The sequence below is a fragment of the Nostoc sp. NMS8 genome (assembly GCF_017115045.1).
Taxonomy (GTDB): domain Bacteria; phylum Cyanobacteriota; class Cyanobacteriia; order Cyanobacteriales; family Nostocaceae; genus Nostoc.
Map to the genome: position 1 here is coordinate 1 of NZ_JABXKK010000092.1, position 57671 is coordinate 57671.

The window sequence follows — 57671 nt, forward strand, 5'->3', positions numbered from 1 at the left end:
TGAATATAATGAAGTGGATTTTTCATTATGGTAGACCAACGGTAGACGCTCAAATCTCCGTTCTACCATTTTTTGTCCCCAAATTTATATTTCGGACAGGTCTATTATATTGACTGCTCTCTTGAGCTTATTTCCTCCTACTTTTCGTTTGAATTCAAGCTTTTCTTAATTATCCTGCGATGCCTACGGCGGTAAACTACGTAAATAGATCATGCTGTGCCCTTACGAAAGATGTGGTTTTTAAACTTAATATATATTTGGTATTTATTGTCAATGCGTAATTTCTCATAGGTAGAGGCGTACAGTTGTACCTCCTACTTAGACAAATATAGAGACGAAATGTAACAGGAATATTGCGAGTATTGGTCGAATAATGCCAATATGAATCTGCGCGATCTTAAAGTGAAAACTTAAATTTCACCAAAACTTATTTGATTCTGTGAAAATTTTATGATTAAAGGATTGAGAGTTAGTCTGCTAGTATTAGCAGTTCTGGGAAATCTGGCATGGTCATTTAGTGCCAAGGCAAATTTCAACGGCAAACTTACTGTGGAAATAGATGGCTTGAAGAATAAAGAAGGACAAGTCTGTGCGAGTATATTTGCAAGCAGTAAAGGATTTCCTAGCGATCGCGATCGCGTTTTACAAAAGCAGTGTACCAAAATTACTGATAATCCCTTACCAATTACCTTTGACAACTTGAAAGCAGGTAATTACGCCGTTGCAGTCTTCCACGATCAAAATAATGACCGCATTCTTAATCGCAATATTTTGGGTATACCAAGTGAAGGCTTTGGATTTTCTAGCAACCCAGAAATTCGCACCAGAGCGCCCAAATTTAGTGAAGCAGCATTTTTAGTCGCAGGCCCGGATACCAATATCCAAATCCAGTTAAAATATTTTTAGGCTGACAGCAGACTTAAACTTACTCCACTGTCAATTTTAAATTTTAGGTGGCAACAAAGGTGCGTTTTCAGCATAGCTTAAATTTTCGATTGAAGAAAAAATCTAAAATCGAATCACCGAAAATGACTCATGATACAGAGCAACTAAATTTATTTATGGGGATGAATAATGCAAGAATTTTGAATTCAAAGCAAAGCGACGTGACTCTATTCTAGTGAATTGTGGTCTGAATCTTCCGGTAGACTTTGTTGTTCTGGCAAGCCACGCATTCGATTCATCTGAGTTAAAGCATATCGTGCTGTTGCTTGCACATCTGGGTCTGGGTCTTCCAGCGCATGGCGCAACATCTGAGTCATTTGACCCATCATGTCATAAACGCGTGTCAGGTCACGGATCGCATTTTGCCGCACCTGTGGACTTTCGTCTTGGATTGAAATTGCTAAAGCACGGTTCATCGGTTTGAGTGTGCGAGTACCAATTTCTGCCAAAGCTGCCAAAATTAAACTGCTTTCTTGAGAATCAGCATCAATCATCAGGTCAACTAGATGTTGAATTGCCCGCGAATCTCCCTCCTGACCCAAATCCCAAATAGCCTTGCGCCGTTTCGTGGGGTCAGAACTGCGTAAGTCTTGAATCAATTCGTCAACGATATTGAGTTTAGCAAGACGGGAAGTTTTTTCTGGTAGCAGCAATTGTGGGGGAGGTGGTGGCGTAGTTGTTTGTGAGTTAGTTATAGTCTCTGGTGAGGATGGTATCATGGGTTTTTTGTTAGCTTCAGTTAAACTTTTAGTATTAGATATTTCGGGCTTTTGAACTCTGCTTAGATTGCCATGTTTGACCTGACGAAACCATCTCAGCAGGTAAAAAAGTCCGCCTATACATCCCATAACTCCGATGGCAAATATTAACCACCAGACAAAGCCTCTCTCGATTGGCTTGGGTTTTGCAGTTGGTTTAGAAGTTGCAATAGGAGAGGCAACTATTGGAGAAGTGATAATCTGATTTTTGCTAGCCAAAGCAGCTTGCAATTTTTTACTAGTCTCCAGACCCGTAAGACCATCTACTTTTAAACCCTTTGCTTTCTGGAATTTAGTTACAGCGATTTCCGTACTGGTACTGTACTGTCCATCTACTACACCACTGTAGTATCCCAACTGCTTTAATTGGGTTTGTAGTCTCTGCACATCTGATTTTCGACTACCATATCTCAAAACAGCCGGACTAGCAGTAACTATCGAACTCGCTTGTGCAAGTTCTAAAATTTTAGGTGCTAGGTTAGGTGTCGCTATACTTGAGCGACTTGGGTAAAAACCCACACAAGAAAAACAGGTAAATATCAGAATTGAGGAACGGCATAGCCTCATATTGCAAGTTTTAGCCTAAACGTGCTTTTGAAGTCTTCGATCCCACAATACCTTCTTGATGACCAAATGTTAACTGTCATTTTTTATTGAGCATTGGGCATTGGGTGTTCTCCCTGATCTCCTTCATCTTCCTACTTGATTACGAATTACGAATTACGTTAGCGCAGCGGTAGCGACATAGGAGCGTCATTACGAATTATTTTAACGAGTTAGGGTAAAGTTTCTGGTTCAGATTCTCTGACTACTAAACTTATGGGGTTCAATTTTTTAGCAGATTTTTCTAAAGCTGGTTGCTTTATATTAGCTATTTCGCTGACGGTAATTGTGTCGTTTTGTCCTGCTAAAGCATCACGTTGGTTAATTAGATAGATGCTGATTAAAGTTAGAAATACTCCTATCCACTGTAACGGACTAAGGACTTCTGATAGAAAAAGATTGCCAAATAGTAGCGCAAAGACAGGTGTGAGGAAGGTGAGGGAACTAAGACTAGTGAGACTGCCACTAGAGGCAAAGTAGAAAAATAAACCGTAGGCGATCGCACTGCCAAATACGGTAGCATAACTCAAAGCTGCTAAATCAGATCCTCCCAGATTCTCCCACTGCTGTGATTCGACAACTGATGAAACTCCCCATAGTGGCAATCCACCCAGAATCATGTGCCATCCTGTAGCGCTTACTGGGTCAGCATATCGGCACACAAACCGAATTAAAACTGTTCCCACTGCCATTGATAGTGCTGCTAACAGCATTAACCACTCACCACTAGCAAACAAATCTTGCCAGTTGCCTATTGTAATATTTGCGCCTGAGTCGAGAAAATTTAAAATCCACTCATCAGGTAAACCAATTAAACTAATACCTGTGACTCCCAAGCCTAGCCCCAGCCATCCCCAAAAACCAATGTGTTCTTGGAATAACCACAACGACATCAACGCAACAGCTAAGGGTTGTGAATCAATCATTACAGACCCTAACCCTGCACTGGTTTTAACTAATCCCTCTGCCAAAAAGCCTTGAAATAGTGTCCCATCAACTAGGGCAAATAAGGCAATCCACAACCATGCAGCCCAACCTTTCGGCTGGGGTTTACCCATGAATGCTGCTGCAATCAAAATTAACACCCCTGCGGGTATCAAACGCACTCCCGCCATAAATAGCGGTGTGGTATGGGGTATCACTCCTTTCATGGCTACCATTGCCGTTCCCCATAGAAAAAAGGGGGCGATTAACAGTAGTGGGGCGAAGGGAAGTCGAGATGCACTGAGTTTCAGTTGCATGGGTTTGCTGATGCCTTTGTTTAACAAGCGCAAAAATTGCTTTACCCAATCTTACCGAATTATGTAGTTTTGCGTAGCTTGCCGCCGTAGGCATCGCAGGCATCTTGGAGAAAAGGAAAGAATACTCAGGTTTCGTAACGAATTCTCTGCGCTTACCTCTGCATCCCTATTTCTTTGCAGACTAAGAAAAAATTGAGGTGTAAGGGACTTCCCACAAATAAATTACCCTACAAGAAGTAGTTGAGTATTTTTTATTTGGAAGTCCTTAACCCACGGAGGTAGGTAAAGCCTTTTGTAACTGCGTCTACAAAAGGCCGTTTTAACGGTCAGTTGATACCGATAACAAATGCCGTGGCACTACCAACGTATTTCTATCATTAGTAAACTAAAACTGTATGAGCATTCTCCATTGCATAAAACCGAACAATTGAGCCTGCTTTATTGAAATTTTATATAAGGATATCTAAGTTTTCCCGGCTTAGATATCCAATAGCAACATAACCTATATAAAATAGATTGTTAACTTTATTATAATTGCTATTTTTTGTTTTTGAATGCGTCTTAAGCAAATTATAAATTCATCCTTAAGCAGGATGTCAAAATTAGATAAATATTATAATAAAAAGTCTTGTTTAAGGTGGTATTGTTTACTCACTATACCACCTTGAATTGTTCCTAGATAAATTTAATCTGATTTTTACCTCAAGCTTTTATATTCAGCCTAATTTTTCAAGCTAATGAATTATCACGAAAATAGAATACAAGTTATAGGACTCCTACAAGACTCACTACGTATCTATCCTTTTTTTCTGTTCCCTGTTCACGCAAGTAAATTCAAGAATAAAACTGGATTCCTGTATAGGTGCGTCACACTCTGTTAACGCACACTACTGGCGTGGCAAGCAAAAAAATTGTGCATTAGATTTAGGTTGGGTGGAGCAGAGCGTAACCCCACATATATCAAGATGTTGATTTTTCACGTTATGTGAAAAAGTCCACCAAAAACCTAACCCCCTTGCCGACGTGGGAAGGGGGAAAGTTCAAAGTCTCTCTCCTTTTAGGCTACGGTGTACACACATCTTTCTAGAAAACCAAAATCGTTCTAGATCCCCCTAAATCCCCCTTCTTAAGGGGGACTTTGAGAGTTTTTTGCCCCCCTAAAAAAGGGGGGTTGGGGGGATCAAAAGCCTGTAATGCAGCTCTAGAAGACTTGTGTGTACACCGTAGCCTTTTAGGAGAGAGATTTAGAGAGAGGTTTTCCAGATGACCTGAATTGTCAGATCAAGATGTTGGCTTTGGCAAAGCCTCCAATGCCACTCGCTATAACGCGCGGAAACCGCGCAACGCAGTGGCTCCCCATACAAATTTCTTGCAACAATTTAGTCTTGCCATGCCACTACTTTCTAAGACAAGTTTGCAAAGTTAGACTTTTCTAAAGTCGCTACTAATTTCACTCCAAATTCTTCCTCAAACACTCCTTTTTTATAATCTAAACTCCAGAGTTCTAAAGCACAATCATCATCAGATTTAGATGGAAAAATTAGCAAATTGACCTGCTGAAGTTGTTGATAATACTCACATTGCACTTGAGCGATCGCACCAATTTGTCGTCTATCTAACGCCACTGCCAATCTTAAAATTGCACTCAATTGACTGACCATTTGTCGCTGGTGTTTAGTCAGCAAAGTCTGGTAACTTTCATGTTTTTTCTTGGGCGGCGATTTGCGATGATAACGCGCTAAATTGGCAATGATTTCAATCTCGGTTTCTGTATAACCGAGTAATTCTCCATTGCGAATTAGATAGTAAGAGTGCTTATGGTGAGAGGAATGGCTGATATAGTGACCGCAATTGTGTAATATTGCTGCTGACCACAGCAATTGTCGCTCGTCAGATCCCCAGTGGTGTAGAGTACCTTGAGTTTGATCGAATAAACTCTCGGCAAATTTCGCCACGCGATCGCTGTATTCTAAATTGATGTGGTACTTATTAGCGAGTTTGAGAATATTTCGTTCCCGAACTGAACTTTGATAGCGCAGCTTGTCTTCAATTAAACCGTGGGTTAGCATCCAATCTACGATAACGCCCTCTCTCAGAGAACGCTCACAAACTGTTACCGATTCCGCACCCAAAAGGGTCATTGCTTCCTGTAATATGACTGCACCCGCGAGTATAACTTCAGCCCGCTTCTCTGGCATCCCAGGTATATCAGCCCTTTCAGAATTACTCAGTTTCCGCAAGCGATTTACTAACTCTTGCAAGTCTTTAAGACTAAACTGGTAGCCATTGAGAGTAGAAGGAATAACACCAGACTTTTCTCGTGCATGAATTATTGCCAGGGTTTCAATTGTGCCCGCAGTACCCACCAAACGCGGAGATTCCCCAAATTCTAGGTTTGCTAACAATTCTTCTACAGAACGTTCTAACATTCCGCGTGCATAAGCTTGGAGATACTGAAACTCGGTGTTACTGATGGGGTCAGTGGTAATTAACTCGCCAGTGAGTCGCACTGCACCAACTTTGGTACTGGTGAGAGTCCGCGGTTGTTGACTATCCCCCAAAATCAATTCTGTGGAACCACCGCCAATGTCAATAATGGTATGGGGCTGGTTGTGAAATTCCATGCCCGATAGTACGCCAAGATAGATTCGTCGCGCTTCTTCTTGACCAGATATCAAGTTAACGCTTAAACTTAACTCCGTTTCTATTTGGTGCAAAAAATCTTTCCCATTGGGGGCTTCTCGCACAGCACTAGTTGCCACCGCGATGATAGTTTCAGCGTTGATAGTTTTGGCAACTTCTTGGAAACGTCCACAAGCCGCGATCGCCTTTTTAATTATCTCCGGTTTGAGTTCCCCAGTAGTGAGATCGCGATCGCCAAGTCTGACAGTTTCTTTTTCTCTGGCAATAATGCTAAAAGCTGGTAGTGTGGGGTCAATCTTGACTACTACCATGTGTAGAGAATTCGTTCCCAAGTCAATGGCAGCAATAATCCGATGTTGGTTAGGTGGTTGAGTTGGAACACTCTCCCAACTAGCCGAAACTAAATTCAGCATCTAGTTTTCTCTCTTTATTAAGAAACGATGGCAAACGATGGTATGTCGGGGTAGCTGGCACTGATATTTATTACAACGCACTTGTTCAAGCTGATTACTGAGTAAATACAAAAAAATACTTAGTAATCGAAACTCAATTTGCTCAAGAAAAACTGAGCTAAGTATATTCACCCTACTGCTTCTAACCTAGTGACTATTTAAAGGTATTTAAAGTTGCCACTTTCGGTTATGTATTTACAAATAACAAATAACGTTATTCTATAGATGTAAAGATGTGTGAATTAAGGAATAGGGCATTGGGCATTGGGCATTGGGCATTGGACATGATGAGTAAAACTTGAAGGTTCAGCCCCAGAAGCTCAACTTCCACCTTCAGAAGCTCAACTTCCAAGTTCTAATACCAATGCCCAATGCCTAATGCCCCATGCCCAATACCCAATCTTATGTTAACGACGCCAGAACGCCCACAGTCACCAACTTGGCTTACAATTATCCGGCTTTTGCGCTGGCATAAACCAGAAGGACGGTTAATTTTAATGATTCCTGCCCTTTGGGCTGTGTTTTTGGCAGCTTCGGGGAAACCACCCTTACCTCTGGTTGGTGTAATTATATTGGGTACTTTGGCCACGAGTGCGGCCGGGTGTGTTGTCAATGATTTATGGGATCGGGATATTGATCCACAAGTGGAGAGAACACGCGATCGCCCCCTCGCTTCTCGTGCTTTATCTGTGAAAGTTGGGATTGTAGTTGCGATCGTATCGCTAGTATGTGCAGCAGTCCTGGCCTTTTATCTTAACCCCCTGAGTTTCTGGTTATGTGTGGCAGCAGTGCCTATAATTCTGCTTTATCCAGGCGCAAAGCGAGTATTTCCTGTACCACAACTGGTACTTTCCATCGCTTGGGGCTTTGGGGTATTGATTAGCTGGAGTGCAGTCACACAAACCATCTCTCAACCAACTTGGTTACTTTGGGGCGCAACTGTTCTGTGGACATTAGGATTTGATACTGTTTACGCAATGAGCGACAAGGAAGACGATCGCCGCATTGGTGTTAATTCTAGCGCCCTATTTTTTGGGAATTATGCCCCTCTCGCCATTGGAATTTTCTTTGCTGGCACAATCTTATTGTTGGCTTGGTTAGGCCTAGTTATACATCTGCACTTAGCCTTCTGGATTAGCCTTGCTGTTGCTACTATTGCTTGGATTTGGCAGTCTCTACGATTAAGACAGCAAGACTTACCTAATCCTGTTTATGGTCAAATGTTTCGGCAAAATGTGTGGATTGGTTTTATTTTACTTGCTGGGATGATTGCTGGATCTGTTTATTAACTTATCCCTCAGCTTCAACCCTACGGTTTATACACATCTTGGTAGTAAAGCCCAAACCCTGGATTTACACCCCTTAATCCCCCCTTGCCAAGCTACGGTGTATACACAAATCTTTTAACCTGCACCTTTGTTGCATCGACCTGTACCTTTATTACATCGACCTGTACCTTTGTTGTATTGACCTGTACCTTTGTTGCATTGACCTGTACCTTTGTTGCATTGACCTGCACCTTTGTTGCATTGACCTGCACCTTTGTTGCATTGACCTGCAAAAATTAATCTGCCCTATGTTAAGCAGTAACTTTAAAATATTTGTGTATACACGGCAGCCTTGGCAAGGGGGGAAATTCCTATTCTCCCCGTTGCCAAGGGGGAGTTAGAGGGGGTGAAAAGGATTTGTGTGTACACCGTAGGGCTTCAACCAGGGGGAAATCGAAGTCATTAGTTTAGCACCAATGACTAATGACTAAATCGGCGGGCGGCTATCCCGAACACTCCTCTTGTTGGCATGGGATTCCCACCGATTTTTGATCAGTTTGCTCAATTTCAGGAAAATGTCACTAAAGGAAAGTAGTTTAAATTTATTCGCTATAAAAATTCAAGTCTCATGCGTTTAAGGCAAAATATTATCGAAGTTTTTTCCACCTTTGTGATGTTTAAAGGTGATAGCTTTGACCGTTGGGTTACTGATTCTAAGCTGCGACGGAGTATGCAGAATTCTCTAGAACAGTCTTCTGGGCAAGAGTCAGAAATATTTTGGGCTATTTACTGGCATCGGATTTGGCAAGTCCAAGCAAGTCCAATTGCGGTTGCTCACATTGCAGCCTATTTGCAGGAAGTCTGCTACTGGGTTGCGAGAAAAATGAAAATGAATGTGCCAGGACAACATTCTGTAGGTGACTTTTTCCAAACAGCGATCGCTCGTGTTGATAAAGTTATAAAAGGCTTTAACCCACAATTGGGTTCAAATTTGAAAATCTATGCAGAATACACCTTTAGCAATCTGATTAAAGACTTATTACGCAAGCGTCAAGAAGTTGATATCTGCACTGACTGGGGATTGCTGCACAAACTGAGTCAAAAGCGTTTGGTAGAATCTCTCAAACAGGCAGGTTATCCATCCCAAATTATTGAACGCTATGTTTTAGCTTGGAGTTGTTTCTTGCAATTTTATGCGCCCCACGAGGCTGCAAATGCTCACAAACTTGTTAAACCGGATAATTTGACGTTACAGGCGATCGCCCAGATTTACAACACTGAACGCCTCAGTCGGCTAACTTCTCCCAGTCCAGCCTGCACTCCAGAAAATCTGGAAACTTGGTTAGTTACTTGTGCGAAAGCTGTGCGTTCTTTTCAATATCCCACCTCAGTTTCCCTAGATATCCCTGCACCTGGACAAGAAACAGGCGAATTACTTGACCGCCTGACGAACAATTTTCAAGACTCGGTGTTGAATGAAATCATTACCCAAGAAGAAGTAGAAAACATCGCCTTGCGGAGTACGGAAATCAATCAGGTTTTGAGCGATGCGCTGGCAAAATTAGATACCCAAGCCCAAGTAATTCTGCAAACATACTACAAGCAAGAATTAACCCAGCAGCAGATTGCTCAACAGCTAGGTGTCAAACAATATACAGTTTCTCGCCAACTAACTAAAATCAAAAAAACTTTACTGATGGAGTTAGCCCAGTGGAGTCAAAAAGCACTGCATATTCCCGTGAAATCTGACGTAATCGATAGTATGAGCAATTCCCTAGAAGAATGGTTGATTGCTCACTATCGCCCTCTCGTTCTGTCATCGCCAGTGGAGTCTTTAAAATGACTTTTGATGTCACCTCAATTCCCGAACAGCTAACCTTGGAAATTTCTTTATCATCGCAAACGCGAGAATTACCAGCTTTTTCCACATCAGTGGCACGCTGGCGAGGTCGTGTTAACCAAATGTGCTTAGATGCATTTTTACCCTGGTTGACAGAAGAAGAAATTCCAAATGCCATTTGGACTCAAACAGCAGCGTTACCGAGTTTTTGGGAATTTGTAAATGGAACTGCGATCGCTTCTGAAGAGATACGATTAGTATTAATTCCCACAACGGCAATTGACACAGCAGAATTGCGCGTACCTCAAGAATGGGTAGATATTCCCGATTGGGTTGCTGATTATTATATTGCAGTCCAAGTTAATCCGAATGCTGGCTGGGCAACAATTTGGGGATATACGACCCATCGTCAATTAAAAACCAAAGGGGTTTATGATGCCAGCGATCGCGCCTACTCTTTAGATGAAAATGATTTAATTAAAGATATCAATGCTTTGTGGATTAGCCGTCAACTTTGCCCAGAAGAAGTTTTACGTCACTCAATTGCACCTTTACCCACATTACCTTTAGCACAAGCTGACAACTTACTCAAACGATTGGGCAATTCTGAAATAGTCTTTCCGCGTTTAGCAATTCCCTTTGAACTTTGGGGAGCATTATTAGCACATGGCGGCTGGCGACAACGCTTGTACGAGCAACGCCAAGGGTTATCTGAACAGTGGTCAATTCAAGAATGGTTGCAAGCAGGAGTATCGAATTTAGCACAGCAGCTTGGTTGGGAAATTACCAGATTGCAATTAGCTCCTCGTGGTGTGCGAAGCCGAGAAACTAATGAATCAAGTGTTTATTTGTCTCGACAGTTGACAATTGCTAGTCAAGCTTACGAATTGCGCGTATTTCTCAGAGGTAATTTAGAAAACAATGTATGGCGAGTTGAATTACGCAATAAAAATCCAGATGCCATGATTCCAGCCGGATTTAAGCTGAGACTATTAACCGAAGATTTGCAACATTTCGTTAATAATGAGGATACGGCAACAGAAGCGATGCCTCAGCTTTATATTGATGTCGAGTTGGAACCAGGAGAGGGTTTGGTATGGGAAGTTGAACCAACACCAAATGAATACGATAGAGAAATTTTACGGTTTTAGGGACTTCCAGTTAAAAAAATATCCCATCCCTGCGGTACGCTCCGCAAACTTAGGGGTACAAGACCTTCATTGGTGTCAACTTAAGTGAAAACTAGCCTAGTACAAACTTTTAGATATTATCTCGTTCCCAGTCTCCCACTGGGAACGCCGTCCTAGAGGCTCCGCCTCCCTTGCAGCAGCATTTCTCGACTCTGGCTAAAAACGAGATTTTAAAGCAATACAGTTCAGATAAGACCAAAGCACTTGTAGAGACGGCGATTTATCGCGTCTCGAAAACCCAAAATTTTTGCAAAGTTTACGGATTTTAGCAGTATTTTATTTGCACTGATATTCAAAAATTTTCCGCAAAAGATTCTAATTGAGGATGTTATGTGGAAAAATTTTATATAATAACCAGCTAATTTTAGGTAGTTATCGCGCGGTTGGTATTTTACAATTGCTTATCAACAAACCCGTCACCACCGCTTAAACAACTTACTGGAGAAAAATACATGACCACAATCAAAGTCAAAGACGGGACAGAGATTTATTACAAGGACTGGGGCAGTGGCCAGCCCATCGTTTTTTCACACGGCTGGCCTCTATCAGCCGACGACTGGGACACCCAGATGATATTCTTCTTGAGTCACGGCTATCGTGTCATCGCTCACGATCGGCGAGGTCACGGACGCTCGAGCCAAGTCGGTGATGGACACGATATGGATCACTACGCCGATGATCTTGCCGCACTCACCGCGCATCTTAATTTAGAGAATGCCATCCATGTCGGTCACTCAACCGGCGGCGGTGAAGTCACACGTTACATAGCACGCCACGGCGAGAGTCGTGTCGCCAAGGCTGTCCTCATCAGCGCAGTGCCGCCACTGATGGTAAAGACCCCCACAAATCCCGGCGGTCTGCCCAAAGAAGTATTTGACGACTTCCAAGCGCAGGTGGCCACCAACCGAGCGCAATTTTATTGGGACGTGCCTGCTGGGCCATTTTACGGTTACAATCGTCCGGGCGCGAAGGCATCCCAAGGGGTAATTGAGAATTGGTGGCGCCAAGGTATGATGGGCGCAGCTAAGGCTCACTATGATGGCATCGTGGCTTTCTCCCAGACCGACTTCACGGAGGATCTGAAGAAAATCTCAGTGCCGACCCTGGTGATGCATGGCGATGATGACCAGATTGTACCCTATGCCAACTCCGGCCCGTTGAGCGCCAAGTTGGTCAAGGGCGCGATATTGAAAACTTACAAGGGTTTCCCGCACGGTATGCCGACGACGAACGCAGACCAGATCAATGCCGATCTCCTAGAATTCATTCAGTCGTAGACGCGAACTGTGCGTCTTGCTCAGGTAAGGCTTGCTGCTGCCACCCCAAAGTGTCGAGCGAGGGACAGGAGCAACGCGAAAAAGTGAGATACATGGTGAACAGAGCTTTTTTAGGCAGGAGAGGCAGGGGGAGCAGGGGAAGTGAAGATAAAATTTTAGTATTTTTTACGACCGTTATAGTCCTAAATACACTTATTTCTTTTTCTCCCCCTGCCTCCCCTGCTTACTTATTTATAAAACTTTACTCATATTTGTAGAAATATTTAATCCGTGCAGTTATAAAATTTAGGAATGCAAGCGGCAAAGTTCAGGTATAGTTCTCTACCGCTTGCAATATTTGCATACTCTTGAAAGCATTGCCTTACAATGCTTTCAAGTAACACTTACCGATGTTAAGCAAAGGGGGTGGTGAAGTGGTCAAAAGTCAAACTGTAGCCAGTATTGCCACTAAATTGCTGTACTTGCAAGAAGTAGTCACCAGATTGGTTAATGTTAGAAATTACATCCGACGCAGTACCACCCCTAGTAGAGCGTGCAATTTCCTCACCTGCATCAACAATGCGATTGTTGTTAAAGTCCTGAATCAGTCGGATATCAGCATCAGCTAGGAGTCTATTCAGTGTAATATTGACACCTTCAAATAATCCTAGAGAGAACTGGTAAGTATCTGTGGTGTCGAAGTCACCTACAGAACCAGAGCGAGTAACATCGGCTGACAAATTACCAAGTTCAAATTCTTTAGGTAGAAGATTGCTGAAACCAGATGTCGAATTGGGTGTAGTTGCAGATACAGCAAAATCGTAACTTACAGTGCCAGAACTACCAGGAGCAAAGCGACGAACTTGGGCAAAATAAGTCCCCGCATTTTCTCGCTCATTGATAGACTCATCTTTGTTGCTAGACCGAGTGGAAAAATTAACCAGTTGGTCGTTGGAATCAAAGATGCCGTTACCGTTATCTCGGAAAAGAAACAACTCAGCATCATCACCAGTGCTGATATCTGTTACAGCCAAATTGATGTTTTTAGTACCATCAATCCGAAACTGAAAGACATCAGTGGGATCGGATGTATTTAAAGTGAAGTTGTTTCTCACAACAGGGTTAGTGCCTACTGTACCAAGATTAAAAGTAGCCATTTTTTTTCCTTTAGTTAGAGTGTTGATAGTAATGTGGTCAAGTTAAAATCGACAGATGTAATTTTTTGTCCGGGTTCCAGCATCAAATCACCTGCAATTTAATTCCAAAATTTGAGAACGTAACAAGTAAAGTGAAGATTGTTTAGTATGAGTATTTGGGAACTCATATTATCCTCAGCAATTCCTTGCCACAATTATCCATACGTGGGATATTGAGGTCTATGCAAACTTCAACAAAAAAATTGGTGAAGTCGTCAACAAGAGGACAAGGGGCAGGGGGCAGGGGGCGGAGGGAGAACCCCATACATAAATGTAGGGGCTTGAACTAAGACGCATTATTTCTCTCTACGAGATGCAATCATGCGATCACGCTGCACGTCTCGAAATAAATATTTTTACTTTTGGGCATAAATAAATTTAGGGGCTTGAAACTCGGATTCTGGGGAAATGAGCGAATCTTTCTCTCCTGCCTCTTTGATCAACAGCAACAAAGAAAGAAAGATACTGAAGAACCATTTCTTTTAACTCTTAACTTTTTTGATACCGCATCCCTGGTAGTTGTGAAACGAAACCCATAAGTTCCAACTGTAATAAAGCACCGGAAACTGAGCCGACAGCCATACCGGTTTGTTGGACAATAAAATCAAAGGGTAAAGGATCGCTTGCGATCGCATCCATTATCGTTTGCAATTCTGGTGATAAAGTTGGCAAACTTAACTGTTGTGGTGCTATTGAAGCCTCAATTCCATCAAGTTGTGGTATTGCTCCTAGCATTGTTAACAGTTCGTCTAATTCCTTAAGAATGAAAGTTGCTCCCTGGCTCAATAACTTTAAACACCCTTGGGATGGATAATCATCCAATCTTCCAGGTAAGGCATAGACATCTCTACCAAATTCATTGGCGTAGGTAGCAGTAATTAGGGCACCAGATTTTAATGGCGCTTCCATTACCAGAATGGCGCGGCTTAAGCCTGCAATAATTCGGTTGCGACGGGGAAAGTGAGTGCGATCGGGTGGGGTTTTTGTGGGGTACTCACTTACGACTAAACCAGCCGTCAAAATTTGCTTATACAAATCCCGATTTTTATGTGGATAGATAACATCTACACCAGTTCCCAAAACTGCGATCGTCCTTCCACCTGCTTTCATGGCGGCGATGTGGCTTTCTGTGTCAATTCCCTCTGCCATCCCAGAGACAACTGTAAAACCATTTTTCGCCAAAGCTGTACTAATTTGCCGAGTCCAACGGATACCATATTCTGAGGGCTGGCGGGTTCCGACAATTCCAACCATTGGTTTTTGTCCCAGATTTTCTTGGAGTTCGACTTCACCGCGATAGTATAAAATTGGCGGCGGACTGGGAGTTTCTAGCAGTAAGCGGGGATAATCTGCATCTGCTGGTGTCCAGAAATGGGAATTTTCCTGCTGGTGCTGAATGAATAGTTGTTCTGGGTGCAAACGCGATCGCTGTTGTACTACTTTTTCTAGTGTTTGAAAACCCAAACCTTCCACTTCTCCTAACTGTGCTTTGGTAGCGTTCCAAGCGGTTGCCAGTGTACCAAAATGCTGTTGCACTCGTCGCAGTAACACCGGCCCAATCCCTGAAATTTGCGCCCAAGCTAACCAATATGCAGCTTCTTCTACCACCGTTCCATCCTCACACCTACTGGATTGAGTATTCCCAAATTGGGGTTGGCTGTTGATGGCGAAGTAGAGTTAAGGCAAGAGACGCGATGAATCACCGTCAAGACAAAGAACTTCTGTTTCTTCTTTCCCAATTCCCCTTGACTTTTGACTCTTGACTCTCGACTATTAACTATTGACTATCTATCTTCTGATCTTCTGTGATGAAATATTTTTATCGTCTTTTAATAAGCCTATCTGGGTGCTTAATATTTTTACTGGTGCATAGTGTACCTAGTTTGGCAGCCGAAAAGATTGTTATCAGGTACGGATTATTTGAGCAATCGGTTCCGGTGGCAGATATACGCAACTATGACGAGACACAAAAGGCTTCTAGCGATTTGCAATCTTTCCTAAATTACCTCAGCCCTAAGGAGAAACAGAAGTTTCAAGATGCTCTAAAAGTGAAAATGTCTCTTGATATTGCGGCTTTAGATAAGCTGATAAACACAGGAATGGGCAAGCAAATTTTATCTTTTGCTTCCCAAGCGATCGCTCGTCGCGATCAAGCGAGTATACAAGCGCTACGATCTGCCATTATTGTAGGAGCAAAATCACCAGAAGGTCTAGGAATAACTAGCTTTCTAGAAGCTTATCCCAGTAGTCAATTAGTTGTTGATGTGTCAAAAATTCAAAAGCTAGTCGGCATGGCAAATTTATCTTCTGGTTCTGCTGACGCACCGCCAAAAGACGATGTAAGTTCTTCACCTTTAGGGAAAATTGCCCTGCAATATCAAGCACTCGCTGCCCAAGATAAACAGTTCTCAGGTTGTTTATTTGGCGATTCTGTTTCGGCTGAACTTGGCAATACTCTGGGGAATGGTACTTTTAATTTTGGGTTAAATGGTTTGAGTACAATCTCATTAGTGGAACAACTGAAAAGTCTAATTCCTACCAAGGTTAAATGTGAAAAAGCGATTATTGCTATAGGTGGAAATGATGCTTGGTATGGGATTAGTGATGAGTTGTTTACCAAAAATATGCAAGAGGCGATCGCACTTATCCGCACAATGGGGACTAAAGAGATTTTTCTGATTCCAGCTTTTTATTCAACAGTTGCAGCCAGCTTAGATCCAACTGTATCAGCGCCGCTTCCGAAAGTTAAACAAATTAATGTTTTGATTAATCAAGTTGCTGAAACAGAAAAAGTGCCAGTTGCAGCAGCAGGACTAGCACCATTATATGACAATAATGTTCTTAAAGAAAATTTAACCAGTGATGGCGATCATCTAAATGCAGAAGGCCTGAAAATTTATCGGGAAGCATTATTGCAAATCCTGGGTAAGTAAGACAATTTTGGATTTTGGATTTTGGATTGAATAAAAAATCTAAAATCTAAAATCTAAAATATCATTGTTAGGTTTTCCAACTCAAAAACCGTGCATAAAGATAAGCAATACCTTCATCAAGAATTGTCCGCACACCTTCGCTAGAACGCCACCAATTTGCTGAATTGTAATCTTGCGTTTTGGCAGCGATCACACCAACTTTAATATGAGGGGTAAGTATTTTTCTAAAAAGAAACCAACTTCTACGAGCATGAACATCTAAGGAAAAAAGATTAATTGATTCTATCTGTAAATTTGAATTGGATAGCCAGCGATGAAATTCGGCAGCAGAGGCATAACTCCGATCTTTAACTACGAAAGGTGTCGGAACAGCTACGACTTTTTCTGCTTCTAAACCGAGTTTTATGAAAGTGGCGGCTGACACTTCTGCAAAGTTCTTGTATCCAATAAGATAACTACCTTTTCCTAATGTGCCTCCGGTAGTAATTATTTGCCGATAAGAACCCGTTTGAAATTCAGTCAAAGCTTTTTCTATAGCGTAATCTGGTAGCCATCCTTCAACAACTAATACTTCTGCTGATTCGATTGGGGAAGTTACGGCGAGAAATGAGTGTACATGAGTAAAAACAAAAAATATTAAATAAGCAATCAAAGCGATGGCAATTGCCCACCCCTGAGCCGTAAGTGTCCACATTTCTTGACGCTTGATTATTTTAATGTTGGGAAATTTTTGACACCGACGATTTCTTGTCTGCATTAAACCTTAGCTGAACGTTGTTCTTTTAAATAGGTAAACACAGACTTATCTCCAATATCAGCAGGAATTGCTTGCACTGTTTTTCGCAGGGCAAACACCAAAAATAACGTTGCCCAAATTCCTAATAAAACACTTTCACCCTGAGTTGGTAAAATTCCTGCTAAATGTCCTAACAACAATATCGGTACTATTGGGGTTAATACTTTGGTTTCTAGGCGATTGAAGCAAAAAGCCTCTTTAAAATAAATACCTGTCAAAGCAACGAAGATAAAACCAACTCCAAATAAGGTAATCGGTTGATTGTAAACAGTAACAGCTAAAGGTTCACTACTAGTGATGGCCAAAATCACTGATGCTATAGTACCGATCGCCCAAAAAATTTGCAACGTTCGGTGTAGTGATGCCATGTAAATATGAATGGTAAATAAACTTACACCAAGAGCGAGACTAAAACAAGCATATAGAGGTGTGAGTGCAGTTATAACAGTCTGGTTATTGTTGAGTAAAACCAAAGCGCTGCCGATAGCAAAGCTCAGTGCTGCTACCATCAACCCAGCCCGGTAGATAATTACGCCAGTGCGATCGCTTTGAGTAATTGTAAATTCCCCAAACTGGCCTTGATAAACTTCTGTTGCGGAGAGTGTTTGTGTAGTCATAGTTTGCTAATGAAGATTGTTTTGTATATGTATTAATCTTGACAATTCTCAAAAAAAGCTAAAATAGGCATCTATTATCTGGTAATGGTTAGACCAAATTTTACCTGTGATTCAAAGTAATCAGAAGCATCCAAAAATGGCAAAGAATAATCAGACTGTTCTGGCACTAACTTTACTCATCACAGCAAGTCTTATAGGTATATTTGCTGTTTTAGCCTGGATTGGATATTCGTTAACACGGTCTAAGTCTGAGAGCAAAAGTCCAGGAAACACTAATTTAGTCAACACAACTACTAATTCTAGCTCATTGAAGCAAATAGAAATTACCACAGCCCGCAATGTCGATTACAGCCAGTTGCAGAAATATTTACAAAGCAAAGATTGGCAAGGATCTGACAGAGAAACTTACCTGAGAATGCTAGATGTTGCAGGGACTAAGGCACAAGCTGAGGGTGCTATTGGGAAAGATGAAATGAATGCACTTTCGTGTGTTGATTTGAAAACCATTGACAGGCTTTGGAGTACAGCTAGTGATGGTAAGTTGGGCTTTAGCGCTCAAGAAAAAATTTTGAGGGAAGAAAAAAACGACTATCGCAAGATGTATGACGCGGTGGGATGGCAAACCTTAACAGGCGACTGGCTGATTCAGTGGAACTATAATCAGCAAACTAAAAGATACGAATATAAACCTGGTAAGGAACCAAACTTTAAAACCTTCCCCCCAGGACATCTACCAACTGTGGAAAGAGGATATAACTTTGGTGTTTCTCTGGATGGGGCACTCACAAGATGCGGTATTTAAGTCAGCACCACTTGAAGCGTTTCTTGGCAATCTAACTGCAACTGTGAGTGAGCATTACCGCTATTAATGGCAATTTCTATCCAGCCGTGACTGCCAACTAAAGCTATTATTTCTCCCAGCTTGACATCACTGTAAGTTTCACAACCTAGTATAGTCAACCCAGCTGCTTCTACATACCAAGTTCTGCCTTGTACGTAACTCCCTGGAATATTACTCACTAGGTTGCCAAAGTGGTCAATATATTGAATACAACCTACTACACCAGTTGTTGTTTGCTTGCAGTTGCCTATATCTAGTTTTACCAAACTTGCTGGATCAATTTCTTGTCCTAGCTGTTTGAAGGGGACACCACTAGCAAGATTTGCTCCCACTGGGGCAAAGATATCCCTACCGTGAAAAGTCTTGCTTGGTTGAGGAGTTCGCCAATAGTTAAGATTTGTAAGTTCAACGGCGGCGATCGCAGGACTTTGACTGAGTACCCCGCTAAATATACCATTATCTGGGCCGACCAGAAACCCTTGAGCAAATTCTACTGCGATCGCTCGTCGCTTGCTTCCCACACCCGGATCTACTACTGCCAGATGCACTGTCCCAACTGGGAAATAGGCATAAGCATTCATCAAGCTAAACCTAGCTGCGGCGATATTTTGCGGCGGAATTTGGTGGGTTAAGTCTACTATCGTCACCCTGGGGTTGATTTGGGCTATGACTCCCTTCATTATGCCTACATAAACATCGCGATCGCCGAAATCACTGAGCAAAGTTATAAGTGGTTGTTGATCTATCTGCTTCTTAAACATAATTTAAGATAAAATATCCCTAAAGTTATAAATTTCTGTAGCAACAGCTACAAAATATATGTTATGTTAAGGATGTAAGACATAAAGAAAAAAATTAAAGAGGGTAATCACTATGAGTCAAAATAGACTACAAAGTTTGAGCAAATCACGAGAAGCTCACAGAGCGAATATTCAAAGAAGTCTAGAGCATCGCTTGGAAGTAGCCAGAGCAAAAGGCGACGAACAACTGATTCGTCAACTAGAAGCTGAGATGAGGTATTCCAGCTAAATCAAGTTTTCATTGTTCATAGTTTTGTTGTGTAACCCGCTACGGCGGGTTATTTCTTTCTAGGGGGTTTCCTGGCAATTTTGCTCTGACAGCGTTTTTTAATAATTAATTGAATTACCCCACGGCATTACTTGCACCATTCCAAGAACTGTAAAGGGTTTCTGTTAATAATCTTTGTTGTTTTTCTGATGGTAGATTATCCAAGGGTTCATCATCTTCTGTCACCAGAAGACTAACATCTGGTAACAAATCTTCTGGTAATAAGTCGGCATCTGTTAAGGTGATAGACTCACTCATAAGGAATTCTGGGGGTAGCAGCTTAATTCTATTGTGGCAGCAGCAATTTCCTTCATCCTATCAATAGATTTTCTACACCTACTGTTGTCGCCGTAGTTGCTACCTGGATAATCCTACTATATTGCAATATTATTCATTATTATCTTTGCGTTCTAAATTAAAGTAATTGGTGGGCAATGCCCACCCTGCTTAGAAAAATTCTCTAGTTCACTAAGACTTTGGTTTATAAGTCGAAGCAACGTGCAATTCTTTCAACTGTTTAGCATCTACACTCGAAGGTGCATCTGTTAACAAACAACGCGCTTGTTGTGTCTTCGGGAAAGCAATGACATCTCGAATAGATTCTTCTCCAGCTAGCAACATTACCAAACGATCTAAACCGTAGGCGATGCCACCATGCGGCGGTGTACCATATTCAAATGCTTCTAAGAGAAAGCCAAATTTACTTTGTGCTTCTTCAGAAGATAATCCAATTGCTTCAAAGACTTGCTGTTGAATTTCTCGCTGATAAATCCGCAGACTTCCGCCGCCAACTTCTACGCCATTGAGTACCAAGTCGTAAGCTTGGGCGCGTGCAGTTTTTAAATCGCTCAAATCATCGGGATGTGGTGCTGTAAATGGGTGGTGTAGTGCTTCTAGACGCTTTTCGTCAGCATTCCACTCGAACATCGGGAAATCTGTAATCCAGAGTAAGTTGATTTTTTCTGGATCGATTAAGTTAAATTCTTTAGCGATCGCTTGGCGTAATCTATCTAAAGTTTTATTAACTGTAGCAGCATCACCAGCCCCAAACAACAGCAGATGTCCAGCCTTTGCACCTGTGCGGCGTAAAATTTCTTGTTTTTGTGCTTCACTGAGGTTGTCTTTAATCGCGCCAATGGTGTCAATTTCGCCATCATCCCTGACGCGGATATAAGCTAAACCTTTAGCACCGGCTTCGCTAGCTTCTTTAAATAAATCGCCACCTGGTTTAATGCGGACGTTGGAAATTACATCGTTACCGTTGGGAATGGGCAGAATTTTGACAATACCACCATTAGTAACAGTGTCCCGAAAGACTTTGAAACCTGAGTCTTTCACAATATCTGAGACATCAACTAATTCCAAACCATAGCGGGTATCTGGTTTATCACTACCGTAGCGTTCCATCCCCTCAGCGTAAGTCAGACGAGGGAAAGGGCGCTGTAACTCAATGCCTTTAACGGTTTTGAAGATATGAGAAACTAACTTCTCGTTCAGTTCGATAATTTCTTCTTGGGACATGAAACTCATTTCCATGTCCAACTGAGTGAATTCTGGTTGTCTGTCGGCGCGTAAGTCTTCATCACGAAAGCAACGGGCAATCTGATAATATCTATCTAAGCCAGATACCATCAGCAATTGTTTAAATAGCTGGGGTGATTGCGGCAAAGCATACCACTCACCAGGATTGACGCGACTGGGTAGAACATAATCCCGCGCCCCTTCTGGGGTAGAACGGGTAAGTATTGGGGTTTCGACTTCAATAAAACCTTCCAAATCTTCCAGATAACGACGCATGGCTTTGACAATTTGATGACGCAGTTGCAAATTTTGCGCCATGCGATCGCGTCGCAAATCCAAATAACGATATTTCAGCCGCAAGTCTTCTCGCACTGTCTCGGTGTCAGCTACAGAAACTTGGAAAGGTAGCTGTTTGCGGACAGCATTGAGGAGTTTAATTTTATCGGCGTAGATTTCTACCTCGCCTGTTGGGATGCGGGTATTCAACGATTCTTCGGGACGTTGCGTTACCCTACCAGTGATTTCGACAACATATTCATTTCGTAGAGCGTTCGCATGTTCATAAGAATCTGGGGTGCGTTGCGGATCGCTGACGATTTGGACGATTCCAGAGCGATCGCGTAAATCTAAAAATATCACACCACCGTGATCGCGGCGACGGTCTACCCATCCGTAAAAGGTAACTGTTTCTCCAATATGTTCTTTTCGGAGTTCGCCGCAATAATGAGTTCGCATAAGTGTTAATTATTGTTTCCTGGGCTAGATTGGGAAGAAAATGTCAAAGCCTTCCCATTATCTAGCATCAATAGTAATTGTAGTAGTTCTGGTGAAAGAAAAAATCTCATACTTAAACAGAAACCTTCTGCACACCGATAAACTCTAATGCTTCGGCGTTTTCTTGTTCAACCTCTAAACAAAGTTCAATAGCTTCTTTAATCCGCTCTATCAGTTCGTCTAGAGATTTGGCTTGGCTATGACATCCAACAAGACTAGGCACGGAGGCAACAAAATAACCTTCAGAGTCGCGTTCTATAATGACGTTAAATTCTCTGGTCATCTTGAGGTTGTTGTTTGGTGAGGTAATCTAATTTTAGAGTAGTTGAGTAGGTGCGATCGCAAAAGAAAGATTTAGAACATTAAGGTTTGACTGTTGTGATAACTGATATGGATAAGCAACAGTAAAGTGATTTGTTAGAGGGAACAGTATTTCGTTGTGTCTCCCTTACTTGCGATCGCAGGATTTTACGATCCTCCTTTTAAAATTGCCGCTCAGTCATCAATTGTAATGCTGGTAACTAACACTACAACATTTCTTCTTAATGTTGTAGTGTTAAGGAGAAACATTGTAATGTTGATGACCAACGTTGTATTTTTGATAAGCACAGTTTAATTATACTGTCGCTAACATAAATATTACTAATATCTACTTAAATATTCAAAGATAAAAGCGCATCATCACGCTTCTATATCACGTATTACATCCAAAATTTTATATCTTGCCGAAATCCGAAATATTGCAGAGTACAGTTTGCCGTTGATTTCAACTTTTCTGGGTTTAGGGTAATGCGCCTGTGATTTAAATCGCGGGATAATAGAACAAGGCGGTTAGAAACTGCGTCTACACAGCCAAAACCCACCTTTCCTGCGGAACGCCAAGGGCGAACGTGGGTTCTAATACTCAATTTTTCCTTAGTCCGCGTAGGTGGACTTTGTTTGTATAGCCGCAAATTGTATGAAACTATTGGCGAATTCATGTAAACCGCAATTTCTGGGGTGAGAAGCTACGACATCTCCAGCTTTTGAGGATAGCGATCGCTCAATTTCTGCACCATCCGATAAAGTCCTGGTGTTTCCCTTTCACTTACAAGTTGTGCTTGGTATACTGCTAAGGCAATTTTATCTGATTGATACCAATAAAACAGGTTTGTGACTGCTGCCAATCCCGATAATCAAACCACTAGAACCGCCAATTACCCAGTAACTAATTGCAATCAAAAGACCACTTAGCGCAGCTAGCATTACAGCCGTTTTCAATTGATTTGTCATATTTTTGCTATCCTACTAATGCTGTATAAATATTTGAGAAAATTTGACAAAACAGCATTACTTCAGCTACATTTTGATTTTATCTAGCTCAATTTAGATATATGGTAGAGAAAACCTATCAGATAAGTACGGTTTTCTCATTTAATTTTTAAGAATACTAATTTAGTTGTTTTTGATACGTATATATTAATGATATGATTCCCATAGTATAAATATGAAAAACACATCTATTTATAAAAATAAATTTTTGATATTGGCGGAAATTATAAGTCCAATGCCTACGCCATTAGTTGAAGATCCAGTTACTTATAGAGATTTTGAGTCTATCCCTTCTGCTTGATATACCTGTTCAGTAAATAGCTGAAAATCTAATTCGCAAGCCTTTAAAGCTTCAGTGGCTTGTGAAGATTTTGGGGCATCAAACAAATCGCGATCGCGGATTTTTGGCAACCAAGAACGCAGTTTAGTTAGTTCCGCCTCGTTCTCTTCCAGTTCTGCAAAAGTGAGGTTACTTATTTTCCGTTCCTCGCTCAATTCGCTATGGAAATCCCGACATTGCCCTAAAAACTCTTGATATTCTTGGTCTGCTTGCTGTTGAAAACGCTCTATCAACATAGTATTTTGCTTAGATTCGTCAATCAAAATAGTTAACAAATCTGCTTCACCACCACCTGCTATGATGTCTGCTTTCAATTCTTCCAAATGGCTCTGCAAGTCTTTTCGCTGTGGTAGCAAGCACACCGACTGCTGTAGATACAGCGCTTCCGCCTGTTATAAGGTACACTAGGTTAAAATATAAATACTTTTAAATGAAGTCATACTCTATCGAGCTTCGAGAAAAAATAGTTGCAGCACATCTTCAAAAAAATATCTCAATCAGGAAAGTAGCTAACATATTTTCTGTCTCAAAGAGTTTAGTGCAAAAGCTTGTAAAACAACAAAAACTTGAAGGGAATTTACAACCAAAGCCGCGAGGAAAACCACAATTTAGTCATCTGACAAATGCTGACATAGAGTTAAGAGAATTAGTTGAAGCACATCCAGATGCAACATTGATAGAGTTATGTGAATTATTTGCAGACAAGACTGGTAATTGGGTAGGTCGAAGTGCAATGTGTCGTGCCTTACAGAAATTAGGATTAAATCGTAAAAAAAAACATTGCGGAGTAGTCAAGCAGCAACAGAAAGAGTTCAAAAGCTAAGAGTAGAATATTGGGAACAGGTCAGAGATATAGATCCAGATAACTTAGTATTCCTAGATGAGACAGGGATTTTATTAGGTCTGGCAAGAACTCATGCGCGTTCGCAACAAGGAACAAGAGCTTACGACCAAAAACCATTTTACAGAGGTGCAAAAGTCACAGTAATTGGAGCAATTAGTATTAAAAAAGTAGTGGCGTTAATGACGATGAATAATTCAATGGATAGCCAAGCATTTGATGTATTTATTGAGAAGTTTTTAGCGCCTAATTTAGGGACAGGAGCAGTAGTCGTTATGGATAACTTACCTGCACATAAACTAGTATCAATTGTACCAATGATTGAAGCTGTAGGTGCGAAAGTTATTTGTTTATCCTCATATTCTCCTGATTTTAATCCAATCGAGTTATGGTGGTCACAACTCAAATCTTTTTTACGGAGTTTTGCTCCAACTACAACAGAAATGGTTGATACAGTAATCTCCGTTGCACTCGACTTAATGAATCCTCAATATTTAAAAAACTGGTTTACTAATTGTTGCTATTGTACCTCATAACACCGGGAAGTGCTGTAAAGTGCGCCCAATCCCTTAAGCTTACGCCAAACATACACCCGTTGCGTTGAAGGCTGTGCGGGTACAAGGTATTCGGGTAGCGCCCCGCGATGCCTTAGTTGCCGATTCCACTAACGCAGAGGTACGCGGTGCAGCTTATGGATTGCGTCAATCCCTCGATACTATCGGAGCATTTTTAGGGCCTTTGGCAGCATTTACCTTGATGGCTACTTCCGAAAACAACTTCCGCCTTATTTTTTGGCTAGCACTCATCCCTGGATTCTTCGCAGTGGCTTTATTAACAGTGGGAGTGCGCGAACCAACAAGTGAGACTCAAGAAAACCGAAGCAACCCTCTGCAATGGCAAACTTTACGCAGTTTAGATCAAAGATACTGGGTACTTGTAGCAGTGGCGCTGCTATTCAATTTAGGCAACTTCAGCAATGCTTTTTTATTGCTGCGAGCAGAACAAACAGGCATTTCTGCTTCACTCATACCGTTGACATTAATGGTGATGAACATTGCCTACTCATTCAGTGCCTACCCAATAGAAATACTTTCCGATCGCGTGGGCAAATTTGGGTTACTAGTAGGCGGATTTCTCCTATACGCCCTAGTGTATCTAGGCTTCGCTTTTGTGCAGACACCTTGGCAAGTGTGGGGATTGTTCGCCCTTTATGGTTTGCATTTGGGTATGAGTAAAGGATTGCTGTTGGCACTAGTGGCAAATAGCATACCTGCAAATTTGCGCGGCACTGCTTTTGGATTCTTCAACTTGGCTGTGGGATTAGCGCTTTTACCCGCTAGTTTGCTAGCTGGTGGATTGTGGCAAACATTGGGAGCAGAGGCGACATTTATAACTGGGAGCTTGTTTGCAATCGCTGCTGTCTTATTGCTGGTAATTAATAGAAAAAAATATTTACAAATATAAGTAAGACTTAAAACATCTTTCAAACTCTCGTTATTCTAATGAAATTTTAATCGTCAACAAATAATTTCAATCTGGCTGTAACTCTTAATTTACTGAGCCTTCGCACCAGTAACATAGCTTGTTGTTTATATAATGCTCTTGGTAACTGTGCAGGCAAATTATGCATCAACTCTCTAGCTGTACCAATGTTACATCCTGATATTATGCTTATTTCATTTGCACCATCAAAAATAGCATCTTGAGCTAAAACTTTCTCAACCTGTACTTGCCAATTTCGAGGAAACATTTCACCCCGCTCAATTCGCTGGAGGCTATTGCTATTTGCCAGAACAATCAGGCGATCGCCAATAGAAAGTTGTGTATGATCGGCAGGCATTAACCTAACAGGCGATCGCTTGAGACTTTGGTATAAAATTGGTACCACTCCATAACCATAAGCAATCTCAGCCAATAGTAATCCATTCAATGTATCTCCAGCCTCAATCATGTACTCTACTACCAAAATAGTTTGAGTATCGAAGTGGAACAAGCTGAGAATATTTTCTCCAAAAGCCGCAGCAGCAAATACTTCTGCTGAAATCGCAGAGGTGCAAATGACTTGAGCATAAGGAAATAACCGTGCGACGTTATCACGAAAATATTGGTCGTAAGTCCGAATAATCACACGAGTGTTAGGACTCTTAGCGTATGCCATCAAAGCTATTTCTAGATTCTCCATGTCATCGTCTGTAACGACAACAACACTTTTACTATTAGCAAGATTCACCTTGCCTAGAGCATCAGCAATATTATCAATAATCAGTGGTATTTTGTTGACAAAATCGGCGTTGAGTGATGTGATACTAATACCTACTAAAGGTTGTTTGAATTCTTGTAATAAAGCCGCGACTCGCTGGCCAACTCGATTTAAGCCAATCAGAACAACATGGTCTTTTTGAGGAATTGATGGCTGGTAAGTATTGAAAAAGTGAAATCTTGAACTTAACAGAGAATCAGTTAGCAACGCATATAAAACCCCAACAAAACCTACACCCATTAAAGTTAGTGCGAGGCTAAACAATCGCAACCACCCAGGCATATTTTCCGCTGGTTCTGGTGGTGTTTTAAAATTTACACCGCCAAAAACATCTCCATATCCTCCTAAAAGTAAGATAGCAATAGCATAAAATGCTTCTATTATGTTACTTCCAGGATAATTTAATATATAGATAATTGTTCCAAAACACCAAAGAAAAAGTAATGTAATTCCACAGATAATTGCCACTCGCAAACTCTGATAACGAGAGAATGTTCGCGCTAAATATACCATTTTCTGTTTGAAATTATTCCAAGCTCTGCCTAATACAATTTCTTGCCATAACTGCTGCCAGTTGTATTTATCCACAGTAGCAAGTTGCTTAAAACTTTTAACTTGCTCTGTAACTTCGATATAAATAATCGTATCACCTGGGTGTAATATCGCTTCTGGTTCCCAGTGATGAAATTCTTTAGGCAAGAGAGATAAATCATTAGTGTGATTCAATACCCGACGATATAAGGTATTTAGTTCATGTATATGCCATTTATTACTCCAGTTATCACTCATTTTAATCTGACGCTTTACAACCCGAAATTGGCGTTCCTCCAGTTGGAAATATCCGAGATTATCATCTCCAAGGGCTGCAACAGCAAAGCCAGAAGCAGAAATTTGATTCGGCTCAAAGGCAATAAAATTACCAAGAGTTTGACTTAAAAGTTCATTGAGATTTTGTTTGTCAGAACGTACAACCAGGCGAATTTGAGGATTTAAAAGTCTTGCTGCAAAAGCAGCTTCTATATTTACCCGTTCATTACCAGTAACTAAAAGTACAGTTCGGCACTGAGAAATATTTGCCTGCTCTAAAACACTGGATTGACGGCAATCTCCGATTAATAACTGTTCTAATAAATTTGATAAGTTTGATACCTGCAAATTTTTGGGTTGTTCTTGATCGATAGCATTGACAATAGCACCATACTCTTTCAGTACTGCAACACAATGCTGACCCAAACTTCCTAGCCCACAAACTAAAAACCGATCTAGTTTTGTTTGAGAATCTTTAACAGGCTGATAATTACTTTCTGATGATGGCAATAATACCGCCAATGATACACGTCATTTATATCGTAGAATATCAAAGGTATTGACCGACAGCAAAAATGGTATTATTAAGTTAATTAAATTATTAACGGCGATGGAGCTCGCCAAAACCGCCTTTCCAGGGACATAAACTCTTATCTAGAAGGCTGATGGCTCCTACTTTCCTTGCTTACTGCGGGAGAGTAGGGCTTGGCTAAATGCATCACCTGACTCCCCTGTAGAAAGTATTTGTCTACAAACCGCACTTCAGGGAGTCATGGTATGAAACATTTTCGTCAATTTGAACCGTTTATTGCCTTACCCCACTTAATCAAGTGGTTGCCTATTTCCTTTGTGGTTGGTATTTTTGCTGGAACTGCTTCGGCGGCTCTTTTAGCATCATTAGAATGGGCAACTGATTGGCGGGAATCGCATCAGTGGATTATCGCCTTGCTTCCCCTTGGCGGCTTCTTGAGTGGTTGGATTTATCATCAATTTGGTCGGACTGTAGAAGCTGGAAATAACCTTTTACTCGAAGAAATTCATAACCCCAAAAAGGTTATTCCCTTTCGTATGGCTCCTCTTATTTTACTAGGAACAGACCTCACCCATTTTTTTGGAGGTTCAGCCGGTCGTGAAGGTACAGCATTACAAATGGGTGCTTCTTTGGCAGACCAGTTAACTAAAATCTTGCATTTTCAAGGGGCTAATCGGCAAATTTTGTTAACAGCAGGTATCAGTGGAGGATTCGCTTCTGTTTTTGGTACTCCGTTAGCTGGAACCGTATTTGGTCTAGAGGTTTTAGCCATTGGTAAAATTCATTACGATGCTCTTTTTCCTTCTTTGATTGCTGCGATCGTAGGGAATCAAGTAACCTTACTATTAGGTTTACATCATACCGCATACCGACACGCTCCGTTAATACCGACGCTTACAATTTGGGGACTGATTTCTGCCATTATTGCAGGTGCAATTTTTGGAATAGTTGCAAGATTTTTTGCGAAAGTAACTCACCAAATCAGTCACTTGTTTAAAGCAAAGATATCTTATCCTCCAATGCGTCCTTTAATAGGCGGTGCGATTATCGCAATAATTGTTGGATTGAGTGGAACAACCAAGTATATTGGGCTTGGTATTCCAACTATCGTTGATTCCTTCTACAATCAGCTACCTCCTTGGGATTTTGCAGCAAAATTGGGTTTGACTGCTTTAACTCTAGGAGCAGGTTTTAAGGGTGGAGAAGTGACACCTTTGTTTTTTATTGGTGCAACTTTAGGTAATGCTTTATCGCTGCTTTTAGCATTACCTGCACCGCTGTTAGCAGGAATGGGATTTGTGGGTGTATTTGCGGGTGCAGCAAATACACCTTTGGCATCTACTTTAATGGGAATTGAACTATTTGGTCTGGAATCGGGAATATTTATTGCTATTGGCTGTGTAGTCAGCTATTTATTTTCAGGACATTCTGGAATTTACTCGGCACAGCGTATTGGGTTGAGTAAATACTCTGCTGTATATTTAGAAGAAGGGATAACTTTGGCAAATTACGGACGAAAAAAAGTTGAGCCAAAAATTGATTTACCTGATGATGGCGAAGAACTATGAGTCCTAATAATGATTATGGGTTTATGTCTCCTGGTTTATAGAATGACCCTTCTCGTGTTGAACGAGTTGAAAGACTCACTAGTTCGCATAGAAGCGTGTTGGTTGGTGAGGAAAGAGTCGATGCTTGACTGCTCAATTGCGTAGACACGAAGTGGCTTGTCGTTAGACATAGCTAGGTATCGAACCAGAAGCCTAGATTTTTGGATGAAGTGGCCCCACATTTGCAATTTCATAGCCAGTGGGATAGCTGGGGATAGGAGAGTCAATATAAAAATTAGGGTGATTCCGAGGTGGGAATAACCGGATTAATTTAGCTCGGATTCTTAGTAGACTCACCATAGCCGATCGCAACAATGGCGAGGGATAGGGAAAACCAAAGGCATCAAGCATTGTCTCATCCAGTAAAGCGTAGATACCTGGTTTAATGGAAGAACGCATCCACGAAGGAAACCAACTCAAAAATAAATCGCGTGTAGCTTCCCCAACTCGACAATTTGTATCTGAATAGCGAAATTTTTGGCGTTCGTAGTCAAGGTTATAGCGCTCGAATTCTTCGTAGGTTTCAGGGATATTCTGAATTTGCATTTGCTTACCTACTTCTCGCCAGAAGTAAAAAGACGCTAATTTTTCTTGTTTGCACATTAGCCGCCAACCAAACCGCGCATTCCAACGGATAGGCTCGAAAATGAAGGTTGAAAGTACATACAGGAAATCACCGTTGTCAATCTTGAAGCGTCCGTGGAGTGCATTCATGCGTTGCAGGGCTTGTTTGCCGCGATCGCTATCATAACCCCACTTAATCATCTCTCCAACAATTATTGACGTATCATCGTAGCGTTTTTGCGGACAATGGGTAAATTCTCCTGTATGATTCAGCAATTTAGAAATACTAGGAACGCAATAAGTTCTCATCAAAGCAACTTCGAGCGATCGCGTCATATCCCAAGAAAACTCATAGCCATTCATCAAGTTATAAATCTGGCAATGAGCTTGTACTGGGTCAAGTTGCTGAATTACATGAAGGTTTTTATAGCGATTGAAAAGCATATAAATTATCTTGGTATTCAATTCATTTATTCACATCCAGCAACCGTGAAGTTTGTAACCGACTCATCCACTTATCTAAATAAACTCGATTAACTTTTTGCTCATTTGGATCTTTAGTATCCAAAGGATGAGGCATCAGTCCCAAAATGGTTGCTGTCGTCACGCAAAACATCGATTTTTGGAAACTTATGCAAATTTGGACTCGCAAATCATCTTCACCCCGGAGACTACGACGATAAATTTCGTGCAGATACTCTGGAAGATAATGACGCATATCCTGCATCAATAAGGTGGGAGGAATACCCGCGCCACCAATGGGTAAAGGATCTGCATACAATGCGCCATATTGAAATAGAGTTTGATCTGGGGGAATTTGATATCCTTGGGCGTTGTATGAAACTGTCCCGTGGAAAGGAGTTCCTCGGAAGAATACTGCTTCTACATAAGGGATGGCTGTATCTGCTAAGAAAGTTAAACCAACGCTTTTGGGAATGATTTCATAGGCTTCATTCCGAATTTTGACTGTGTAGGTAATTGGGTTTGATGCATTTGCCACTAACCCAGCTTTAATGTGTTCTACAACTTGGGGAATCGATTTGATTTTGCCTCGATCGTAGAGGTCTGATAAGCTGAGGAAGATATCAGCCATGACTCGCCAGAATTGACCTAAACCTGTGTAGTAAGCAGAGACGCGCAAGTGTTCCGTTAAGAAATCTGGAAACAGTTGGTTTATACTCGGAATGAAGGGATTATTTTTAAATTTTGCGGCAATAACGGCTTGCGCTCTTTCTTGAAATTCTGGTGTATCTAAATACGTATCTAGTCCGCCGCCACCGTGCCACATCATGGCTTTCATGCAATACTCAGCATATTCAAAATTAATTCGGTTATGCCACCAGTGACGGAGTAATTTCTGCAAAGAAATCTTTCCATTAAAGTATTTAAAAAATGGGAAAAATACTAAAAACTGATACTCGGCAATGTAATTAAGATTTTTTGAGTAGGCATCTAAAACTACGCCATAGCTTTTAAGAATACCAACAACTTCCAGTACATTTTCTGGACTATCGGGGAGTAATGCATCTCCTTTTTGCAGACGTTCAATATACTCAGCTAAGGGATTGTGAGTTGCTTTTTTTTTAATAGTTACCATTGCCATCTCTCCGAAAAGTTTAGGGATTGGGGATTGGGTACTGGGGATTGGGTACTGGGGATTGGGTACTGGGGATTGGATATTATGTATTAAAAAAATCTTCCATAGTCCCTAGTCTTCAGTCCCCAGTCCCTAATCCCTACTTCCCATTGCCTTATCCAAGGACACTGCTACTACTACGTTTTGACTATTCACCATTGCTGTAATTGTTGGTTCAGTCCAGCGCACCAACCAAGCAGGTTGAATGCCAAAAATCACAATCAGCACAGCTAAAATTACCGCTGGGATGCGATCGCTCCAATACACTCGTGGTAAGTTGGTAACTTGTGCAGACAAGCGACCAAAAAAGGCGCGGTTGACAAGAATTAAGAAGTAAACTGCTGTTAAACCAGTACCAAGCATACATAACAGGGTTTGTACCGGAAAAACTGGAAAACTTCCCCGATAAACTACAAATTCGGAAATAAACCCTATCATTCCCGGTATACCAGCGCTGGCCATAACTCCGACAATCATCAAGCTACCGATTACTGGCATACCCCGTTCTGGGTTCAGCAATCCTTGAATAATTTCTAAATCGCGGCTTCCGGCTTTTTTATACACAACCCCTACTAGCAAAAACAGCATTGCTGAAATCAAGCCGTGGCTAATCATTTGCATTACAGCACCCAACACACTTAAAGGTGTGGCTGCTGCTGCTGCTAACAGCACGTAACCCATGTGTCCAATGGAGCTGTATGCTACCATTTTTTTCATATCGGTTTGAGCGATCGCGCAGGATGAACCATACAGCACACTTATCACCGCCCAAGTCGCTAACCAAGGAGCCACATAAGCCCAAGCTTCTGGTAACAGGTTCATGCCAAACCGCAGTAAGCCGTAAGTTCCCAACTTCAACAGCACCCCAGCCAACAGTACGGAAATCGGTGTGGAAGCTTCAACGTGAGCATCTGGCAACCAAGTATGAAAGGGAACCAAGGGAATTTTAATCCCAAAACCGATCAAAATTCCCGCTAGCAATAAAAGTTGTGTTGCTAGAGGTAAAGTTGTCGCGTTCAAGGTTGCTAGTGCAAAGTTAGAGGAACCACTCAGCCAAACCATGCCGAGGAAACTTGCTAAAATCAGGATTCCCGAAACGGCTGTATAAATCAGAAATTTAGTTGCAGCATAACCCCGTTTCGCGCCACCCCAAATAGCTATCAACAAGTACAGCGGAATTAGTTCCAATTCGTAAAACAGGAAAAATAGCAGTAAATCGTGTGCCAGAAAGGCTCCTGTCACCCCAGCGCTTAATAATAGGATCAAAGAGTAATAAAATTTCGGACGCTGTAGGGATTCATCGCTGCTGTAGATGGCAATGGCAGTTAACAATCCATTCAAAACCAACAATGGCAAAGATAAACCATCTATCCCAAGGTTATAATTCAACCCTAAAGCATCTATCCAAGGGAGAGACTCAGCAAACTGTTGAGTGATTTCTCCTGGATGAAACTGGATTGCTAGTACGATTGTCCACAAGAAAGCGATAATCGCAAAGACCAAAGCGACCCCACGGGCGAATTTCCCACTGACGCCAGAGGGCGAGAAACCAATTAAACCTGCACCGATTAACGGCACTAGAATTAAAACACTAAGCATAAGTAGGTATGGAATGGGGACTGGGGAACTCGGGGCCCCCTCTGGGGATTAGGGGCAATGCGGACTGGGAAAAAACTCTTACCCAATCACAAATGACAAATGACCAATGACAATATCTTCAAAAAGGTAATTTATCTAGTAAACCCAACGACCAGCTGATGAAAAAACCCAGGACGCTGACGACTGCTAGGATGGTCAACATATAGCCCTGAGATTGTCCAGAAATACTGTACTTTAAAGTTTGTCCGCCGAAAATTGTTGCAAACCCAACCAAGTTTACAAAACCATCAACCAAGTAGCGATCGCTCCAAGCAGAAATTTTAGATAGCAGTGCGACTGCGCTTACCACCGTTACAAAATAAACTCGGTCAATATAAAAATCATAACCTAACAAGTCTTGCACAAATCTCCACGCCAAGATTCTGGATCGTGACCAAGCTTTGTGCAGATGAACTGTACACCCTACACCTACTCCCACCACGGTAGAACTAAATAACGCTAACGCCACATACCAATTAATACTTTCCCAATCGGGTAGCAAGTACCATTGCTGTAACATCAGAGGTAGAAGCAGAGTCAGCACTGTCAGAATTACCATTGGTAGCGCCATTTGCCAACCCACTTCTGGGGTGCGACGGGTTTTTTGTTGCGGTTTACCCCAAAATACTAATCTAAATACTCTGGTCAAGTTTAATGCTGTTAAACCATTAACTAATATTAAAACCCCAATTACCCAAGGGCTAATACTTACGAAACCGTCAGCCCATGCTAACATTGCCCAGAAGCTTCCTAGTGGTAGTAGTGTTACCATCCCAGCTGAACCGACTACAAAGGCAGTAGTGGTGGCTGGCATCCGTGACCACAAACCGCCCATTTCTGTTAAATCTTGGCTTTGGGTAGTCAAGATGACTGAACCAGAACTCATAAATAATAATGCTTTGGCGATCGCATGAGTTAACAGCAACATCAAGGCTACACCCCCTTGCTGCAACCCTACCGCCAAAAATGCTAACCCCATGTATGCACTGGTGGAATGAGATAGCGATCGCTTAATGTCAATTTGAGCTATAGATACTAATGTGGCTCCAATCGCCGTTACCGTCCCCATGACTACCAAGGCATTTAAGGCAACTGGCGACAGGGCTAACAATGGTTGAAATTTATACAGTAAATAAGCACCACCAGCTACTACCAGCGAGTTCCGCATTACCGAAGCGGGATTTGGCCCTTCCATTGCCTCATCTAACCACAGGTGCAGGGGAAATTGGGCACATTTACCAGCAGGCCCAGCAATTAACGCCAACCCTAGTAATGTCGATGTAATTGGGCTTAAATTAGCTGTTTGCGCCCATTCATATAAATTTGAAAAGTTCAAACTCCCGGCTAAGGTAGAAAGTGTTACTACAGCCATCAGTAGCAACAAGTCTCCCACCCGTTTAGTCCAAAACGCATCCCGCGCCGCCGTCACTACTAACGGTTGAGCATACCAGAACCCCACCAGCAAGTAAGTTGAAAGGGTCAACACTTCCAAAAGGGCATAGCTGAGAAACAAAGAATCACTGATTGCTAAGCTAGTCAACGCTGCTTCAAAAAATCCCAGCAGCGCAAAAAAACGCGCCAACGACCAGTCTTTTTCCATATAACCCAGAGCGTAAACTTGTGCCAGTAAGCTTAACCCTGTAATTAAAACTGTTGCCCCAATACTAACTGGTGACAGTTCCAAGGCAAAAGATAAATCTAAATCCGCAACTTTGAACCAATTCACCAGTAAAGTTTCTGGTTCTCTATACCAGATACTTTTAAATACAAACAGGCTATGGATAAAAGCTAAAACGGTCGTCAACAAATTGATATATGCCGCAGGTCTTGGCCCTGTTCGCCTAATTATTCCTATTCCCCACGGCAAGGTCAAAATTGCGCCCAATAAGCTATAAAAAGGCACAAACCAACTTGTTGAAAATAGAAATTGTTCCATTTAAATTTTCCTTGACGACTTAGCCTTGATTTTAAAAAAGCTCTAAAACAATTATTTATTTAATAAAATTAATTTACCAAAATATCGATGTTTTTTTAATATTGCTTCAGCTACATTCTAGCGAGTACTTTTACCTAGCTTTACCCTATTTAACATAAGTAAAATATAACTTCACATAAGCAAAAGCATTTACTTGCCTTAACATCACCGACCTTTTTACATTTGTATTTCTATTTTAACCAAAGTACTTTATACAATATATTTGAAAAAGTTATATATTTTTTACCTAGTCATTCTAGATGTAGCAATCTTTAACAAAAGATAGATGCAGCAAAAGTTACAGCCGATGTTTCTCCCTCAACAGATCGGATTAGCCTTGGTTATGAATGTCGTTTTGTCAATGTAATAAAGAAATTATAAAGCATAAGTGGCCTCTCTAGGAATTAGTGAACTTTAATCGCCTAGAAGGACAGATAACTTTTTGTTAAGTTTTTTAAAACTTTCTTATCATAAACTATTATAGTAATTTATATTGCCAGGGACGCCAAGTTTTCCTATGCTTAATTTGGAAGTGTTTTCTTAGCTGTAAGATAAACCTCTCCCCGTCAAAAATTTCAAACAACAGTACCGATCTGATTCATTTTGTAGGAGTTCTGCGATGCCAATTGCAGTTGGGATGATTGAAACGAAAGGCTTTCCAGCAGTTGTAGAAGCTGCTGATGCGATGGTGAAAGCCGCCCGTGTAACTTTAGTGGGCTATGAAAAAATTGGTAGCGCTCGTGTCACCGTCATAGTTAGGGGAGATGTATCGGAAGTTCAAGCTTCTGTAGCAGCTGGGGTTGAAGCGGCGAAAAGAGTCTTCGGTGGTGAAGTGTTATCCACTCACATCATTGCTCGTCCTCACGAAAACCTGGAATACGTATTGCCGATACGTTACACAGAGGCGGTAGAACAATTCCGTACTTAAAAGCTGTTTAAACAAAGTAATTAACGCTCTTTACCTGATTGAGCATCACTTTTGTTGTCCAAGACTAAAAACTTTAAATAGGGATTAAAACTAATGTCAATTGCAGTGGGAATGGTTGAAACGCTAGGCTTTCCAGCAGTGGTAGAAGCTGCTGACGCAATGGTGAAAGCGGCTCGCGTTACTTTAGTAGGTTATGAAAAAATTGGTAGTGGTCGGGTAACGGTAATTGTTCGGGGTGACGTTTCCGAAGTTCAAGCATCTGTAGCCGCAGGAGTTGAATCTGTAAAGCGAGTCAATGGCGGACAAGTACTGTCTACTCACATCATTGCTCGTCCTCACGAAAACTTAGAATACGTTCTACCAATTCGTTATACCGAAGATGTAGAGCAGTTCCGGGAAAATGTGAATGCAATTCGTCCTTTCGGTAGAAGACCGTAATTTGTAATGCAAATTGCCAAAGTTCGCGGCACAGTAGTTAGCACCCAAAAAGATCCAACTCTTAGAGGTGTGAAACTACTGTTGTTACAATTAGTAGATGAAAACGGCAATATCCTACCAGAGTATGAAGTAGCAGCAGATATTGTGGGAGCAGGAGTAGATGAGTGGGTACTCATCACTCGTGGTAGTGCCGCTCGTCAAGTTGTTGGCAATGAACAGCGTCCATTGGATGCAGCAGTGGTGGCGATCATAGATACTATTTACGTTGAAGATCGCCTAATTTACAGCAAAAAAGATCAATATCGATAGTCAACAGTTAGAAAAGTTAGGAGTTAAGAGTGAGGAGTGAGGAGTTAAAACTCATAACTCATAACTCATAACTCGTAACTTAATTTCAGGAGGAATCTCGCGATGGCAGTCCGCAGCACGGCGGCACCCCCAACCCCGTGGTCAAGGAATTTAGCTGAACCCAAAGTCCATGAAACTGCCTTTGTACATTCATTCTCCAATCTGATTGGGGATGTACGAATAGGTGCAAATGTAATCGTTGCTCCGGGGACTACGATTAGAGCGGATGAAGGTACACCCTTTTATCTTGGTGAAAATACCAATATTCAAGATGGTGTTGTCATTCATGGGTTGGCGGAAGGCCGAGTAGTTGGTGATGACCAAAATAAATACTCAGTATGGATTGGTAAAAACGCTTGCATTACCCACATGGCTCTAATTCACGGGCCAGCTTATGTAGGGGATAGTTCCTTCATTGGCTTTCGCTCGACGGTGTTTAATGCCAGAGTGGGTGCAGGTTGCATCGTGATGATGCACGCTTTAATTCAAGACGTAGAGATTCCCGCCGGTAAGTATGTACCTTCGGGAGCGATAATTACCAGCCAGCAGCAAGCTGACCGCTTGCCAGATGTGCAAGATCAAGATAAGGAATTTGCTCATCATGTGGTTGGGATTAATCAGGCATTACGAGCGGGTTATCTCTGTGCTGCGGATAGCAAATGTATAGCACCCATTCGGGATGAGAACGCTAAATTTTATACAGGTAATGGTATTACTGTTTTAGAGTTGGAAAGGAGTAGTGAAGTGGCGAGCAATAGCTTGGGTGCAGAAACAATAGATCAGTTGCGGTATCTATTACAGCAGGGTTATAAAATTGGTACGGAACACGTAGACCAAAGACGATTCCGCACGGGTTCTTGGACTAGTTGTCAACCAATTGAACCGAGATCGATCGGTGAAGCGATCGCAGCCTTAGAAAGCTGTCTAAATGACCATAGCGGCGAGTATGTCCGCCTGTTTGGCATTGACAAAGGTAGACGGCGTGTGCTAGAGAGCATCATCCAACGTCCAGATGGTGATGCGAAACCAGCTACCAGTTTTAAAGCTCCAACTAGTAGCCATAGCAATGGCAGCTACAGCAGCAGTAATGGTAACGGTAATGGCTCTAGCAGTGCCAAAATTAGTGGCGAAACTCTAGATCAAATCCGCCAACTGTTGGCAAGTGGTTACAAAATTGGCGTAGAACACGTAGATGAGCGGCGCTTCCGCACTGGTTCCTGGACTAGTTGCAAGCCAATAGAAGCAACTTCCACAGATCAAGTCATCTCCGCCTTAGAAGAATGTATCGCCAGCCATCCAGGCGAATATGTGCGTTTAATCGGTATTGATACCAAAGCCAAACGGCGGGTATTAGAAAGTATTATCCAACGTCCAAACGGTCAAGTAGCCTCCTCTGGTAGTCAGAAATTATTTAATACCAGTGCTAGCTCTACTACAGCAACAGCTACCAGTACCCACTTAAGTACAGAAGTAGTAGACCAACTCCGTCATTTATTGGCTGGCGGCTCTAAAATTAGCCTTGAACACGTAGATGAGCGCCGCTTCCGTACAGGTTCCTGGACTAGTACAGGTCAAATTCAAGCCTCCTCAGAAAGAGAAGCGATCGCAGCCGTAGAAGGACAACTCGGCGAATATCCAGGAGAATATGTACGCTTAATTGGTATTGACCCTAAAGCCAAACGGCGGGTATTAGAGACTATTATCCAACGTCCAAACGGTCAAGTAGCCTCCTCTGGCAGTCAGAAATCATTTACCACTAGTACAGCAGCATCTTCTGCAAAATCAACAGCTACCGCTACCGCTACCCGCTTGAGTACTGAAGTAGTAGAACAACTCCGGCAACTATTAGCTGGTGGGTATAAAATCAGTGTTGAGCATGTAGATCAACGGCGATTCCGTACAGGTTCCTGGACTAGTACAGGTCAAATTCAAGCCTCCTCAGAAAGAGAAGCGATCGCAGCCGTAGAAGGACAACTCGGCGAATATCCAGGGGAATATGTACGCTTAATTGGTGTTGACCCCAAGGCCAAGCGTCGAGTATTAGAAACGATTATTCAAAGACCATAGCAGTAATGAGTGCTGAGTTAAAAGTGCTGTTAGCGGATAGCTAGGGTTTAGCCCGTGCTGAGTTAACACTTTAAAGACACCAGTTAAACCAGCTGTAAGCTCAGATTTTAGAACATACTAATTACTCAGCACTCAGCACTCAGTACTCAGCACTACACCTGCTTCCGAGGTTAAAATTTCCATGTCTGTGCCGCCACTGCGCCTCAGCAATAACTTTGATTCTTACATTAGTGGTGAGGTGACTATTCATCCAAGCGCGGTACTTGCACCTGGGGTGATCCTCCAAGCGGCTGGAAATAGCAAGATCATCATTGGGCCAGGGGTCTGCATTGGTATGGGAGCAATTCTCCAAGTCCATGAAGGCACTCTAGAGGTAGAAGCAGGTGCAAACCTGGGAGCCGGTTTTTTGATGGTTGGCAAGGGCAAAATTGGAGCAAATGCTTGTATTGGTTCAGCAACAACAGTTTTTAACTCTTCGGTTGAACCTGAACAAGTAGTACCACCTGGTTCAATTTTAGGAGACACCAGTCGGCAGATTAGCCAAATCAAGGAACCAGAACCATCTACAAATAACCCTACTTCTACAAATGCAGTACCACCGAAGGAAGAGGAAAATGGCTCAGGTGAGGTTAAGGAAAAGGTAATTTCCTCTACTAACTTCTCAGCTGCGGCTTTTGTAGATTTCAAACAAAACAAGTCGATTTCTTATTTTAAATCTCCCGCCACTCCCGAAAGTCAGTCTCCTCCCGTGGAGGAACCTGCCAATGATGCTAACTCCACCTTGGAGTCAGCCGCCCAAGAGTCTACAGAATATCATTCAGACCCCAGTCAGCCAACTACAGAATCTCCTAATGGTTTCGGGACTCAAATTTATGGACAAGGGAGCATCAGCAGACTGTTGACTACATTGTTTCCTCATAGACAATCCTTGAGCAACCCCAACTCTGACGATTAGTTCGAGTAAGTGTTAATTGTAAGGTGTCGGCTTTTTCCGTATTTTGGAGAATTCATCATGGAAACATACAATCAACGGTCTACTCGCACCACCCAAGGGGCGAGTAGTCAAGAAACCTTTCAAGATACCGCCTTAGGTTTAGTTTCTACCCGCAGCTTTCCCGCGATCGTGGGGACAGCGGATATGATGCTGAAATCGGCGGGAGTTCACCTGGTTGGGTATGAAAAAACTGGTAGTGGTCATTGTACTGCGATCGTCCGGGGTGGAATTGCTGACGTGCGTCTAGCAGTAGAATCAGGCGTGCAAACAGCTGAACAGTTTGGTCAGTTGGTTTCTAGTTTGGTGATTCCCCGACCTTATCCCAACCTAGATATAGTGCTTCCCATCACAACCCGTTTCACTAAATTGATGCAAGAGGGCAATTATAGCCGTCTGAGTAATCAAGCAATTGGTTTGGTAGAAACGCGAGGATTTCCCGCAATGGTAGGAGCGTGTGATGCCATGCTCAAAGCTGCTGATGTTCATTTAGCAGCTTATGAAAAAATTGGTGCGGGTTTGTGTACAGCGATTATTCGTGGTTCCGTAGCAAATGTGGCGGTAGCAGTGGAAGCGGGAATGTTTGAAGCAGAACGTATTGGGGAATTGAATGCTGTGATGGTAATTCCTCGACCCCTTGATGAAATGGAGTTAACCTTGCCATTGGCAAGCTGCTGGATAGAAGAACGGGAACCGTTAAACTTGCCAGTGAATATTAAAGAACAAGTTGCCGAAATCGAAGTATTAAGATTACCAGACTTAACCAAGCTACCGACAAAAGTTGCAGAAGAATTATGGAATGATGAATGATGATAGATGAATTTTTAAAAATCCTTATTCATCATTCATCAGGAGATGGAAGGCATCTTACGCTTTAGCTGTTCTGATAATACCTTCTTGAATCCATAAATAAAATACCATTATTTTAATATAAACAATAGAGTTTTATCTATGATAAAACTCGTAACTTTCTATGAGCATCACTACATCATTTGCCAGTGTTCAGCAATACTAGTTTTATATCTATTAATCGCTATATACAGGAGAATCACCTTGAACCAAGCGACGCTGCACCAGTTAAAGGTGTTCGAGGCGGCGGCACGGCACAGTAGCTTTACTCGTGCTGCTGAGGAATTGTTTCTCACCCAACCTACTGTTTCTATGCAAATCAAGCAACTTACAAAAACGGTAGGGCTGCCATTATTTGAGCAAGTAGGGAAGCGATTGTATCTGACGGAAGCCGGACGGGAGTTATTTGCCACTTGTCGGCAGATTTTTCACAATATAGCCCAGTATGAAATGAAGGTGGCAGATTTAAAAGGGCTTAAACAGGGACAATTACGCTTGGCAGTGATTACAACAGCAAAATATTTTATCCCACGTTTGTTAGGGCCGTTTTGCGAACTTTATCCAGGGATTGATATCTCGCTACAAGTAACAAATCACGAACAAATTTTAGAACGGATGAGTCAGAATTTGGATGACTTATATATTATGAGTCAAATTCCAGACAATATAGATGTGACTTGTGAACCATTTTTAGAAAACCCTTTGATCGTATTTGCACCAACTAATCATCCGTTATCCAAAGAAAAAAATATTCCTATCCAACGCCTGTCTCACGAACCTTTTATTATGCGGGAACCTGGTTCAGGAACACGCCGCGCCGTCCAAAAGCTATTTGAAGAACAAGCGGTAACGGTAAAAGTCAAGCTAGAGTTGGGAAGTAATGAAGCAATTAAACAAGCGATCGCAGGTGGTTTAGGTATTTCTGTTTTATCTCGTCATACCTTACTATCCGACACTTCAGAGTTTAGCATTTTAGATGTACAACACTTCCCTATTCAGCGACATTGGTACATGGTTTACCCATCTGGCAAGCAGCTCTCTATCGTAGCTCGTGCCTATTATGAGTATCTACTAACTGCCGCAAAGAATTTTGTCGAGCAAAATGCTGATACTACTTCTAGTACGCTCGAACCAATTCATGGGTAAAATAATTCGTAATGACGCTCTCTACGAGACGCTAAAAGCGTAGCTTGCTTCTCTGAAAGAGTACGCGGACTCGCTACCGCTGCGCTAACGTAATTATGAATTACGAATTACCTAAAGGGGGTTGACTCTTAGACCGGGAAACATTGACAATTAACCAGCAGAATCATTAAAAATGGGGGAAAACTGGCAATGGTTAACCCGGAATTGCCGTCTTGGCGCAAAACAGTACAAAGCGAGATTGTAGCTGTTACCGTGTATGCTGACAGAGCATTGGTTACACGGCGTAGTATAGTTAATTTAACAGGAATTGAACAGGAATTAGTAATTACCCCAGTGCCAATGACTCTAGAAACTGAGTCTGTCAGGGTTAGCGGTACAGGTACGGTAGGGGTGCGCTTGCTGGGAGTTAGTAGCGATCGCATTTACACTACTGAACCAATAGCAGAACGAGTAGCGCATTTAACAAGGCAAATTCAGCAATTAGAAGCAGAAAAACGCCATCTGCAAGCTCAGGTGGATGCTTTAGCATTGCAATCTAGTTTTATCGCCGGCTTACGTGAAAAAACAGAAGAACCCTTTTCCCAGAGTTTGTCGCGGAAAAATCTCAGCCTCAGCGAAACTTTGGATTTTCTAAACTTTCTCGGAAGCCAGTATAGTGAATATGCGATCGCATCTGGAGAGTGCAAAACCCAACAGCAGGAATTAGACAAACAACTGCAAGCACTCCACACCTCATTGCAAAAAATCCAAACACCTCATCCGAAAGAGAGTTTTAGCTTAGTTGTCGCAGTCGAAGTAGCAGGCGAAGGCGAATTTGAATTAGAGGTATCCTACATAGTAAATCGCGCTAGCTGGAATCCGCTTTATGACTTGCGCTTTAGCACCACCAGCGATATTGTACATCTGAGCTACCTTGCAGAAATCACCCAAAGCACTGGCGAAGATTGGATTGGTGCAAATCTCACCCTTTCTACCGCTAAACCAGGATTAGGTACACTCCCACCGAAACTTGAACCCTGGTATATTGATGCGCCACGTCCCCAAATGTTACGACGACGACAATTTGCTACCCAGCCACCACTGCTGCCTAGCATAGCAGATCCGCCTGCTTCTGCCGCCAGAACAGATTGGCAAGAACAAGACGAAGTTGCCGAGGATAATCTCATTCCAGCCGAAACCGTTATAGCAGAAGTATCCAAACAAGGGAGTGTAGTTACCTTTAAACTGAATGGTGGTGGTAACATTCCTAGTGATGGCGCACCCCATAAAACTACTATTTTCAACGATGATTATCCTTGTAGCTTCGATTATGTAGCAATGCCACGCTTGGTAAGCTTTGCCTATCTACAAGCGAATGTGAAAAATAATCCCAACGGTGCAACTTTGTTACCAGGTAAAGCGAATATTTTCCGCGATAACGTTTTTGTCGGCACTACTGGGTTAGACAATATTGCACCAGGGCAAGAATTCAAACTGAATTTAGGAATTGATGAAGGTTTAAAAATAGAGCGCGACTTAGTTGAGCGTTTGGTAGATAAAAGATTAATTAGTAGCCAGCGCCGGATTACTTACAGTTATCGGTTGATCATTACTAACTTACTCGACAAAGAACTAAATCTGAAATTAACTGAACAATTACCAGTTAGCCGCAACGAGCAAATTAAAGTGCGTCTTAGCCGCAGTAACCCACAAATTCAACTTGGTGAAATGGGAATTTTAGAGTGGCTATTAACTCTTCCACCCCAAGAGCGGCGAGAAATATATTACCAGTTTAATGTTGAACATCCGCCTGATTTAATGGTAGTTGGGTTAGATATTTAGGGAATCCCAAAAAGTAAATTCTCTGCTAAAAAACCATAACTCTTGTGGGGTAGGCATCTTACCATTAATGTCAACTTAAGCTAGAAGCCTCTTCAAATCTCGTTTTCAGCCTCCGGCTGGAAATGCTGCTCTTGATGGCTCTGCCGCCAGCAAGAGAGGCGGAGCCTCAATGATGAGCATTCCCAGTCTCCGACTGGGAACGAGATAAAAGCTGGTTCTAGAATTTTGTGGGGCTGCTAGTTTTCACGTTAAGTTGACACCAATGAGCAATGCTGTGCCCCTACGACTCACATTAAAGTAAAGGAGTTAGCAATCGCGAGACTCTCACGGCTAACTTAAACCAAAAAGGTTTTTTATCGTACTCATGAAGATCAACAGCAACACAGACGGCTAAATCATCCTCTAACATCTTTTTCACACTTTGGACAAACTCAGGCTCGGTAACAAAACCCATAACTTCAAAATTTAGAGAAAAAGAGCGATTATCTAAATTCACAGTTCCTACTCCTGCGAGATTATCATCAACTACTATAATTTTCTGGTGCATAAACCCATTTTTATAACGATACAATTTGATACCGATTGTTTCCATTTCGGTGTAGTAAGAGAAGGAACATAAATAAACAAATAAGTGATCGGGTCGATTTGGTAAGATGATTCGCACATCTACACCTCGCATTGCTGCCAGTTTTAAAGCCGACAATGTTGCCTCATCCGGCACAAAGTATGGACTAGCAATCCAGAGGTGAGTTTGAGCTTGATTAATTAGTTCGACGAAAAAAAGCTTACAAGCTGGCAAACGATCTGCGGGGCCTGTAGGAAGTATAAATGCAGTTTGATTAGTTTCCTGATTAACTTTTACCTGCCAATTAACTTCGATAAGTTTTCGAGTCGCCCAATACCAATCTCGCACAAAGGAATTTTGTAGGCTTTTTACAGTTGGGCCTTCAAGCATCATGTGAGTGTCGCGCCAGGGACTCAATCGAGGATTTTTTCCTAAATATTCGTCGCCAATATTCAGTCCACCGACAAATGCTATTTCTCCATCCACTACTAAAATTTTCCGATGATTGCGAAAATTAAATTGGAAACGATTACCCTGACCTTTGGTGGTGTTAAATGCACTGACTGCAATTCCATGCTGTTGTAGAGACTCGATATAAGGGCGAGATAGTTTTTTTGAACCAATTTCATCGTAGAGAAAATAGATGTTGATTCCTTGCTTGGCTTTAGCAATCAACGCTTCTTTAAATTCATTACCTGATTGGTCATCGTTAACAGTATAAAATTGAAACAAAATATAATTTGTCGCTGCTGCAATCTTTTTTAGCATTGCTTCATAGGTTTGCTGACCATTAATCAGTAATTCGGCAGCATTCCCTGATGTGAAAGAAATATCTGTAAAAGTCTCCGCTAATGGTTGTAATTCAGCGAGATTATCGGGCGGCGCAACTTGAAATTTAATCAGTTCGTTATAAGTAGGATGTAAAAGCTTGTAGTGTTGTGCATAGACTGAGCGCAGTGTTTCAGCATATCCATGAAATTTAGTTCTTCCTAAAATCCAATACAACGGAATTGCTAGCCAGGGAAAGGTAATTAGGGAAATACTCCAAGCAATTGCCCCTTGGGAAGAACGCACATTCATCACTGCATGGGCTGCATGTATAACTCCCACGAAATGAACAACAACTGTCGCTGTGCTAAAAATTGCGAGAACACTACTATCTACAAGCATCTTAATTTTTTTGAGTATTGGTATAAGTAAATTCTGCCAGCAATGGTTTGTGATCTGATGAACAAATTTCGTCTAGCACTTTTGCAGTGGCTTTTTTCACACTGATCTCTCGGTAAAAGATATGATCTAAAGGGGGTGATAATAGGAAGCGTTTAATTTTATCCTGATGATGAGGTGCGAAAACTACAGGCGTTAACCCTAATTTAGTTGTTACTTGATTGAGGATAACTGCTCTTTTTCGACTCCAAGTATTAAAATCTCCTGAAAATATTAGTGGCCCGCGATGTGTAGATAACGCTAGCTCTAATTCTTGCAGTTGTATTTTAAATTTATTTAAATCTACAAAATTTATCAAATGGCTATTGATTGTCAGGAGAGTTGTGCTTTGATCAGATAGCAGATACTCAGTAATTAAAGAAATTTTAGGAGTTCTCACAATCGGCTCATGATGTTGAGTAGTGATAACTTGTTTGGTAATTGGACTGATTGTAGCTGCTGTGAAAATCCCCGAATAGGTTTGATGATGAATATCTACAAAGTTAGGTGCAAAGCTCCAATTTTTTTTCAGCCATTTTCCCCATTCATCGGCTTCTAATTTGAGAGAAAACTCTTGTAAGAATATTAAATTTGGTTGATAAGTATCGATGATTTCTAAAAAATCTTTTACCCAAGTTTTATTATAGTTTTGTTTAGCAATATTCCAGCTAAGAACTTTAATTGATTTACTATCAATTTCTGTTTGGAGGGAATTATTTTTATCAATTGTCAGTTCTTGCAAACGTAGAAATCTATAACCTGGAACAAATCTCGTTACGAGAGTATTTACGTGTTCTTGAATATTAGACATCACTAATATTAATTAAAATGTATTTCTATTAGCTTAACGCTATTGAATAATTGTCACATAAAAATGGCGCACTTGTAAGGCTATCCCAAACTGCGGTTTTGGTAGCAGGATCAGCAAAGTTTCCAAGGGCATGATGGCCAGTTTTTGGGTTATTTTAAATCTGGTTGTGCCCAAGGTTCTGGCAAATAATCCTAATGTTTAGTTGGAATAACAGCGATCGCTTGGCATCGGGAAATGCATTGTCAATTAAAATTGCTGTAAATAAGAAAACTTGCAATACTGTTCAGTTAAGACAAGAGACGCGATGAATCGCCGCCTTTACAATAATCAGTCTTGCGTCTTGACGGCGATTTATTTTGAGGGGATTCACCTTTCGGTAGATTTAGACAGAATCATCAAAACTGTATATTTGGATGGTATAACACATAATTTGCGATAAAACCTCATGCCAAATCAGTAATTTCCAATCGAAAGATGAAATTTTGATTCAATTCTAGTTAATTTGTTCCTTAAGTTCTTCATAAGCCATGACATCCCCTGAGCCTCAAACTGATTTTGGAGAAAAAGCTCCACAAACCTCATTTGAGCCACCTTCTGGAAAACGGCGGTGGCTTTGGTTATTTTTAGCAGCACTACTATTGTTAGGGGGCGGAGCAGCGATAGTTTGGCGTTTGCTCACTCCGCAAAATTCAGCACCCTCAACTGCTAACACTCAACCTCAAGGGGTAAGAGTCAAAATATCGACAGTACAAAGCGGCATAATTGAGGAAAGTTCAGATTTTATTGCTAGCCTAAAATCTCAGCGCTCAGTCACGCTCCAGCCGAAGATTCAGGGTCAAGTTACCCAAATACTTGTCAAATCTGGAGATCCAGTCCCCGCAGGAGCGGCAATTCTCCAAGTAGATCGTACACCACAAGCAGCGATCGCTCTTAACAATACTGTGCCTCAAGGATTTTTATTGCAACTGGCAAATGCCCGCGCAACACTCAAATCTCTGGAAGCAGAACGATCATCATACGTTACAAATGTGCAACTATACCAGCAGAACTACGAAAAGTTTGTCAACCTAGCTGAACAAGGAGCCATATCTCGACAGACTAGCAATCAATTTGCTGATAGGCTCGCCAATGCTAAGACTAGTCTTGATGCAATTGATTCCAGGATTCAAGCACAACGAGCGATCATCTTGCAAGCTGAAAAATCCTTGCAGCAAGCTAATATAAATCAAACACAGCAGATCCGGTACGACAAAATTACCGCTCCCTTTAGTGGCACAGTTGGTAATATGGCTGTGAAAGTTGGTGATTTAGTTAATACTTCCACACAATTAGTTAATATCACCCAAAATCGACCTTTAGAAGTGAATATCTCTGTGCCACTACAGCAAGGGGCCCAATTGCGTAAGGGAATCCCAGTGGAGGTTATGAATACACAAGGTCAAAAGCTGGGTAGAAGTAGGGTATTTTTCATCGCACCTAGCGCCAGTAGTGAGACACAAACGATATTAATCAAAGCACTTTTTGATAATCCTAACGGTCAATTACGGGCAGATCAATTGGTAAGAGCTAGAGTGTTCTGGAATCAGCGCCCCGGAGTTTTAATCCCCACAACAGCAATGACTCGTGTCAGTGGGGACACTTTTGTTTATGTAGTTGAAACCGAAAAATCTCCCCAAGGTGTATCGCAACAAGTAGCTCGACAAAGGCAAGTGAAGCTAGGCGAGATCAAAGGTAATAATTACCAAGTTATCGAAGGATTACAGCCAGAAGATAAAGTTATTATCTCAGGATTGCTCAATCTTAGGGATGGTGTTGCGATCGTTCCAGAATTTTAATTAAGAGTAAAGGGAGTGGGAGTAGAGATAAGGGGAGCAGAAGGGGGAATAACTAATGCTCAATGACTAAAACAGCAGATAATCACTTTGGTGAACCAAAATCAAAGCAAATTAATTTATGGCATCTTTGGCAGGAAAGGTTGCAATTATCACTGGTGCATCGCGGGGGATTGGACGAGCGATCGCACTCAAATTAGCTGGTAACGGCGCATCTATTGTCGTTAATTATGCGGGTAATGCAGGAAAAGCACAGGAAGTTGTTGCAGAAGTTGAAAAGTTGGGAGTAGGGGCGATCGCTATCCAAGCTGATATTAGCAAAGTACCCGATATCCAAAGGTTGTTTGAGCAAACACTAGAACGTTTTGGTAAACTCGATATTTTAGTCAACAATGCCGGAATCGCCTTTTATAAACCAATTACTCAGGTGACAGAAGAAGAGTTTGATCGGATTTATGCAATTAATGTCAAAGGCACTTATTTTACTTGCCAACAAGCCGCACAACACATGTCAGAAGGAGGACGGATTATCAACTTTTCCTCATCAACGACGGTGATGATGTTGCCAACCTATAGTGCCTATGTCGCAACCAAGGGTGCTGTAGAACAAATCACGCGGGTACTAGCTAAAGAATTGGGTGCAAAAGCGATCGCAGTTAATGTTATTTCTCCTGGCCCCACTGATACAGAACTATTCCGAGAAGGCAAAACACAAGAACAGATAGACCGTTTAGCCCAAATGGCTGCTTTTGGCAAACTGGGAGATGTGCAAGAAATCGCCGACGTAGTAGCATTTCTCGCTAGCGACGAAGCCAGATGGATTACTGGGCAAAATATTCGTGTAAACGGTGGAATCGCCTGATTTTAATGACATTGGAGTAATGTCTTTATTTTCTCTCTCTGGTTCCTCTGTGCCTCTGTAGTTTTTTTATTGAACCGCAGAGGCACAGAGAACACAGTGTTGAAGAAGAAGTCAGAACTCAGAATTCTGTTCGATAAGAGAGGAAATAATTTTTACGAGTCGTGAAGCGTAAAGCCCCCGTATTTTTAATCGGAGGATATAAGCGAACAGGACAAATTTATTTGTCCGTCACGGTTCTGATTAGTTCTCTGAGAATATCATTTAAACTACGCTCTTTCTTGTGGCAATACTTCACAAGAATCTCGTACTCCTCATCAGAACATCTCACAGTTAATTTTTTCATGCCGTCATAATGCCGTCACTGTGGTACAATACTAGCATGAAGACACTGAAGTTTAAGTTATATCACCACAAGCGGAATAGATACCTCAAGCGCATGATTAATGCGAGTGGTGTAATCTATAATCATTGTATTGCTTTGCACAAACGCTACTACCGGATGTGGGGCAAACATTTAAGCTGTGCAAAACTTCAATCTCATATTGCTAAACTGCGGAAATGTAACCCATTTTGGCAGACAGTAGGATCTCAAGCAGTACAAGATATCTGCCAACGCATTGAGAAAGCCTACCAATTATTTTTTAAACATAATAAGAAAGGAGTCAGACCACCAGGATTTAAAAAGGTCAAGAAATACAAGTCATTTACCTTAAAGCAAGCCGGATATAAGTTTTTATGTGGCAATAGGGTAAAGATTGGGAGCAAAGTTTATCAGTTTTGGAAGTCTAGAGAAATAGAGGGAACTGTCAAAACTTTAACCATAAAACGAACACCATTGGGTGAGTTGTTTATGGTTATCGTTATTGAAGGCAATAAACCAGAAGCCAAATTTACGACTGGTAAGATAGCGGGATTTGATTTTGGTTTGCGTACATTTCTCACTTGTTCAGACAGTACAACAATTGAGTCTCCTCAGTTTTTTAAGCAATCCCTAAACGCAATTAAAAAAGCCAGCAGACAGCATTCTAAGAAATTAAAAGGTTCAGTTAATCGGGAACAAGCTAGAAAGAATTTAGTACGCAGGTACGAAGATATCTCTAACCGTCGTCGTGATTGGTTTTGGAAACTAGCTCATGAGTTAACGGATAAGTTTGATGTTCTCTGCTTTGAAAGCTTAAACCTTAAAGGAATGCACCGTTTTTGGGGTAGAAAAATATCAGACTTGGCATTTGGTGAGTTCCTGCAAATTCTAGAATGGATTGCCAAAAAGAAGAATAGGCAGATTGTATTTATTGATCAGTGGTATCCATCCACCAAAACTTGTTCTAGCTGTGGACATATTTTAGAAAGTCTAGATTTGTCAATTAGACGTTGGCGTTGTCCTTCATGTCAATCTGAAAATGACCGAGATGGAAACGCCAGTTTGAATATTAAAAGAGTCGGGAGTTCGACTCTAGGCGTAGGAGATGTTAGACAGTCCCAGACTGCAATCTCTGTCTGATGCCTGAATCCCCCGTTTTGAAAACGGGGGAGTGGCTCAAAATTTTCCTGTGAATACCCTCTTGGCTGGGCCTGTCATGTAAACCCTTTGGTCTACTTCTGACCATTCAATTTGTAAGGGGCCACCTGGTAATTCTATAGTGGCAGTGCGATCGCATTTTCCAGTTAATACTCCAGCTACTAAGGAAGCGCAAGCACCAGTCCCACAAGCTAATGTAATTCCAGCACCTCGTTCCCATACTCGCATTTTTAGATAGTCACGGCGCACTACTTGAATAAATTCGGTATTTATGCGTTGCGGAAAAACTGAGTGATGCTCAAATTTGGGGCCGATGCTTTCTAACTCAATCGCTGCGACATCTTCCACAAAGGTAATAGAGTGGGGATTACCCATACTTACACAAGTGACATCCCAAGTTTGCCCCGCCACCTCCAACGGCAAAGAAATGACTTTTTCTTCAGCAGGTGCAAGGGTGGTAGGAATTTCGCCAGCGAGTAACCTGGGTAAACCCATATCCACCTTTACTTGACCATTAGGAAGGATTTGGGGAATCATCACACCAGCTAGGGTATGAATGCGATATGTGATTGAGGATTGGGAAAATTCTTGCCCAGTCTCCAGTCCCTCTAAATCTGCTAAAAAGCCAGCTAAACAGCGAATGCCATTGCCACACATTTCTGGTTCGGAACCATCAGAATTAAAAATCCGCATGGTGTAATCAGTGCCATTTTCACCAGGTAGGGCAAAAATAACACCATCAGCACCGATACCGAAATGGCGATCGCACAACTCGATCGCTTGCTCTGGAGTCAATACAGGCAAAGATGACGAGCGATTGTCAATCAAAATAAAGTCGTTGCCTAGACCATGATACTTAGTAAATTCAATTGCCATTTCTTCAAGGATGAATTATCAAGGATTAGTTACTCTTTATTTTGCCTTGTAGGTTCATCTTTACTAAAAATGCTTACCGAATTTGACACCACTTTACCCAGTATTAGACAAGTCCAAAACCTGATCAAACAAACAACGCCAGTAGAGTTAAAGCTGCTAACTCAGGATGTAATCACAGGAAAGGTTTTATGGCAAGATCCACAGTGTATCTGTATTGCTGATGAAAACAGTCAGCAAACCACTATTTGGAAACATGCGATCGCTTATATTAAACCCAAGAGTTAGTCAAAAATCGGCGTTTCAAACGCCCCTTCCCACCTGCTGGCTAAAATTTACCAGATTAGGAAAACCTTGTAGTGGTAAAAATCATTTTTACTACTACTACTACAAAAAATCCTTAACGTTACAAACCCAAACTAGTATCGCAAGGCGGAAGTCAAAAAGAGGAAAGGGGGCCTAAGAACAGAAAACTCATACTTCTCTACGAGAGGCTGCGCCCTAAGAGTAGCTATGCCGCAGGCTTTACGGCTACGCAGTTCAACAACTACCAGACACTTGCTTTTACATTTTAGATTTTTCTATTCCAAAAGTAATAAAATAGGCATCAATCAAATACACATCTAATATAATTAAATTTTTATATAAATTAATATGATTGTGGAGTTAGACAATCTTCATTCTTATTGCCAAACATTTAGTGCTTGGCTAGCATCCGGCTATCAAGATGAGTCATGTTTACTGCGGGGGCAGGCATTGCAAGAGGTCTTAGACTGGTTACAGGGGAAAAGCTTGAGCAATTTGGACTATCAGTTTTTGGTAGCCAGCCAAGAACTAGAGCGTCGCCAACTTCAGCAAAAACTAGAAGGCGCTAATGAAGAATTGCAGCGATTAAGTACTCTAGCTACTATCGATTGCCTAACTCAAGTAGCTAACCGCCGACGATTTGAAGAGTATCTTGATATTGAGTGGCGGCGCATGACACGCTCACAACAGCCCCTCTCCCTCATCCTTGTTGATGTAGATTTCTTCAAATCCTACAACGATACCTATGGTCATCCAATGGGCGATCGCTGTCTTAGTAAAATTGCTAAAGTCATAAAAGATGTTGTTCAACGTCCTACTGATTTAGTTGCCCGTTATGGTGGGGAAGAATTTGCTGTAATTTTGTCTAACACAGACATACTTGGTGCTGCTCACATTGCAGAAAAAATTTGTTTTGCTGTACGGAAACTGGCAATTCCCCATGAAAATTCACAACTTAGTTCTTATGTAACCCTGAGTGCTGGGTTAGCTACAGTAATTCCTATATCTAACTCTAACTCTCAAAAAATAATTGTGGCGGCGGATAAAGCATTGTATCAAGCAAAGGCAGCAGGACGCGATCGTGTGTGCTCTCAAGAGCAAACTGAAAATCTAGAAGCAAAGCTGTTCCTCTCAGAGAAGTTGTTCATTAGAGAGGAATTATGGCTGTCTATACATAAATCTCAGCAGATTAAAGAGAAAAACCAACAGCTTAGGAAGCAAGTCCAAGAGGCTATGGAGAAAAACCAACAGATTATGCAGAAAAACTCCGAAATTATGTATAAAATGCGATAAAACTTTTGGACAATTATTGATGTCAATATTTGCTAATTGGATTAGTTCATTTTTTATCCATAGGGAGAAGCGCTTAAAGAGTTTCTGCCTCAGCAACTTTCACCACTGGAAGAGAAAGGGGTACTGAATTGGCGATCGCAAATAACTGTTCTAGTTGACTTAGACCTGTCAAACCACCACATAATAATACTTGATCGCCAACTCGCAAATCCATACCGCCATCAGGATAGCGGATAAACTTACCATCTCGCCGGATTGCCTGTACCTGTACTCCAAATTGCTTGGCAATATCTAAATCTGCAAGGGTTTTACCTAGTATTGGCGTGTCTGCATTGACTGTAACCCACTGACAAGCACTATTTTCTCCGGGAACAGCAGCTTGTCCCTTGGCGAATTCTGCCAAAGCTGCCAGTTCTTCATCAGCTCCCACCACCAACAAGCGATCGCCTTCTTCTAATTTGGTTTGATTGTTGGGATAATCGATTTCATCGCCGTTAGCGCGGCGAATTGCCATTAAACTTGCTCCTGTTAAATAGCGCATATCTGCTTCTTCTATAGTCATGCCAATTAAAGGCGAAGCAGTGGGGAGAGGATACCAGCGCTGATTTAAATCGAGAGTTGCTTGGCGTAAATCACGAGCAACTTCAGTTGCAGAACGCTCTGGCCGCAAATCTAAATAATGATCGTTGCGGATTTGCTGCATTTCTCGTTGGACATCTGCTGGTGACAACAAGCCTAAGCCAGTTAATAAATAAGTTGCCATTTCTAAACTGGCTTCAAACTCTGGTTGCACAACTTCCCTGGCTCCCAATTGATACAGCACTTCAATATTTTTATCCTGGGTAGCACGGACAACCAAATCTAATTCTGGGCGCAACTCCAAAGCGCGTTTCAAGCAAAGACGGGTACTCATGGGGTCTGGGAGTGCGATCGCCATTCCTTTGGCATGATTCACGCCGGCAGTTTCCAGAACATGTAAACTCACGCAATTACCATATACATAAGACACCCCAGCCTCACGCAACTGCTGAATTCTGCTCTCCGATTGGTCAATTACTACCACAGGTAGGTGATGTTGCTGCAACAACTTCACCAAATTCTTACCCACTCGCCCATAGCCACAAACTACCACATGGTCTTTGAAGGGCAAATCTTCCGATACATCTCGCGCCTCATCTTCTTCTAAATACGGTTTCAACCAAGGCATTGATTCGGCAAAGTTAAATAAAAATGGCACTAACCGCAGTACAAAAGGGGTAAGCATGAGAGTGACTGCGGTGGTTCCCAAAATTAATAAGTATACTTGTCGAGACACCAGCCCCAAAGACTGCCCTTCACTAGCAAGAACAAAGGAAAATTCGCCAATTTGCGCCAGTCCCAAACCGGCGATTATGGCTGTTTTCAAAGGGTAGCGGAATAATTTCACTAGGGGCGTGATAATCAAAAATTTACCTACGAAAACTATTGCCACCAACCCCAAAATCAATTCTAGGTTGTTCCACAAAAACACTGGGTCAATTAACATCCCAATGGCGGCAAAAAATAAACTGGCAAAGATATCCCGCAGTGGTTCCACATAAGTCAGAGTTTGATCGGCGTACTCCACCTCAGAAATCATCAAACCCGCGACAAATGCCCCCATTTCAATCGATAGACCCAAATGCTCCGTCAATAGGGCGATACCCAAACACAGGGCTACAACTCCTAATAAGAATAGTTCTTTACTTTCGGTACGGGCTAAGAGTCGCAATAAAGGCGGTATTAGCCAAATCCCCGCAGCGATCGCCCCAGCAGCAAATAAACCAATCAAAACTAGCGCCCTTAGCACGGTGATACCAATGGTTTCTGCTGGTTGGTTGAGGGCTGGTAAGACTGCTAACATCAGTCCTAGTGCCAAGTCCTGTACAACTAAAATTCCCAGCATTACTTGCCCGTGGGGCGTTTCTGTTTCGTTGCGCTCCATCAAACACTTGAGAACAACGGCTGTGGAAGACAAAGACAGAATACACCCTAAAAACATACCTTTAGCAGGTAAAGTTCCCCAGGCTCCAGTTAACCCACAGATTGCAACTGTGACTAGAATTGTCAAAGCAATTTGGAGTCCACCGCCGCCAAGAGCGATCGCTTTTACCTTCTTGAGTTCCGCAAAGGAAAATTCCACACCCAAAGCGAATAACAAAAAGGCGACCCCGAACTGTGCCAGAGTCTCTACTTGAATGACTTCTTTAATCAATCCCAGTCCGGTTGGTCCAATGATCATCCCGCCAATAAGATATCCTAGCAGCACCGGTTGTCGCAGAAGTGCTGCCAACAGTCCACCACAGGCTGCAACGGCTAGAACTGAAACTAAATCAACAATTAGCCTAAAATCTTCTTGCACCAGTTTTAAAAAAACTATTAAGACCTATTAATTCAGGATACAAAGTTTTATGCCCTCAAACAGCTTGTTTGGGAAAAGGGCATTGAGCATTGGGTAGGAGAGAATGATTTTACAATTAAATTTTAGGCGAGCCGAGGGCACTCAATAATAGCAGTGACCACGGCATTTTAATATCAGGTATAAGCCATGAATACTTTCTCAGTACGGGCAATGCAGCAGGCAGCACAAAACGCAGAGAGCGTAATGAGGCAGGACAATCGCCATTTTCATCAACAATTCCATATTTTTTAGCCAGTTCGGCAACAATTTGCACACGTCCTGTATGGTGTATAACATTTGCTTCACCAGCAAGTCTAGCGATCGCCCGTCCAGTTAATAAGGGAGTTTCCCAATTGTAGCGATCGCTTAAAAATGAGAAATTATTTTCATTACCATTGGTTTGATTCATCTCAGAAGCAAAACGCGAAAAAAGCTCAGTACCAACAATACCCGGCCAAATTGAAACAGAAGTGACGTTATGGGGTTTGAGTTCAACAGCCATGTTGGCAGCAAGGCGATCGCAAGCTGCTTTACCAACACCATAAACTGTATTAAAGAGATAAAACATACTACCCCACGAAGAAATAGTGCAAATGAGTCCAGAGTTACGCTTAGTCATCATCCGAGCCGCAAAAACACTCGCAACATAGTGGCTGCGGAGACCAACGTTGTTGCTAGCATCCCAAAGACTAGGTTCAGAATCCCAAAAGGGTTGTCCCTGAGCGTCTTTTAATGCCTGAACTCCTGAGTAAGCATTATTTACCAGTAAGTTGAGTTGTCCATTCTGCTCATCTTGAATGCGATCGAACAGCAAACGCACCTGCTCATCGTCACTATGGTCTACTTGAACGGGAATACATACACCACCGACTTCCTCAACGGCTGATTTCGTTTGACTAAGACTTCCTGAAACCCCGTCACTAGAAGAGTTATTGAGGCTGCGACCCGTGACGTATACAGTTGCACCTGCTTCACCAAGACCAATGGCAATTCCCCTACCAATTCCCCGCGTAGCACCTGTTACTAAAGCCACTTTACCTTCAAGATGTTTCATGAGCGCTCATTTCTAATCTTTTACCGTTAAATATTGATTATTACAATATTCTTTCGTAGCAGTGACTGAAACAACTTCTACTTCGATCGGTTTTTCTTTAGTTCCATCGAGCAAAAACTCACTAGCTCCTTCACGAGGTTTTTTCGGATTTCCCCAATCATAGGTGTAACCTAAACCTGTCCAAGGATAATGTTCTTGACTAGCAACTGCATAAGAAGTTGTGTATATCTCTTGCAAAATCGGATAACTAGCAGGAATCGGTATATTAAAAACATTACAACTAGAATCATTAATTTCTGGATCGACACATGGTCTACTTAAATCTTCAGCTTTCACCCACATTTCCACAAAATGCGTCTTATTTGAATTTCTATTTAAAATCAAGCCTAAATACTGCTGTAACCTCAGAGAAAGCATAATATTACCGGGAATATTTATACCGTTCCCCTTACAATTTTGACAAAATTCTTTAACTTGAGGAACGGCTGTTAACCAAGTCCGTGCTTCTATACTTTTTTTTGTACCTACTTTCCAATCCTCAGTTGGGTTTTTGACATATTTCCAACTCGCCATCAGATATTCAATTTTGCCATTATTTTCTCTCCACTTTGTTTGAGCATTACTTTTTGACAATGGCCAAAGATTGTTTACCACTTTATCTTTACTCGGTCTTTTTGCATCCTCAATCGCTTCATTTAACTGCTTTTTAAGAGCTTGATAACTCTCCGGTTTATTTTTATCTAGATATTCATTGACATTTGGGTTACTTTCTGATTGCGCTAAGAGATTCTTTCTCAGATTTGATGTACTCTGTATGGGAATTTCTCTAGCCAACAAACCAGAGTATCCTACTGCCAAAAATGCGCCTGTCAAGCCTAAAAATAGTTGAG

The 57671-nt window shown here is 41.7% G+C and carries 49 protein-coding genes, 2 pseudogenes and 1 riboswitch (1 of these 52 running past the window's edge); of the genes and pseudogenes, 25 read left to right on the top strand and 26 right to left on the bottom strand.

What is annotated here, in order from left to right:
- The first annotated feature begins 450 nt into the window (after positions 1-450).
- Complete coding sequence (locus HWQ39_RS19905) at positions 451-906, top strand: DUF2141 domain-containing protein (RefSeq protein WP_292848812.1); 456 nt, start codon at positions 451-453, stop codon at positions 904-906.
- 206 nt (positions 907-1112) lie between these two features.
- Here the strand turns inward: HWQ39_RS19905 and HWQ39_RS19910 are convergent, their stop codons facing one another.
- The 3 genes from HWQ39_RS19910 to HWQ39_RS19920 all read right to left on the bottom strand — a co-directional run bounded on the left by HWQ39_RS19910 (position 1113) and on the right by HWQ39_RS19920 (position 6603).
- Positions 1113-2270: a peptidoglycan-binding protein gene (locus tag HWQ39_RS19910; RefSeq protein ID WP_292848814.1), complete on the bottom strand. Its 1158-nt coding sequence runs from the start codon at positions 2268-2270 to the stop codon at positions 1113-1115.
- Between the two features lie 209 nt (positions 2271-2479).
- Complete coding sequence (locus tag HWQ39_RS19915) at positions 2480-3547, bottom strand: EamA family transporter (RefSeq protein WP_292848816.1); 1068 nt, start codon at positions 3545-3547, stop codon at positions 2480-2482.
- Positions 3548-4950: 1403 nt separating this feature from the next.
- On the bottom strand, positions 4951-6603 hold the full coding sequence (locus tag HWQ39_RS19920) for a Ppx/GppA phosphatase family protein (protein WP_292848818.1): 1653 nt from the start codon (positions 6601-6603) through the stop codon (positions 4951-4953).
- 443 nt (positions 6604-7046) lie between these two features.
- Here HWQ39_RS19920 and HWQ39_RS19925 point away from each other — a divergent pair, with 443 nt between their 5' ends.
- The 4 genes from HWQ39_RS19925 (at position 7047) to HWQ39_RS19940 (ending at position 12217) form a co-directional block, all read left to right on the top strand.
- Positions 7047-7931: a 4-hydroxybenzoate solanesyltransferase gene (locus HWQ39_RS19925; protein ID WP_292848820.1), complete on the top strand. Its 885-nt coding sequence runs from the start codon at positions 7047-7049 to the stop codon at positions 7929-7931.
- Positions 7932-8538: 607 nt separating this feature from the next.
- On the top strand, positions 8539-9753 hold the full coding sequence (locus HWQ39_RS19930) for a sigma-70 family RNA polymerase sigma factor (RefSeq protein WP_292848822.1): 1215 nt from the start codon (positions 8539-8541) through the stop codon (positions 9751-9753).
- Complete coding sequence (locus tag HWQ39_RS19935; RefSeq protein ID WP_292848824.1) at positions 9750-10901, top strand: DUF1822 family protein; 1152 nt, start codon at positions 9750-9752, stop codon at positions 10899-10901. The genes HWQ39_RS19930 and HWQ39_RS19935 overlap by 4 nt, the downstream gene beginning before the upstream one ends.
- A gap of 491 nt (positions 10902-11392) precedes the next feature.
- Entirely contained in the window at positions 11393-12217 is an 825-nt protein-coding gene (locus tag HWQ39_RS19940) for an alpha/beta hydrolase (protein ID WP_292848826.1), read from the top strand.
- A 392-nt stretch (positions 12218-12609) separates the two neighbouring features.
- On the opposite strand, the gene HWQ39_RS19945 is transcribed toward HWQ39_RS19940, so the two are convergent.
- Entirely contained in the window at positions 12610-13353 is a 744-nt protein-coding gene (locus HWQ39_RS19945; RefSeq protein ID WP_292848828.1) for a PPC domain-containing protein, read from the bottom strand.
- 528 nt (positions 13354-13881) lie between these two features.
- Positions 13882-15000 carry a DNA-processing protein DprA gene (gene dprA, locus HWQ39_RS19950; protein ID WP_292848830.1) on the bottom strand — a complete coding sequence of 373 codons (1119 nt, stop codon included), beginning with the start codon at positions 14998-15000 and terminating at the stop codon, positions 13882-13884.
- A 257-nt stretch (positions 15001-15257) separates the two neighbouring features.
- Here dprA and HWQ39_RS19955 point away from each other — a divergent pair, with 257 nt between their 5' ends.
- Positions 15258-16325, top strand: coding sequence for an alpha/beta hydrolase (locus tag HWQ39_RS19955; protein WP_292848832.1), 1068 nt, complete (start codon positions 15258-15260; stop codon positions 16323-16325).
- A 67-nt stretch (positions 16326-16392) separates the two neighbouring features.
- Here HWQ39_RS19955 and HWQ39_RS19960 read toward each other — a convergent pair whose 3' ends face one another.
- Positions 16393-17082 carry an ElyC/SanA/YdcF family protein gene (locus HWQ39_RS19960; RefSeq protein ID WP_292848834.1) on the bottom strand — a complete coding sequence of 230 codons (690 nt, stop codon included), beginning with the start codon at positions 17080-17082 and terminating at the stop codon, positions 16393-16395.
- A complete protein-coding gene (locus tag HWQ39_RS19965; RefSeq protein ID WP_292848836.1) occupies positions 17082-17738 on the bottom strand; it encodes a DUF2301 domain-containing membrane protein in 657 nt (218 codons plus the stop codon). The genes HWQ39_RS19960 and HWQ39_RS19965 overlap by 1 nt, the downstream gene beginning before the upstream one ends.
- A 136-nt stretch (positions 17739-17874) precedes the next feature.
- Between HWQ39_RS19965 and HWQ39_RS19970 the strand changes: the two genes are divergently transcribed.
- The gene (locus tag HWQ39_RS19970; RefSeq protein WP_292848838.1) at positions 17875-18540 is read left to right on the top strand and encodes a GUN4 domain-containing protein; all 666 of its coding nucleotides are present in this window, start codon (positions 17875-17877) and stop codon (positions 18538-18540) included.
- Here HWQ39_RS19970 and HWQ39_RS19975 read toward each other — a convergent pair.
- The gene (locus tag HWQ39_RS19975; protein ID WP_292848840.1) at positions 18537-19340 is read right to left on the bottom strand and encodes an SAM-dependent chlorinase/fluorinase; all 804 of its coding nucleotides are present in this window, start codon (positions 19338-19340) and stop codon (positions 18537-18539) included. The two genes, HWQ39_RS19970 and HWQ39_RS19975, sit on opposite strands and share 4 nt — an antisense overlap.
- Before the next feature lie 112 nt (positions 19341-19452).
- Here HWQ39_RS19975 and HWQ39_RS19980 point away from each other — a divergent pair, with 112 nt between their 5' ends.
- On the top strand, positions 19453-19608 hold the full coding sequence (locus tag HWQ39_RS19980) for a hypothetical protein (RefSeq protein WP_179064081.1): 156 nt from the start codon (positions 19453-19455) through the stop codon (positions 19606-19608).
- 144 nt (positions 19609-19752) lie between these two features.
- Here HWQ39_RS19980 and HWQ39_RS19985 read toward each other — a convergent pair.
- From HWQ39_RS19985 to HWQ39_RS20010, 6 genes and pseudogenes are all read right to left on the bottom strand, one after another.
- A pseudogene (locus HWQ39_RS19985) lies at positions 19753-19905 on the bottom strand (Uma2 family endonuclease); the annotation flags it as partial.
- Between the two features lie 210 nt (positions 19906-20115).
- Positions 20116-21903: an aspartate--tRNA ligase gene (aspS, locus tag HWQ39_RS19990; RefSeq protein WP_292848842.1), complete on the bottom strand. Its 1788-nt coding sequence runs from the start codon at positions 21901-21903 to the stop codon at positions 20116-20118.
- A gap of 112 nt (positions 21904-22015) precedes the next feature.
- A complete protein-coding gene (locus HWQ39_RS19995; protein ID WP_292848844.1) occupies positions 22016-22225 on the bottom strand; it encodes a type II toxin-antitoxin system HicB family antitoxin in 210 nt (69 codons plus the stop codon).
- Between the two features lie 418 nt (positions 22226-22643).
- Positions 22644-22922 (bottom strand): hypothetical protein, encoded by a 279-nt coding sequence (locus HWQ39_RS20000; protein WP_292848846.1) that lies wholly within the window; start codon positions 22920-22922, stop codon positions 22644-22646.
- Positions 22923-22976: 54 nt separating this feature from the next.
- Positions 22977-23214, bottom strand: a pseudogene (locus tag HWQ39_RS20005) (protease HtpX); the annotation flags it as partial.
- Positions 23215-23520: 306 nt separating this feature from the next.
- Complete coding sequence (locus HWQ39_RS20010) at positions 23521-23973, bottom strand: Chromate resistance protein ChrB (protein ID WP_366932286.1); 453 nt, start codon at positions 23971-23973, stop codon at positions 23521-23523.
- 50 nt (positions 23974-24023) lie between these two features.
- Here HWQ39_RS20010 and HWQ39_RS20015 point away from each other — a divergent pair, with 50 nt between their 5' ends.
- From HWQ39_RS20015 to HWQ39_RS20025, 3 genes are all read left to right on the top strand, one after another.
- Positions 24024-24416, top strand: a complete 393-nt coding sequence (locus tag HWQ39_RS20015) for a transposase (protein WP_292848850.1) — start codon at positions 24024-24026, stop codon at positions 24414-24416.
- Positions 24374-24970, top strand: a complete 597-nt coding sequence (locus HWQ39_RS20020) for an IS630 family transposase (RefSeq protein WP_292848852.1) — start codon at positions 24374-24376, stop codon at positions 24968-24970. The genes HWQ39_RS20015 and HWQ39_RS20020 overlap by 43 nt, the downstream gene beginning before the upstream one ends.
- 73 nt (positions 24971-25043) lie before the next feature.
- A complete protein-coding gene (locus HWQ39_RS20025; RefSeq protein WP_292848854.1) occupies positions 25044-25898 on the top strand; it encodes an MFS transporter in 855 nt (284 codons plus the stop codon).
- Positions 25899-25944: 46 nt separating this feature from the next.
- Here the strand turns inward: HWQ39_RS20025 and HWQ39_RS20030 are convergent, their stop codons facing one another.
- A complete protein-coding gene (locus HWQ39_RS20030) occupies positions 25945-28011 on the bottom strand; it encodes a TrkA family potassium uptake protein (protein WP_292848856.1) in 2067 nt (688 codons plus the stop codon).
- Between the two features lie 87 nt (positions 28012-28098).
- A riboswitch (Fluoride riboswitch) is annotated at positions 28099-28183 on the top strand.
- Positions 28184-28278: 95 nt separating this feature from the next.
- Here HWQ39_RS20030 and HWQ39_RS20035 point away from each other — a divergent pair.
- Entirely contained in the window at positions 28279-29601 is a 1323-nt protein-coding gene (locus HWQ39_RS20035) for a voltage-gated chloride channel family protein (RefSeq protein WP_292848858.1), read from the top strand.
- A gap of 192 nt (positions 29602-29793) precedes the next feature.
- Here the strand turns inward: HWQ39_RS20035 and HWQ39_RS20040 are convergent, their stop codons facing one another.
- The 4 genes from HWQ39_RS20040 to HWQ39_RS20055 form a co-directional block, all read right to left on the bottom strand.
- Complete coding sequence (locus HWQ39_RS20040) at positions 29794-30648, bottom strand: oxygenase MpaB family protein (RefSeq protein WP_292848860.1); 855 nt, start codon at positions 30646-30648, stop codon at positions 29794-29796.
- Between the two features lie 22 nt (positions 30649-30670).
- Positions 30671-31801: a CO2 hydration protein gene (locus HWQ39_RS20045; RefSeq protein ID WP_292848862.1), complete on the bottom strand. Its 1131-nt coding sequence runs from the start codon at positions 31799-31801 to the stop codon at positions 30671-30673.
- A gap of 132 nt (positions 31802-31933) precedes the next feature.
- The gene (locus HWQ39_RS20050; RefSeq protein ID WP_292848864.1) at positions 31934-33439 is read right to left on the bottom strand and encodes an NADH-quinone oxidoreductase subunit M; all 1506 of its coding nucleotides are present in this window, start codon (positions 33437-33439) and stop codon (positions 31934-31936) included.
- A gap of 118 nt (positions 33440-33557) precedes the next feature.
- Complete coding sequence (locus tag HWQ39_RS20055; protein ID WP_292848866.1) at positions 33558-35414, bottom strand: NAD(P)H-quinone oxidoreductase subunit F; 1857 nt, start codon at positions 35412-35414, stop codon at positions 33558-33560.
- Positions 35415-36072: 658 nt separating this feature from the next.
- Here HWQ39_RS20055 and HWQ39_RS20060 point away from each other — a divergent pair.
- From HWQ39_RS20060 to HWQ39_RS20095, 8 genes are all read left to right on the top strand, one after another.
- The gene (locus tag HWQ39_RS20060; protein ID WP_012410633.1) at positions 36073-36381 is read left to right on the top strand and encodes a carbon dioxide-concentrating mechanism protein CcmK; all 309 of its coding nucleotides are present in this window, start codon (positions 36073-36075) and stop codon (positions 36379-36381) included.
- A gap of 93 nt (positions 36382-36474) precedes the next feature.
- A complete protein-coding gene (locus HWQ39_RS20065; protein WP_010995041.1) occupies positions 36475-36819 on the top strand; it encodes a carbon dioxide-concentrating mechanism protein CcmK in 345 nt (114 codons plus the stop codon).
- A 6-nt stretch (positions 36820-36825) separates the two neighbouring features.
- The gene (locus HWQ39_RS20070) at positions 36826-37128 is read left to right on the top strand and encodes a EutN/CcmL family microcompartment protein (protein ID WP_094327600.1); all 303 of its coding nucleotides are present in this window, start codon (positions 36826-36828) and stop codon (positions 37126-37128) included.
- Positions 37129-37230: 102 nt separating this feature from the next.
- The gene (locus HWQ39_RS20075; RefSeq protein WP_292848868.1) at positions 37231-39234 is read left to right on the top strand and encodes a ribulose bisphosphate carboxylase small subunit; all 2004 of its coding nucleotides are present in this window, start codon (positions 37231-37233) and stop codon (positions 39232-39234) included.
- Positions 39235-39415: 181 nt separating this feature from the next.
- Entirely contained in the window at positions 39416-40189 is a 774-nt protein-coding gene (locus HWQ39_RS20080) for a transferase (RefSeq protein WP_292848870.1), read from the top strand.
- 57 nt (positions 40190-40246) lie between these two features.
- A complete protein-coding gene (locus HWQ39_RS20085) occupies positions 40247-41035 on the top strand; it encodes a BMC domain-containing protein (protein WP_292848871.1) in 789 nt (262 codons plus the stop codon).
- A 243-nt stretch (positions 41036-41278) separates the two neighbouring features.
- The gene (locus HWQ39_RS20090) at positions 41279-42220 is read left to right on the top strand and encodes a LysR family transcriptional regulator (protein WP_292848873.1); all 942 of its coding nucleotides are present in this window, start codon (positions 41279-41281) and stop codon (positions 42218-42220) included.
- Positions 42221-42409: 189 nt separating this feature from the next.
- Entirely contained in the window at positions 42410-44041 is a 1632-nt protein-coding gene (locus HWQ39_RS20095) for a mucoidy inhibitor MuiA family protein (protein WP_292848875.1), read from the top strand.
- A gap of 292 nt (positions 44042-44333) precedes the next feature.
- On the opposite strand, the gene cls is transcribed toward HWQ39_RS20095, so the two are convergent.
- Positions 44334-45776: a cardiolipin synthase gene (cls, locus tag HWQ39_RS20100; RefSeq protein ID WP_292848877.1), complete on the bottom strand. Its 1443-nt coding sequence runs from the start codon at positions 45774-45776 to the stop codon at positions 44334-44336.
- 1 nt (position 45777) lies between these two features.
- Positions 45778-46623 carry an endonuclease/exonuclease/phosphatase family protein gene (locus HWQ39_RS20105; protein ID WP_292848879.1) on the bottom strand — a complete coding sequence of 282 codons (846 nt, stop codon included), beginning with the start codon at positions 46621-46623 and terminating at the stop codon, positions 45778-45780.
- Positions 46624-47150: 527 nt separating this feature from the next.
- On the opposite strand from HWQ39_RS20105, the gene HWQ39_RS20110 reads away from it, so the two are divergent.
- A complete protein-coding gene (locus tag HWQ39_RS20110) occupies positions 47151-48458 on the top strand; it encodes an efflux RND transporter periplasmic adaptor subunit (protein WP_292848881.1) in 1308 nt (435 codons plus the stop codon).
- A 118-nt stretch (positions 48459-48576) separates the two neighbouring features.
- Positions 48577-49317, top strand: coding sequence for an SDR family oxidoreductase (locus HWQ39_RS20115; RefSeq protein WP_292848883.1), 741 nt, complete (start codon positions 48577-48579; stop codon positions 49315-49317).
- Positions 49318-49534: 217 nt separating this feature from the next.
- On the opposite strand, the gene HWQ39_RS20120 is transcribed toward HWQ39_RS20115, so the two are convergent.
- A complete protein-coding gene (locus HWQ39_RS20120) occupies positions 49535-49660 on the bottom strand; it encodes a ribbon-helix-helix protein, CopG family (RefSeq protein ID WP_292848885.1) in 126 nt (41 codons plus the stop codon).
- 36 nt (positions 49661-49696) lie between these two features.
- On the opposite strand from HWQ39_RS20120, the gene HWQ39_RS20125 reads away from it, so the two are divergent.
- Positions 49697-50818 (top strand): transposase, encoded by a 1122-nt coding sequence (locus HWQ39_RS20125; RefSeq protein ID WP_292848887.1) that lies wholly within the window; start codon positions 49697-49699, stop codon positions 50816-50818.
- 36 nt (positions 50819-50854) lie between these two features.
- On the opposite strand, the gene dapF is transcribed toward HWQ39_RS20125, so the two are convergent.
- Positions 50855-51712 (bottom strand): diaminopimelate epimerase, encoded by an 858-nt coding sequence (dapF, locus tag HWQ39_RS20130; RefSeq protein WP_292848889.1) that lies wholly within the window; start codon positions 51710-51712, stop codon positions 50855-50857.
- A 69-nt stretch (positions 51713-51781) separates the two neighbouring features.
- On the opposite strand from dapF, the gene HWQ39_RS20135 reads away from it, so the two are divergent.
- Together HWQ39_RS20135 and HWQ39_RS20140 are read left to right on the top strand one after the other, a co-directional pair.
- Entirely contained in the window at positions 51782-51997 is a 216-nt protein-coding gene (locus HWQ39_RS20135; protein ID WP_292848891.1) for an RNA chaperone Hfq, read from the top strand.
- Between the two features lie 366 nt (positions 51998-52363).
- Complete coding sequence (locus tag HWQ39_RS20140; RefSeq protein WP_292848893.1) at positions 52364-53308, top strand: diguanylate cyclase; 945 nt, start codon at positions 52364-52366, stop codon at positions 53306-53308.
- 73 nt (positions 53309-53381) lie between these two features.
- Here the strand turns inward: HWQ39_RS20140 and HWQ39_RS20145 are convergent, their stop codons facing one another.
- The 3 genes from HWQ39_RS20145 to HWQ39_RS20155 all read right to left on the bottom strand — a co-directional run.
- Entirely contained in the window at positions 53382-55688 is a 2307-nt protein-coding gene (locus tag HWQ39_RS20145) for a cation:proton antiporter (protein ID WP_292848895.1), read from the bottom strand.
- A 115-nt stretch (positions 55689-55803) separates the two neighbouring features.
- On the bottom strand, positions 55804-56781 hold the full coding sequence (locus HWQ39_RS20150; RefSeq protein WP_292848897.1) for an SDR family NAD(P)-dependent oxidoreductase: 978 nt from the start codon (positions 56779-56781) through the stop codon (positions 55804-55806).
- 12 nt (positions 56782-56793) lie between these two features.
- Positions 56794-57671, bottom strand: partial view of a hypothetical protein gene (locus HWQ39_RS20155; RefSeq protein WP_292848899.1) — the 3' portion only. The gene runs 16 nt beyond the window's last position; 878 of the gene's 894 nt are visible here — the last part of the coding sequence; its start codon lies off the right edge, out of view; its stop codon occupies positions 56794-56796.

Bases quoted from the DNA above. Each gene is read 5' to 3' on its own strand.
- HWQ39_RS19905 (WP_292848812.1), top strand. From the start codon at position 451: ATGATTAAAGGATTGAGAGTTAGTCTGCTAGTATTAGCAGTTCTGGGA.
- HWQ39_RS19910 (WP_292848814.1), bottom strand. From the start codon at position 2,270: ATGAGGCTATGCCGTTCCTCAATTCTGATATTTACCTGTTTTTCTTGT.
- HWQ39_RS19915 (WP_292848816.1), bottom strand. From the start codon at position 3,547: ATGCAACTGAAACTCAGTGCATCTCGACTTCCCTTCGCCCCACTACTG.
- HWQ39_RS19920 (WP_292848818.1), bottom strand. From the start codon at position 6,603: ATGCTGAATTTAGTTTCGGCTAGTTGGGAGAGTGTTCCAACTCAACCA.
- HWQ39_RS19925 (WP_292848820.1), top strand. From the start codon at position 7,047: ATGTTAACGACGCCAGAACGCCCACAGTCACCAACTTGGCTTACAATT.
- HWQ39_RS19930 (WP_292848822.1), top strand. From the start codon at position 8,539: ATGCGTTTAAGGCAAAATATTATCGAAGTTTTTTCCACCTTTGTGATG.
- HWQ39_RS19935 (WP_292848824.1), top strand. From the start codon at position 9,750: ATGACTTTTGATGTCACCTCAATTCCCGAACAGCTAACCTTGGAAATT.
- HWQ39_RS19940 (WP_292848826.1), top strand. From the start codon at position 11,393: ATGACCACAATCAAAGTCAAAGACGGGACAGAGATTTATTACAAGGAC.
- HWQ39_RS19945 (WP_292848828.1), bottom strand. From the start codon at position 13,353: ATGGCTACTTTTAATCTTGGTACAGTAGGCACTAACCCTGTTGTGAGA.
- HWQ39_RS19960 (WP_292848834.1), bottom strand. From the start codon at position 17,082: ATGCAGACAAGAAATCGTCGGTGTCAAAAATTTCCCAACATTAAAATA.
- HWQ39_RS19965 (WP_292848836.1), bottom strand. From the start codon at position 17,738: ATGACTACACAAACACTCTCCGCAACAGAAGTTTATCAAGGCCAGTTT.
- HWQ39_RS19970 (WP_292848838.1), top strand. From the start codon at position 17,875: ATGGCAAAGAATAATCAGACTGTTCTGGCACTAACTTTACTCATCACA.
- HWQ39_RS19975 (WP_292848840.1), bottom strand. From the start codon at position 19,340: ATGTTTAAGAAGCAGATAGATCAACAACCACTTATAACTTTGCTCAGT.
- HWQ39_RS19980 (WP_179064081.1), top strand. From the start codon at position 19,453: ATGAGTCAAAATAGACTACAAAGTTTGAGCAAATCACGAGAAGCTCAC.
- aspS (WP_292848842.1), bottom strand. From the start codon at position 21,903: ATGCGAACTCATTATTGCGGCGAACTCCGAAAAGAACATATTGGAGAA.
- HWQ39_RS19995 (WP_292848844.1), bottom strand. From the start codon at position 22,225: ATGACCAGAGAATTTAACGTCATTATAGAACGCGACTCTGAAGGTTAT.
- HWQ39_RS20000 (WP_292848846.1), bottom strand. From the start codon at position 22,922: ATGAATTCGCCAATAGTTTCATACAATTTGCGGCTATACAAACAAAGT.
- HWQ39_RS20015 (WP_292848850.1), top strand. From the start codon at position 24,024: ATGAAGTCATACTCTATCGAGCTTCGAGAAAAAATAGTTGCAGCACAT.
- HWQ39_RS20035 (WP_292848858.1), top strand. From the start codon at position 28,279: ATGAAACATTTTCGTCAATTTGAACCGTTTATTGCCTTACCCCACTTA.
- HWQ39_RS20040 (WP_292848860.1), bottom strand. From the start codon at position 30,648: ATGCTTTTCAATCGCTATAAAAACCTTCATGTAATTCAGCAACTTGAC.
- HWQ39_RS20045 (WP_292848862.1), bottom strand. From the start codon at position 31,801: ATGGTAACTATTAAAAAAAAAGCAACTCACAATCCCTTAGCTGAGTAT.
- HWQ39_RS20050 (WP_292848864.1), bottom strand. From the start codon at position 33,439: ATGCTTAGTGTTTTAATTCTAGTGCCGTTAATCGGTGCAGGTTTAATT.
- HWQ39_RS20055 (WP_292848866.1), bottom strand. From the start codon at position 35,414: ATGGAACAATTTCTATTTTCAACAAGTTGGTTTGTGCCTTTTTATAGC.
- HWQ39_RS20060 (WP_012410633.1), top strand. From the start codon at position 36,073: ATGCCAATTGCAGTTGGGATGATTGAAACGAAAGGCTTTCCAGCAGTT.
- HWQ39_RS20065 (WP_010995041.1), top strand. From the start codon at position 36,475: ATGTCAATTGCAGTGGGAATGGTTGAAACGCTAGGCTTTCCAGCAGTG.
- HWQ39_RS20070 (WP_094327600.1), top strand. From the start codon at position 36,826: ATGCAAATTGCCAAAGTTCGCGGCACAGTAGTTAGCACCCAAAAAGAT.
- HWQ39_RS20075 (WP_292848868.1), top strand. From the start codon at position 37,231: ATGGCAGTCCGCAGCACGGCGGCACCCCCAACCCCGTGGTCAAGGAAT.
- HWQ39_RS20080 (WP_292848870.1), top strand. From the start codon at position 39,416: ATGTCTGTGCCGCCACTGCGCCTCAGCAATAACTTTGATTCTTACATT.
- HWQ39_RS20085 (WP_292848871.1), top strand. From the start codon at position 40,247: ATGGAAACATACAATCAACGGTCTACTCGCACCACCCAAGGGGCGAGT.
- HWQ39_RS20095 (WP_292848875.1), top strand. From the start codon at position 42,410: ATGGTTAACCCGGAATTGCCGTCTTGGCGCAAAACAGTACAAAGCGAG.
- cls (WP_292848877.1), bottom strand. From the start codon at position 45,776: ATGCTTGTAGATAGTAGTGTTCTCGCAATTTTTAGCACAGCGACAGTT.
- HWQ39_RS20105 (WP_292848879.1), bottom strand. From the start codon at position 46,623: ATGTCTAATATTCAAGAACACGTAAATACTCTCGTAACGAGATTTGTT.
- HWQ39_RS20110 (WP_292848881.1), top strand. From the start codon at position 47,151: ATGACATCCCCTGAGCCTCAAACTGATTTTGGAGAAAAAGCTCCACAA.
- HWQ39_RS20115 (WP_292848883.1), top strand. From the start codon at position 48,577: ATGGCATCTTTGGCAGGAAAGGTTGCAATTATCACTGGTGCATCGCGG.
- HWQ39_RS20120 (WP_292848885.1), bottom strand. From the start codon at position 49,660: ATGAAAAAATTAACTGTGAGATGTTCTGATGAGGAGTACGAGATTCTT.
- HWQ39_RS20125 (WP_292848887.1), top strand. From the start codon at position 49,697: ATGAAGACACTGAAGTTTAAGTTATATCACCACAAGCGGAATAGATAC.
- dapF (WP_292848889.1), bottom strand. From the start codon at position 51,712: ATGGCAATTGAATTTACTAAGTATCATGGTCTAGGCAACGACTTTATT.
- HWQ39_RS20135 (WP_292848891.1), top strand. From the start codon at position 51,782: ATGCTTACCGAATTTGACACCACTTTACCCAGTATTAGACAAGTCCAA.
- HWQ39_RS20140 (WP_292848893.1), top strand. From the start codon at position 52,364: ATGATTGTGGAGTTAGACAATCTTCATTCTTATTGCCAAACATTTAGT.
- HWQ39_RS20150 (WP_292848897.1), bottom strand. From the start codon at position 56,781: ATGAAACATCTTGAAGGTAAAGTGGCTTTAGTAACAGGTGCTACGCGG.